General features: G+C 54.8%; 58 protein-coding genes (1 of these 58 cut by a window edge). 29 read left to right on the top strand and 29 right to left on the bottom strand.

Translation table 11 applies throughout. The annotated features are described in order from the left end of the window. The 3 genes in view from AC3Y7R_RS00290 to AC3Y7R_RS00280 are tightly spaced (at most 33 nt apart) and all read right to left on the bottom strand, a layout consistent with a single transcriptional unit that may run on beyond the window. Positions 1–270 carry the 5' end (the start) of a TIGR02302 family protein gene (locus AC3Y7R_RS00290; RefSeq protein WP_490039998.1) on the bottom strand. Its footprint begins 2,343 nt before the window's first position, so only the first 270 of its 2,613 coding nucleotides appear in the window; it begins with the start codon at positions 268–270; its stop codon lies off the left edge, out of view. Positions 271–303: 33 nt separating this feature from the next. Then, entirely contained in the window at positions 304–1,569 is a 1,266-nt protein-coding gene (lysA, locus tag AC3Y7R_RS00285; RefSeq protein ID WP_490039997.1) for a diaminopimelate decarboxylase, read from the bottom strand. After that, entirely contained in the window at positions 1,569–1,886 is a 318-nt protein-coding gene (locus tag AC3Y7R_RS00280) for a DUF2834 domain-containing protein (protein WP_490039996.1), read from the bottom strand. The genes lysA and AC3Y7R_RS00280 overlap by 1 nt, the downstream gene beginning before the upstream one ends. A gap of 158 nt (positions 1,887–2,044) precedes the next feature. On the opposite strand from AC3Y7R_RS00280, the gene AC3Y7R_RS00275 reads away from it, so the two are divergent. From AC3Y7R_RS00275 to AC3Y7R_RS00260, 4 genes are all read left to right on the top strand, one after another. Further along, positions 2,045–3,013: a phosphatase PAP2 family protein gene (locus AC3Y7R_RS00275; RefSeq protein WP_490039995.1), complete on the top strand. Its 969-nt coding sequence runs from the start codon at positions 2,045–2,047 to the stop codon at positions 3,011–3,013. A gap of 66 nt (positions 3,014–3,079) precedes the next feature. After that, positions 3,080–4,714 carry an electron transfer flavoprotein-ubiquinone oxidoreductase gene (locus AC3Y7R_RS00270; protein ID WP_490039994.1) on the top strand — a complete coding sequence of 545 codons (1,635 nt, stop codon included), beginning with the start codon at positions 3,080–3,082 and terminating at the stop codon, positions 4,712–4,714. A 124-nt stretch (positions 4,715–4,838) separates the two neighbouring features. Next, positions 4,839–6,548, top strand: coding sequence for a tetratricopeptide repeat protein (locus AC3Y7R_RS00265; RefSeq protein ID WP_490039993.1), 1,710 nt, complete (start codon positions 4,839–4,841; stop codon positions 6,546–6,548). Beyond that, on the top strand, positions 6,548–7,396 hold the full coding sequence (locus AC3Y7R_RS00260; RefSeq protein WP_490040063.1) for a 4-(cytidine 5'-diphospho)-2-C-methyl-D-erythritol kinase: 849 nt from the start codon (positions 6,548–6,550) through the stop codon (positions 7,394–7,396). Before AC3Y7R_RS00265 ends, AC3Y7R_RS00260 begins: the two co-directional genes overlap by 1 nt. Before the next feature lie 7 nt (positions 7,397–7,403). On the opposite strand, the gene AC3Y7R_RS00255 is transcribed toward AC3Y7R_RS00260, so the two are convergent. Next, entirely contained in the window at positions 7,404–8,405 is a 1,002-nt protein-coding gene (locus tag AC3Y7R_RS00255; protein ID WP_490039992.1) for a polyprenyl synthetase family protein, read from the bottom strand. Positions 8,406–8,462: 57 nt separating this feature from the next. On the opposite strand from AC3Y7R_RS00255, the gene AC3Y7R_RS00250 reads away from it, so the two are divergent. The 3 genes from AC3Y7R_RS00250 (at position 8,463) to AC3Y7R_RS00240 (ending at position 9,690) form a co-directional block, all read left to right on the top strand. After that, positions 8,463–8,678, top strand: a complete 216-nt coding sequence (locus tag AC3Y7R_RS00250; protein ID WP_490039991.1) for a putative signal transducing protein — start codon at positions 8,463–8,465, stop codon at positions 8,676–8,678. 4 nt (positions 8,679–8,682) lie between these two features. Beyond that, positions 8,683–9,432, top strand: coding sequence for a tRNA1(Val) (adenine(37)-N6)-methyltransferase (locus tag AC3Y7R_RS00245; protein WP_490039990.1), 750 nt, complete (start codon positions 8,683–8,685; stop codon positions 9,430–9,432). A 93-nt stretch (positions 9,433–9,525) separates the two neighbouring features. After that, positions 9,526–9,690, top strand: coding sequence for a YdcH family protein (locus AC3Y7R_RS00240; RefSeq protein ID WP_490039989.1), 165 nt, complete (start codon positions 9,526–9,528; stop codon positions 9,688–9,690). Here AC3Y7R_RS00240 and yddG read toward each other — a convergent pair. From yddG to AC3Y7R_RS00220, 4 genes are all read right to left on the bottom strand, one after another. Beyond that, entirely contained in the window at positions 9,687–10,553 is an 867-nt protein-coding gene (yddG, locus tag AC3Y7R_RS00235) for an aromatic amino acid exporter YddG (RefSeq protein WP_490039988.1), read from the bottom strand. The genes AC3Y7R_RS00240 and yddG overlap by 4 nt on opposite strands. Before the next feature lie 128 nt (positions 10,554–10,681). Beyond that, complete coding sequence (gene phbB / locus AC3Y7R_RS00230) at positions 10,682–11,407, bottom strand: acetoacetyl-CoA reductase (protein ID WP_490039987.1); 726 nt, start codon at positions 11,405–11,407, stop codon at positions 10,682–10,684. An 86-nt stretch (positions 11,408–11,493) separates the two neighbouring features. Then, positions 11,494–12,669 (bottom strand): acetyl-CoA C-acetyltransferase, encoded by a 1,176-nt coding sequence (locus AC3Y7R_RS00225; RefSeq protein ID WP_490039986.1) that lies wholly within the window; start codon positions 12,667–12,669, stop codon positions 11,494–11,496. Between the two features lie 176 nt (positions 12,670–12,845). Then, positions 12,846–13,673, bottom strand: coding sequence for an EAL domain-containing protein (locus AC3Y7R_RS00220; RefSeq protein ID WP_490039985.1), 828 nt, complete (start codon positions 13,671–13,673; stop codon positions 12,846–12,848). A gap of 135 nt (positions 13,674–13,808) precedes the next feature. Between AC3Y7R_RS00220 and AC3Y7R_RS00215 the strand changes: the two genes are divergently transcribed. Further along, positions 13,809–14,381, top strand: a complete 573-nt coding sequence (locus tag AC3Y7R_RS00215; protein WP_490039984.1) for a DNA-3-methyladenine glycosylase I — start codon at positions 13,809–13,811, stop codon at positions 14,379–14,381. Here AC3Y7R_RS00215 and gndA read toward each other — a convergent pair. Together gndA and rsgA are read right to left on the bottom strand one after the other, a co-directional pair. After that, entirely contained in the window at positions 14,378–15,784 is a 1,407-nt protein-coding gene (gene gndA / locus AC3Y7R_RS00210; RefSeq protein ID WP_490040062.1) for an NADP-dependent phosphogluconate dehydrogenase, read from the bottom strand. The genes AC3Y7R_RS00215 and gndA overlap by 4 nt on opposite strands. Before the next feature lie 146 nt (positions 15,785–15,930). After that, a complete protein-coding gene (gene rsgA / locus AC3Y7R_RS00205) occupies positions 15,931–17,007 on the bottom strand; it encodes a ribosome small subunit-dependent GTPase A (protein WP_490039983.1) in 1,077 nt (358 codons plus the stop codon). Positions 17,008–17,420: 413 nt separating this feature from the next. Between rsgA and ccoG the strand changes: the two genes are divergently transcribed. From ccoG to ccoS, 4 genes are read left to right on the top strand one after another with little or no spacing between them, the layout of a single operon-like run. Further along, entirely contained in the window at positions 17,421–18,842 is a 1,422-nt protein-coding gene (ccoG, locus tag AC3Y7R_RS00200) for a cytochrome c oxidase accessory protein CcoG (protein ID WP_490039982.1), read from the top strand. Further along, entirely contained in the window at positions 18,839–19,291 is a 453-nt protein-coding gene (locus AC3Y7R_RS00195) for a FixH family protein (RefSeq protein ID WP_490039981.1), read from the top strand. The genes ccoG and AC3Y7R_RS00195 overlap by 4 nt, the downstream gene beginning before the upstream one ends. Continuing rightward, positions 19,288–21,447: a heavy metal translocating P-type ATPase gene (locus AC3Y7R_RS00190; protein WP_490039980.1), complete on the top strand. Its 2,160-nt coding sequence runs from the start codon at positions 19,288–19,290 to the stop codon at positions 21,445–21,447. The genes AC3Y7R_RS00195 and AC3Y7R_RS00190 overlap by 4 nt, the downstream gene beginning before the upstream one ends. Then, positions 21,444–21,599: a cbb3-type cytochrome oxidase assembly protein CcoS gene (gene ccoS / locus AC3Y7R_RS00185; protein ID WP_490039979.1), complete on the top strand. Its 156-nt coding sequence runs from the start codon at positions 21,444–21,446 to the stop codon at positions 21,597–21,599. The genes AC3Y7R_RS00190 and ccoS overlap by 4 nt, the downstream gene beginning before the upstream one ends. A 328-nt stretch (positions 21,600–21,927) precedes the next feature. Here the strand turns inward: ccoS and ccoP are convergent, their stop codons facing one another. The 5 genes from ccoP to fnrL all read right to left on the bottom strand — a co-directional run bounded on the left by ccoP (position 21,928) and on the right by fnrL (position 26,353). Beyond that, positions 21,928–22,791, bottom strand: a complete 864-nt coding sequence (gene ccoP / locus AC3Y7R_RS00180) for a cytochrome-c oxidase, cbb3-type subunit III (RefSeq protein ID WP_490039978.1) — start codon at positions 22,789–22,791, stop codon at positions 21,928–21,930. Continuing rightward, a complete protein-coding gene (locus AC3Y7R_RS00175) occupies positions 22,784–22,993 on the bottom strand; it encodes a cbb3-type cytochrome c oxidase subunit 3 (RefSeq protein WP_490039977.1) in 210 nt (69 codons plus the stop codon). The genes ccoP and AC3Y7R_RS00175 overlap by 8 nt, the downstream gene beginning before the upstream one ends. A 12-nt stretch (positions 22,994–23,005) precedes the next feature. Further along, positions 23,006–23,764, bottom strand: coding sequence for a cytochrome-c oxidase, cbb3-type subunit II (gene ccoO / locus AC3Y7R_RS00170; RefSeq protein ID WP_490039976.1), 759 nt, complete (start codon positions 23,762–23,764; stop codon positions 23,006–23,008). Between the two features lie 12 nt (positions 23,765–23,776). Continuing rightward, the gene (ccoN, locus tag AC3Y7R_RS00165; RefSeq protein WP_490039975.1) at positions 23,777–25,372 is read right to left on the bottom strand and encodes a cytochrome-c oxidase, cbb3-type subunit I; all 1,596 of its coding nucleotides are present in this window, start codon (positions 25,370–25,372) and stop codon (positions 23,777–23,779) included. 252 nt (positions 25,373–25,624) lie between these two features. Beyond that, on the bottom strand, positions 25,625–26,353 hold the full coding sequence (gene fnrL, locus AC3Y7R_RS00160; RefSeq protein ID WP_490039974.1) for a transcriptional regulator FnrL: 729 nt from the start codon (positions 26,351–26,353) through the stop codon (positions 25,625–25,627). Positions 26,354–26,422: 69 nt separating this feature from the next. On the opposite strand from fnrL, the gene hemN reads away from it, so the two are divergent. The 14 genes from hemN (at position 26,423) to AC3Y7R_RS00090 (ending at position 41,535) form a co-directional block, all read left to right on the top strand. Next, positions 26,423–27,772 (top strand): oxygen-independent coproporphyrinogen III oxidase, encoded by a 1,350-nt coding sequence (gene hemN / locus AC3Y7R_RS00155; RefSeq protein WP_490039973.1) that lies wholly within the window; start codon positions 26,423–26,425, stop codon positions 27,770–27,772. Positions 27,773–27,898: 126 nt separating this feature from the next. Continuing rightward, positions 27,899–29,020, top strand: coding sequence for a GDP-mannose 4,6-dehydratase (gene gmd / locus AC3Y7R_RS00150; protein WP_490039972.1), 1,122 nt, complete (start codon positions 27,899–27,901; stop codon positions 29,018–29,020). Between the two features lie 27 nt (positions 29,021–29,047). Next, positions 29,048–30,007 carry a GDP-L-fucose synthase gene (gene fcl / locus AC3Y7R_RS00145; protein ID WP_490039971.1) on the top strand — a complete coding sequence of 320 codons (960 nt, stop codon included), beginning with the start codon at positions 29,048–29,050 and terminating at the stop codon, positions 30,005–30,007. Between the two features lie 25 nt (positions 30,008–30,032). Beyond that, positions 30,033–31,481, top strand: coding sequence for a mannose-1-phosphate guanylyltransferase/mannose-6-phosphate isomerase (locus AC3Y7R_RS00140; RefSeq protein ID WP_490039970.1), 1,449 nt, complete (start codon positions 30,033–30,035; stop codon positions 31,479–31,481). An 18-nt stretch (positions 31,482–31,499) separates the two neighbouring features. Further along, positions 31,500–33,152 (top strand): sulfatase-like hydrolase/transferase, encoded by a 1,653-nt coding sequence (locus AC3Y7R_RS00135; RefSeq protein ID WP_490040061.1) that lies wholly within the window; start codon positions 31,500–31,502, stop codon positions 33,150–33,152. 147 nt (positions 33,153–33,299) lie between these two features. Next, on the top strand, positions 33,300–33,980 hold the full coding sequence (locus AC3Y7R_RS00130; RefSeq protein ID WP_490039969.1) for a Crp/Fnr family transcriptional regulator: 681 nt from the start codon (positions 33,300–33,302) through the stop codon (positions 33,978–33,980). Positions 33,981–34,069: 89 nt separating this feature from the next. After that, a complete protein-coding gene (locus AC3Y7R_RS00125) occupies positions 34,070–34,282 on the top strand; it encodes a YgaP family membrane protein (RefSeq protein WP_490039968.1) in 213 nt (70 codons plus the stop codon). A 2-nt stretch (positions 34,283–34,284) separates the two neighbouring features. Then, entirely contained in the window at positions 34,285–34,716 is a 432-nt protein-coding gene (locus AC3Y7R_RS00120; protein WP_490039967.1) for a YeeE/YedE family protein, read from the top strand. A 3-nt stretch (positions 34,717–34,719) separates the two neighbouring features. Continuing rightward, positions 34,720–35,154, top strand: a complete 435-nt coding sequence (locus AC3Y7R_RS00115) for a DUF6691 family protein (protein ID WP_490039966.1) — start codon at positions 34,720–34,722, stop codon at positions 35,152–35,154. A 22-nt stretch (positions 35,155–35,176) separates the two neighbouring features. Next, entirely contained in the window at positions 35,177–36,058 is an 882-nt protein-coding gene (locus tag AC3Y7R_RS00110; protein ID WP_490039965.1) for an MBL fold metallo-hydrolase, read from the top strand. Positions 36,059–36,146: 88 nt separating this feature from the next. Beyond that, entirely contained in the window at positions 36,147–37,820 is a 1,674-nt protein-coding gene (locus AC3Y7R_RS00105) for a bifunctional protein tyrosine phosphatase family protein/NAD(P)/FAD-dependent oxidoreductase (RefSeq protein ID WP_490039964.1), read from the top strand. Between the two features lie 62 nt (positions 37,821–37,882). Then, on the top strand, positions 37,883–39,598 hold the full coding sequence (locus AC3Y7R_RS00100) for a SulP family inorganic anion transporter (RefSeq protein WP_490039963.1): 1,716 nt from the start codon (positions 37,883–37,885) through the stop codon (positions 39,596–39,598). A 72-nt stretch (positions 39,599–39,670) separates the two neighbouring features. Beyond that, positions 39,671–40,588, top strand: coding sequence for an MBL fold metallo-hydrolase (locus AC3Y7R_RS00095; protein ID WP_490039962.1), 918 nt, complete (start codon positions 39,671–39,673; stop codon positions 40,586–40,588). Then, the gene (locus AC3Y7R_RS00090) at positions 40,588–41,535 is read left to right on the top strand and encodes an MBL fold metallo-hydrolase (protein ID WP_490039961.1); all 948 of its coding nucleotides are present in this window, start codon (positions 40,588–40,590) and stop codon (positions 41,533–41,535) included. The genes AC3Y7R_RS00095 and AC3Y7R_RS00090 overlap by 1 nt, the downstream gene beginning before the upstream one ends. A gap of 3 nt (positions 41,536–41,538) precedes the next feature. Here the strand turns inward: AC3Y7R_RS00090 and AC3Y7R_RS00085 are convergent, their stop codons facing one another. The 14 genes from AC3Y7R_RS00085 to AC3Y7R_RS00020 form a co-directional block, all read right to left on the bottom strand. Then, a complete protein-coding gene (locus tag AC3Y7R_RS00085; RefSeq protein WP_490039960.1) occupies positions 41,539–42,606 on the bottom strand; it encodes a YeeE/YedE family protein in 1,068 nt (355 codons plus the stop codon). 73 nt (positions 42,607–42,679) lie between these two features. Further along, positions 42,680–43,903 carry a 5-aminolevulinate synthase gene (gene hemA, locus AC3Y7R_RS00080; RefSeq protein ID WP_490039959.1) on the bottom strand — a complete coding sequence of 408 codons (1,224 nt, stop codon included), beginning with the start codon at positions 43,901–43,903 and terminating at the stop codon, positions 42,680–42,682. A 2-nt stretch (positions 43,904–43,905) separates the two neighbouring features. Next, entirely contained in the window at positions 43,906–44,337 is a 432-nt protein-coding gene (locus AC3Y7R_RS00075) for a DUF302 domain-containing protein (protein ID WP_490039958.1), read from the bottom strand. An 82-nt stretch (positions 44,338–44,419) separates the two neighbouring features. Next, complete coding sequence (locus tag AC3Y7R_RS00070; RefSeq protein WP_490039957.1) at positions 44,420–45,688, bottom strand: FCSD flavin-binding domain-containing protein; 1,269 nt, start codon at positions 45,686–45,688, stop codon at positions 44,420–44,422. A gap of 29 nt (positions 45,689–45,717) precedes the next feature. Beyond that, positions 45,718–46,422 carry a c-type cytochrome gene (locus AC3Y7R_RS00065; RefSeq protein WP_490039956.1) on the bottom strand — a complete coding sequence of 235 codons (705 nt, stop codon included), beginning with the start codon at positions 46,420–46,422 and terminating at the stop codon, positions 45,718–45,720. 3 nt (positions 46,423–46,425) lie between these two features. Beyond that, complete coding sequence (locus AC3Y7R_RS00060) at positions 46,426–47,454, bottom strand: c-type cytochrome (protein WP_490039955.1); 1,029 nt, start codon at positions 47,452–47,454, stop codon at positions 46,426–46,428. Next, on the bottom strand, positions 47,438–48,700 hold the full coding sequence (soxC, locus tag AC3Y7R_RS00055; RefSeq protein ID WP_490039954.1) for a sulfite dehydrogenase: 1,263 nt from the start codon (positions 48,698–48,700) through the stop codon (positions 47,438–47,440). The genes AC3Y7R_RS00060 and soxC overlap by 17 nt, the downstream gene beginning before the upstream one ends. Positions 48,701–48,727: 27 nt before the next feature. Beyond that, positions 48,728–50,425, bottom strand: coding sequence for a thiosulfohydrolase SoxB (soxB, locus tag AC3Y7R_RS00050; RefSeq protein WP_490039953.1), 1,698 nt, complete (start codon positions 50,423–50,425; stop codon positions 48,728–48,730). Between the two features lie 91 nt (positions 50,426–50,516). Beyond that, a complete protein-coding gene (gene soxA / locus AC3Y7R_RS00045) occupies positions 50,517–51,368 on the bottom strand; it encodes a sulfur oxidation c-type cytochrome SoxA (protein WP_490039952.1) in 852 nt (283 codons plus the stop codon). Positions 51,369–51,396: 28 nt separating this feature from the next. After that, a complete protein-coding gene (gene soxZ / locus AC3Y7R_RS00040; protein ID WP_490039951.1) occupies positions 51,397–51,726 on the bottom strand; it encodes a thiosulfate oxidation carrier complex protein SoxZ in 330 nt (109 codons plus the stop codon). A gap of 23 nt (positions 51,727–51,749) precedes the next feature. Beyond that, complete coding sequence (gene soxY / locus AC3Y7R_RS00035; RefSeq protein WP_490039950.1) at positions 51,750–52,169, bottom strand: thiosulfate oxidation carrier protein SoxY; 420 nt, start codon at positions 52,167–52,169, stop codon at positions 51,750–51,752. A 40-nt stretch (positions 52,170–52,209) separates the two neighbouring features. Further along, positions 52,210–52,683, bottom strand: a complete 474-nt coding sequence (gene soxX, locus AC3Y7R_RS00030) for a sulfur oxidation c-type cytochrome SoxX (protein ID WP_490039949.1) — start codon at positions 52,681–52,683, stop codon at positions 52,210–52,212. Between the two features lie 107 nt (positions 52,684–52,790). Beyond that, positions 52,791–53,369, bottom strand: coding sequence for a thioredoxin family protein (locus AC3Y7R_RS00025; protein ID WP_490039948.1), 579 nt, complete (start codon positions 53,367–53,369; stop codon positions 52,791–52,793). Between the two features lie 14 nt (positions 53,370–53,383). Next, positions 53,384–54,121, bottom strand: coding sequence for a cytochrome c biogenesis CcdA family protein (locus tag AC3Y7R_RS00020; protein ID WP_490039947.1), 738 nt, complete (start codon positions 54,119–54,121; stop codon positions 53,384–53,386). 78 nt (positions 54,122–54,199) lie between these two features. Here AC3Y7R_RS00020 and AC3Y7R_RS00015 point away from each other — a divergent pair, with 78 nt between their 5' ends. From AC3Y7R_RS00015 to AC3Y7R_RS00005, 3 genes are all read left to right on the top strand, one after another. Then, on the top strand, positions 54,200–54,562 hold the full coding sequence (locus tag AC3Y7R_RS00015; protein ID WP_490039946.1) for a hypothetical protein: 363 nt from the start codon (positions 54,200–54,202) through the stop codon (positions 54,560–54,562). A 123-nt stretch (positions 54,563–54,685) separates the two neighbouring features. Next, on the top strand, positions 54,686–55,021 hold the full coding sequence (locus AC3Y7R_RS00010; protein ID WP_490040060.1) for an ArsR/SmtB family transcription factor: 336 nt from the start codon (positions 54,686–54,688) through the stop codon (positions 55,019–55,021). Between the two features lie 49 nt (positions 55,022–55,070). Then, positions 55,071–56,126, top strand: coding sequence for a YeeE/YedE family protein (locus AC3Y7R_RS00005; protein ID WP_490039945.1), 1,056 nt, complete (start codon positions 55,071–55,073; stop codon positions 56,124–56,126). The last annotated feature ends 341 nt before the right edge of the window (positions 56,127–56,467 follow it).

Genomic DNA, 56,467 nt, shown 5'->3' with positions numbered 1-56,467 from the left:
GCTTGGTGCGCGGAATTTGCGCTTGGCGTAGATTAGCGTGCCGAGTAACCCAACCAACGCAATTAGCGCACCGCCCCAAAGCACCTCTTGCGGCACGAAACCGGCCAGCCTTGAGGCCAGCACCGCCCAGATCAGTAAAACCACAGTCCAAAACGGCCAAAACGCATGAGTGATCCGCTCGGCCCAAAGGCCAAGCAAAGTCCAGCGTACTGGCCACTTCAGCGCGGACAGGTCCACGCCTGCATTTTGATCACTGTCTGGCCTGCTCATCAAGTCATCCCGAAAGGTTTGCGCACCATAGCGTCACACCCATTGAGGGATCGTATCTCTATTTATCATATCTTCAAAGGTCGGACGGTCCCGAATGACAGCGAATTGATCCTCATGAACCAAAACTTCCGGAATAAGCGGCCGCGAATTGTACTCGGACGCCATCACCGCCCCGTATGCCCCCGCCGAGCGGAAGGCGATCAAATCACCAGCCGCGACAGGTGGCATCACACGGTGCTTGGCAAAAGTATCGCCACTTTCACATATCGGGCCAACGATATCATATTTGGCTTGCTCGATCCCCGGCTCCGGCTCAATGACCGGAATAATATCGTGGTGTGCCCCGTACATAGCGGGGCGGATCAGGTCATTCATCGCGGCATCAATGATCATGAACTCGCGGTCTTCACCCTCTTTGATGTAGATAACCTCAGACACCAACAAGCCCGCGTTGCCCGCGACTAGGCGACCCGGCTCGATCTCGATCTCGCAGCCCAAATGACCGACTTTTTCACGCACCAAGGCACCAAACTCTACCGGCAACGGCGGCGCATCATTCGAGCGTTCATAGGGGATACCCAAACCACCCCCCAAGTCGAGGCGCTTGATCGTATGCCCCTCGGCACGCAGCATTTGCGTCAGCTCGGCGACCTTCTCGAACGCCTGCCCGAACGGTTCCAACTCGATCAATTGGCTTCCGATATGCACATCAATGCCAATGACCTCTAGGCCCGGAAGCGCCGCAGCCTGCGCATAAACATCCTTGGCCCGCGAGATGGGAATGCCAAACTTGTTCTCGGATTTTCCCGTCGCGATTTTCTCGTGAGTTCTTGCGTCGACATCGGGGTTCACCCGAATGGTGATCGGCGCGCGCGCGCCCATCGAGGTCGCAACCTCAGACAGTGCAAGCATCTCCGGCTCACTCTCGATGTTGAACTGGCGAATGCCGCCTTCCAACGCGAGCCGCATTTCGGCGCGTGTCTTGCCAACGCCGGAGAACACAATCCGCTCTCCCGGAACACCCGCCGCTTTGGCGCGCATGTATTCACCACCGGACACGACATCCATCCCCGCGCCCAAATCACCCAGAAGCTTCAACACTGCTTGGTTCGAATTGGCCTTCATCGCGTAGCAAACAAGATGATCCGTCCAGTCCAGCGCCTCGTCGAACAACTTGAAGTGGCGGGTCAAAGTCGCCGATGAATAGACATAAAATGGCGCACCAACTTTGGCGGCAATGTCAGCAATAGCGACGTCTTCGGCGTGTAGTGCGCCGTTGCGGTAGAGGAAATGGTCCATCAGTCGATTGGCCTTGTGCGAAGGAACAAATAAAGCGGCAAGCCGCAAGAAACACCGATACAGAAGGTGGCCGGGATGGCAAGCAACGCGATCCAGTTGCGGCGCACCGCGACCTCGGCCACGATCCAGACGGTCAGGGCAATCGCGGCGATAACCAAGTCCCAAAACAGACCCGTTGACGCGGCATTAACCTGCCATGCCTCAATCATCCCAGACACTGAAATACCGTGTTCGGCAAACCACTGGTTGAAGTGGTAAAGTGGGTGAATTGCCCCCCAAACGGCGAGGGCCAAATAGATCATACGCAAGACAGACATCGGCAAGACTCCGTGACCAGTTGAGCGGCGATTTATCCCAAAAGCCGCCCGTCCGTAACCCTCCCACGCCCTTTTGGCCCCTCCATGACCCCTCATTTTCCTTATTTTCGCCAAATCCGGCGGGCAAATAGGGGCAACGGGCAGAGGGGCCAACCACAATGATGCGAATCTATCTACTGTTTTCGATGGCATATCTGGCTTTCGCAGTGGCCTTGATCTTTGCCCTACGAGACCACCCAGTCGCGCTGCTGCTAAGCGCAGTGCGGACCTCGCTATACCTGCTTAAATCCTTCGCCGAATGGATGCCGATATTGGGCATTTTTCTGGCCGGATCACTATACCTGACCCGAAAATATGGCTTCAAGGCGCGCATTTTGCCGACGATCTACGCTCTCCTTGGCTGTTTGCTCTTCTCGATGGCCTTCTCGCTGGTCAAGACCACGATCCCCTATGTCCAGCCATTCTATGCCGACAGCCTGTTCGCCGATCTTGATGCTGCCCTACACTTCGGGGTGGACCCTTGGCGCATCACCCATTCGCTTGCAACTTACGTGCCGCCAGCCGCCATCGTCATTCTTTACTTCATGGTCTGGTTCCTTCCCGCCGTGTTCCTGCCCGTGTTCATCGCGCTAACCGACACATGCCCGGACCGCGCGCGGCGTTTCATGGTGCTCTATGTCTTCTCGTGGATCGGTCTGGGAAACATTTTGGCAATTTTTGGCAGCTCCGCTGGCCCCGTCTACTATGACCGCCTTTTGGGGGGAGAGCGCTTTGCAGACCTGACCTCAGCGTTGGAAACGAGCGGCATGGCTGCCTCCGCCTTAGGGAAAGTGCAAGACAACCTTTGGCAATTTTATTCGGAGGGCGGTCAGAGCGTCGGATCGGGCATCTCGGCCTTCCCTTCGGTTCATGTAGGCCTTGCGGTCGTAACCATGCTCTACCTGATGGAGCGATCCCGCGCGCTTGCCCCTATCGGTATAGCCTTCACGGGTTTGATCATGTTCGCCTCAGTCTATCACGGCTGGCATTATGCGGTTGATGGCTATGCATCGCTCATAATTGTGGCAACTGCCTGGGCCATGCTCAGGCGACGCAACGTCGCAATTGCCACTTACATTCCTGCTTGATTGAAGGTTTAAAGCTAACAATGTTGCGGGACCGCCAAATTATGGCGTTGTAAGAGGAAGACTGACATGGCCGAGACCGAACGCGAAAGCATGGAATATGATGTGGTTATCGTGGGGGCTGGTCCTTCCGGTCTGAGCGCGGCCATCCGTCTCAAGCAGCTCAACGCCGATCTCGAAGTCGTGGTTCTGGAAAAAGGCTCCGAAGTTGGCGCGCATATCCTGTCTGGCGCGGTCTTGGACCCCTCTGGCCTAGATGCCCTCTTGCCGGATTGGCGCAACATGGGCGCGCCTATCACAGTGCCCGTCAAATCCGACAATTTCTACATGCTGGGCGAAGCCGGACAAATTCGCATCCCGAATTTCCTGATGCCACCACTGATGAACAACCATGGCACATACATCGTTTCCATGGGCAATGTGTGCCGCTGGATGGCCGAGCAAGCCGAAGGCATGGGCGTGGAAATCTTCCCCGGCATGGCGTGTTCTGACATTGTTTATGGTGAAAATGGTGAGGTCAAAGGCGTTATCGCAGGCGAATTTGGACTGAACCCTGATGGCACCCAAGGCGACAGCTACGAACCGGGCATGGAATTGCACGGCAAATATGTCTTCATGTCTGAGGGCGTGCGTGGATCGCTCTCTCAGCAGATCATTGCGAAGTTCGATTTGGCAAAAGATGTCAGCCCGCAAAAATACGGCCTCGGGATGAAGGAAATCTGGGAAATTGACCCCGCCAAGCACAAAGAAGGCACGGTTACCCACACTATGGGTTGGCCTCTGGGTAGTAATGCAGGCGGCGGGTCATTCATCTACCACCTTGAGAACAATCAGGTTTATGTGGGCTTCGTGGTGCATTTAAACTACGAGAACCCGCATCTGTTCCCCTACATGGAATTCCAGCGCTTTAAACATCACCCCATCGTGGCCGATCTGCTCGAGGGCGGGAAACGCGTGGCCTATGGCGCGCGCGCCATCACCGAGGGCGGCTGGCAATCCCTGCCCAAAACCGTGTTTCCCGGCGGCGCGCTGCTGGGCTGTTCGGCCGGCATGGTCAACTTGCCGCGCATCAAGGGCAATCACAACGCTATGCTCTCGGGCAAAGCTGCCGCCGAAGCCGCGTTTGAGGCCATCACTGCGGGGCGCTCCGGCGACACATTGGACAGCTACGACACTGAGGTTCGCACTGGTCCAATCGCCAAAGACCTGCGCCGCGTACGCAACGTCAAGCCACTGTGGTCAAACTATGGGCTAACTGCATCGCTCACCATCGGCGGGGCGGACATGTGGCTTAACAATATCACCGGCTGGTCACCACTGAACCTCAAGCACAAGAAGAACGATGCCGAGGCTACCGGCGAGGCCGCAAACCACAAAATTATCGACTACCCCAAGCCCGACGGGAAGCTGTCTTTTGACCGGCTCACCAACGTCTCTTTTGCGGCGACCAACCACGAGGAAAGCCAACCTTCACACCTAAAATTGAAGGACGACAGCATTCCAATGTCGGTGAACCTGCCCAAATTTGCGGAACCTGCACAACGCTACTGTCCGGCAGGGGTTTACGAAGTCGTGGACGACAAATTCGTTATCAACTTCCAAAATTGCGTACATTGCAAAACCTGCGACATCAAAGACCCGTCGCAAAACATCGTCTGGACTACGCCTCAAGGCGGCGACGGGCCAAACTACCCCAACATGTAGGTGCTTATTGGCGCGCGGGATTGGTAACAAACCCCGCGCCAATGTGACCAAACACCCGGTAGACATCCCCCCCTTGCCCGCCTACCCTCGCGGCCTGGTAATCAGGAACGATTGGGCCGACCAAATGATCAAATCACTCACCTTTCGCCGCTCCGCTGCGCTTGCACTGGCTATAGCGACGACAGCGACACCTGCCCTCGCAAGCGAAAATGGGCTGGCAGGGCCATATTTGGCCGCACGGCAGGCAATCTCGGTGTCTGACTATGATGAAGCTTCCAGTTATTTCAAACGCGCGATTGCCGCCGCCCCGGAAAATTTTCTGCTCATGGAAAATGCGATCGTCGCGCTCATCGGACAAGGAGATATTGCAGGGGCCGCCGAGGTCGCCGCGAAACACAAAGCCGCTGGTGGCCGCAACCAAATCGTAGACTTGGTGCTGGACACGGTGGCCGTTGCCGAAGGGCAGTTTGACCGGACAGCCCAGAAAAGCGTGGAAACCGAAGGCCTTGCGCCGTTGCTTGACGGGCTCACGCGTGCTTGGGCCCTTCTTGGCCAAGGCCAGATGTCGGATGCCACCGCCGCTTTCGGCAAAGTTGCCGAGACCGAAGATTTCGCCTCCTTTTCACATTACCACCACGCACTGGCCCTTGCCTCTGTCGGGGATTTTGAAGGGGCCGACAAGATTTTATCAGGCGATACCTACGGCCCTCTCATTCTCAGCCCGCGGGGCATCGAAGCGCACGCACAGGTGTTAGCTCAACTCGAAAGAACCGATGACGCAATCGAGTTGCTCACGGCCACAACCGCAACAGGTTTCAGCGCGGAACTGGAAGACCTGAACTCACGCCTCCAGTCCGGGGACAAAACGGGCTATGATTTTGTGACCAACGCGCGCCATGGTATCGCCGAAGTCTACTTCAATCTCGCAGCCGTGCTTGATGGGCGTGCTGCTCCCGAGCATGTATTGCTCTATGTGCGCATGGCCCAACATATTCGCCCCGATCACGCTGCCGCTGTTTTAACCGTTGCAGAAATTCTTGAAGGCATGGGGCAATTCGATCTCGCGACGGAAGCCTACGCATCGCTTCCAGCCGATGATCCAGCCTATGTGCTGGCGGAAATGGGGCGCGCCAACGCATTGTATTCTGATGGCCGCGAGGATGCGTCGGTCGAAGTTTTGACCGCCCTGTCAAAATCTCATGCAGAGGTCGCGATGGTACACTCGACCCTTGGCGACATGCTGAGCCGCACCAAGCAAGATAAAGCCTCCATCGCAGCCTACACCCGCGCGTTGGACCTCAATGGCATCGGCAACCGCGCAAATTGGCGTATCTTCTATGCTCGCGGCATCGTCCATGAGCGCGGCGGAGATTTCATCGGGATGGAGCGCGACTTCCGCACGGCTCTAGAATTATCCCCGAACCAGCCCGACATTCTAAATTACCTTGGTTACTCATTGGTGGAACAACGTATCAAGCTCGATGAAGCGCTGGAAATGATCCAAACAGCCGTAAAAGAGAGCCCCGGAAGCGGTTATATTACCGACAGCCTTGGCTGGATATACTATCGCTTTGGCCGTTTTGAAGAAGCCGTGGACCCCATGGAGAAAGCCGTAGAACTGCTGCCAGTAGACCCGATTGTTAACGATCATTTGGGCGACGTATACTGGCAAGTCGGTCGCGAACGCGAAGCCGAGTTCCAATGGAGGCGCGCCTTGTCCTTCGAACCAAAAGAAGCCGACGCAGAGCGCATTCGCGCAAAACTAGAGCGCGGCCTGACATTGGTCCTAGAAGAGGAAGCCAAGGCAGGGACCACCCACACTGCAAACGAATGATGCAGAGCGTTTTTGCCCCGGCCAAGGTCAACCTGACGTTGCATGTGACAGGACAGCGTGCCGATGGGTATCATCAACTCGATAGCTTGGTGATGTTTGCGTCAGTGGGTGACCAAGTGACGCTATCCCCAGCGCTCGATTTGTCCCTTAGTATTGATGGCCCCGAAGCCCATGCAATTTCCGTCGATGGCAATTCAATCCTTGCGGCGGCAAGGCTGCTCGGCTCACCACGGGGTGCGCGTATAAACCTTACTAAAATCCTGCCGGTGGCCTCTGGCATCGGGGGGGGCACAGCGGATGCAGCAGCAGCTTACCGCGGTCTCTCGAACCTCTGGGGGCTGCCAGATCCGACGACCATCCCAGACATATGCACCCATATAGCACAGCTTGGCGCTGATGTGCCCGTGTGCCTGTTTTCGCGAACCTGTCGCATGTCCGGCGTGGGGGAGTGCTTAGACTTCCTACCGGACCTGCCCGCGCTCAATGCGGTCTTGGTCAACCCGCGCGTTGAGGTTGCAACCCCGTCCGTGTTCAATGCCATCAAGCAAAAAGACAACCCGCCTATGCCCAAGCCACCATCCGGCACTTTGGGCGTGTCTGGTTTCATCAACTGGCTGGCACAGCAACGCAATGACATGCAGGCAGCGGCAATTTCGCTCTCACCCGTGATTTCTGAAGTGCTATCAACCCTTGAGCATTCGAACGAATGTCGGCTCTTCCGAATGTCAGGCTCCGGTGCGACGTGCTTCGGCCTATACCCTGATGCGCAATCCGCGCAGGAAGCGGCCAGTTATATAGCCCAAAACCACCCCGATTGGTGGGTGAAGCCCTGCACCTTAGGCGCGTAAAGAAGCGCTAGTTCAGGCGCGCCACCACATAGTCCGACAACTCGCATAACATCTGCGTCAGATCGCTTTGCGGCACCGCGTCTAGCGCGCGTTTGGCTGTCTCTGACCACGCCAACGCATCATGGCGGGCAGCATCCAACGCCCCGTGCTTGTCAAACAGCTCCAGCACATGCTCAAGATCGCCGTCCTCTTGCTTGCCCTTCTCGATGGTTCGCACCCAGAAATCGCGATCCGCATCACCCCCTGCGGCAATCGCCTTAATCATCGGCAAGGTCAGCTTACGTTCGCGGAAATCATCCCCTATATTTTTACCCGTTTTCGTGGTGTCACCGGCAAAATCCAAAATATCATCGGCTATCTGGAAGCTCACGCCCAAAGCATCACCGTATGAATAAAACGCCTGCACCACCTGCTCGGGTGCATCCGCGATCATCGCCCCAACCTGTGTCGCCGCCGAGAACAGTGCCGCAGTCTTGCCCCGCACCACTTGAAGGTAGGTCTCCTCGGTCGTGGCAAGGTTTTGCGCCGCAGTCAGTTGCAGTACCTCCCCCTCTGCAATCACCGCGGAAGCATTGGACAACACCTTCAGCACATCAATGCGATTGGCGTCCGTCATCAACTGGAATGAACGCGCGAATAAATAATCGCCGACCAATACCGACGACTTATTATCCCAAAGCAAGTTTGCAGCAGGGCGTCCGCGACGCTGTTCGCTGCCGTCAACGACATCATCATGGAGCAACGTCGCGGTATGTATAAACTCTACCGTCGCCGCCAAATGAACATGGTATGGCCCGTCATAGCCACAGATGCGCGCAGCCGCCAAAGTCAACATCGGACGGACCCGCTTGCCGCCAGCACCCACCAGGTGAGCGGTCACTTCAGGAATACGTGGCGCATGCTTGGAGGCCATCCGATCCGTGATCAGCGCGCCAACAGCCTCTAAATCTTCACTTAGTGCCGCCTTTAAGCGGTCATGTGGTTTCACAGAAAGGGTATCTGAACTCATCGTAGTGATCTGCCTCATCTCTCGACAAACGTGCTGGCCTGTCGTTATCACTGTCTTATGAAAGAACTCTTGCGCAGCAACAATCTTACCATCATCGCCTTCACAAAAGCACTGCTTTCAGGAGAAGATATAGGCGTGTTCGAAATGGACGTCCATATGAGTGTGCTAGAAGGTTCCGTTGGCATATTGCCGCGCCGCCTTATGGTGCACGAAAAAGACATGTTCATGGCCCGCGCCATTCTGCGCGACAACGACATCCCCCTCAACAGTTAGCGTCATGGGCTTCCTACCAGATGAGTTGACCCACGACGCCTTTCTCGGAGGAAAGCTACGGCTTTGGCAACCCAAACACGGCTATCGAGCTGCCACTGATCCCGTCTTGCTCGCGGCAGCCTGCCCGGCCAAGGCAGGCCAGTCTGTGCTAGAGCTCGGATGCGGCGTCGGCACAGCGTCACTGTGCCTGCGAACACGGGTTCATGCGCAACTTACTGGCGTTGAGTTACAGCCAAATTACGCCAAGCTTGCCCGACAAAATGCCCATGAAGCTGGCTTCGATATGCACGTTATTGATGCCGATTTGGCCAGTTTGCCTGCTGATTTGCGCGCAAAAAGTTTTGATCACGTAATTCTGAACCCGCCATACTACGGGCCCGGTACAGCCTCTCCAGACATTGGCCGAGACACGGCAATACGCGAGCAAACCCCGCTTGCCACATGGATCGACACAGCCCTGCGCCGCGCAGGGCCAAAGGGCTGCATCACTATTATCCACCTGATCGAGCGGCTAGGTGACGTCATTACATTGCTTAATGCACGGGCAGGGCTGCTAGAAATCAAACCAATCGCACCCCGAGAAGGAAAACCTGCGAGGCGCTTTGTGCTGCGCGCGCATAAGGGGCGCGCGTCCCGAACAGTGCTTCATAACCCATTGGTCCTACACAAAGGTGCCCAACACACGCACGACGGGGATGACCACTCGCCAGACGCACGGGATCTTTTACGGCACGGGATGCCGCTCAATTTGTAAAGATTTTCGCTGCACTGCCGCGACGCATTTTCGTGACTTTGCGTTCAAGATGTGCTGCAATAGAGGCCTACACTACATATAGGAGGTATGCCCATGACGATCAGTTCTCACCTAACGGAGCTGCAGCGCAAACACGAGGTATTGTCCCAGCGCGTGGAAGAAGCACAGCGCAGCCCAAGTACAGATGACCTGTCCATTGTGGAGCTAAAAAAACAAAAACTGCGGCTAAAGGAAGAAATTTCCAAATACGCGAACTAGACCTTTCGCGACCCAAGCGCCGCCAACCCAGCGCCAACAGTGATTAAACCTGCTGCCAACAGCAAGGTCAGCGATGCTTGGGCGTATCCAGCTAGAATTAAAACTACGGTAGATAACAACGGGGCTGCATAGGACGCGGTGCCTAAGAGTTGGATATCGCCATGTTTCACACCCACATCCCAAAGATAAAACGCAAGCCCAACCGGCCCAAGACCAAGCCCCACGACCGCCACCCACGAAACCGTATCTGACGGAATTACTGTTTGCTCAAACAAAACATGCGCCACGACTGAAAGCGCAGCAGTGGCGAGGCAGAAGAAGGTCACAATTTCTGTCGGGACGGCACTATTTCGCCGCGAGAGAACGGAATACCCCGCCCATATCACAGCGCATAACAGCGCTAAGCCATAGCCTATAGCATGCGCCCATTGAAACCCATCACCGCCACGAACGACGATCAACGCGGCCCCAGCGAATGAAACAAACCCGCCTAGGACATGCAGTGGTTTGAGGGCTTCTCCGGGCAACAAGCCGGAAAACAGCACAATCAGCAACGGCCATAAGTACGCAATAAGCCCGGCCTCAGCCGCCGGAGCCATCCGCAGTGCCGAAAAATATAGCGCATGGTAGCCAAACAGCCCCGCAACCCCCAATATCCAGATCTGAGGTGTGGTTTGTTTCAAAATTTGGGAAACACGACCTTTACGGATGGCAACGATCAGACCAATCCCCCCTCCGATAGCAAAGGTCATCGCATTGAGTTGAAATGGGGGAATCGGCGACGAGCCTATCGTAAACAACGCAAGTAGCGCCCAAAGTAAGACAGCGCCAAACCCGATAGACGTCGCAACTAAAGGGTTCATATTGGGGCACCAAAATAGATCATACTCAAAGGACGGTGCCCGTTTTTTCACCCCGGACAAGGCTGGGGGTATAGAAAAAGGCCGACACATTTCTGCATCGGCCCAAGTATACTTAAAAAGCCATTGGCTTAGGCCAGATACTGGCCGCCATTCGCAGACACGGTCGATCCGGTGATAAATCCGGCATCATCAGACGCCAAGAACACAACAGCGCGTGCGATCTCTTCCGGCTCGCCCAAACGCCCCACCGGGATTTGCGGCAAGATGACATCGTTCATCACTTTTTCCGGGATCGTGCTCATCATTTCGGTGTTAATGTAGCCGGGGCAAATGACATTTACCGTAATGCCAGCGCGCGCACCTTCTTGTGCCAGCGCCTTGGTAAAGCCAATATCACCAGCTTTGGCGGCTGCGTAGTTAACTTGGGCGAACTGCCCTTTTTGACCATTAATCGAGCTGATAGTGATAACCCGCCCAAATTTGCGCTCACGCATACCGGGCCAAATAGGATGGGTCATATTGAACACGCCAGACAGGTTGGTGTTCATCACCTCGGACCATTGTTGTGGTGACATTTTATGGAACGGGGCATCGCGGGTGATGCCTGCATTGTTCACCAAAATCTCAACTGGGCCGAGGTCTGCTTCGACTTGTGCAATACCTGCAACGCAAGCCTCATAGTCAGCAACGTCCCATTTATATGTCTTGATGCCGGTTTCGGCGGTGAAGGCGGCGGCTTTCTCGTCATTGCCAGCATAGGTGGCTGCGACATCGCAGCCTTCGGCTTTCAGAGCCTTAGCAATAGCAGCGCCGATACCGCGCGAGCCGCCAGTTACAAGTGCAACACGGGACATGATGATTCCTCCTGAATTAGTAAAGTAATTTTCTGTCTAAAATGGTATAGGTTGCGCAACTTTCATGCGCAACCCTATTTGCAAGATCAGTCGCGCTCAACGCAGACCGCAACACCCATACCGCCGCCGATGCACAGCGTCGCCAAACCTTTTTTCGCGTCGCGGCGTTGCATCTCAAACAACAAAGTATTCAAAACACGACACCCGGAGGCACCAATCGGGTGACCGATCGCAATCGCCCCACCATTGACGTTCACAATGGCTGGGTCCCAACCCATTTCTTTGTTCACGGCACAGGCTTGGGCAGCGAAAGCTTCGTTCGCCTCAATCAAATCCAAATCAGATGCGCTCCACCCGGCTTTATCCAATGCCTTGCGGGACGCATAAATTGGCCCGACGCCCATAATCGACGGGTCTAAACCGGCAGTCGCATAGCTCGCGATACGGGCCAATGGTTGAAGGCCCCGCTTTTCTGCATCGTCAGCGCTCATCAGCAAGGTCGCAGCCGCCCCGTCGTTCAACCCAGATGCGTTTGCTGCTGTCACCGATCCGTCCTTCGCAAACGCCGGGCGCAACTTGGCCATGGCTGCCATCGTCGCTCCGTGGCGGATATACTCATCTTGATCTACGATGATATCGCCTTTGCGGGTCTTAATCGTGAAGGCCGCAATCTCATCTGCGAATTTACCCGCCTTCTGCGCAGCTTCAGCTTTGTTTTGCGAAGCGACAGCAAACTCATCTTGCATTTCGCGGCTAATTTCCCATTGGCTGGCTACATTCTCAGCCGTTTGGCCCATGTGGTATCCGTTGAATGCATCCCAAAGCCCATCGCGGATCATGCAGTCAATATACTTCATGTCGCCCATTTTTTGCCCTTGGCGCATGTTCGCGACATGGGGGCTCATGGACATATTCTCCTGCCCGCCAGCAACAACGATGGAAGCATCCCCAAGCATAATATGCTGTGCGCCCAAAGCGACCGCGCGCAGGCCAGAGCCGCACACTTGGTTAATGCCCCACGCAGAACTTTCCTGAGGCAAGCCTGCATTGATATGCGCCTGACGCGCCGGATTTTGACCTTGGCCAGCGGTGAGCACCTGGCCCAAAATGGTCTCGGAAACTTCACCTTTTTCAATCCCAGCACGTTCAACAACGGCTTCGATTACGGAAGCGCCCAACTCATGGGCGGGTGTGTTGGCAAAAGAGCCGAGGAAGCTGCCGACAGCGGTACGGGCAGCAGAAGCGATTACGACGTTGGTCATGGTGTGTCCTTTCGTGGGGCCGGCGCGTGTCATATCCTTACGACACAGGGCATCACCGACCGAATTATAGCAAAGCCTCTAACTGGCTTACGTAGGGTATACAAAGGGACACGGTGTCTCACATTGCACCAAGACACAAGCCATTGGCGCATGAAGGTTCGACCTAAGTCGAAAAATCAGCCTGCCTTGATGGTTCCAAATTGTTCTGGATGCGCCAACCACGGCTTCGAGACCGAAGGCACCCCGAAGTAATACCCCTGCATGCAATCAATGCCCATTTGCGCAAGGTATTGAGCCTCTTCCGGACGCTCAACCCCTTCGGCTACCGTGAACATATCGAACTGCTGGGCGATAGAGACCAACGCCTGCATCAACACTTGGTTATCGGTGTCAGTATCTATGTGACGCGTAAAGCTGGTGTCGATTTTCACCAGATCAAAATAAAAATCTTTGAAGTGTCTGAATGCTGTATATCCGGCCCCGAAGTCATCCAAAGCGAACGAAATGCCGCGCCGCTGCATTCGCGCCATGAAATCTGTAACCATATCCGGCATAAGCAACGCTGAAGATTCGGTGATTTCAATAATCAGCCGCTCGCCAATAGTTGGGTCTTGGAGCAAGCCCCTTTCCAGCGCGGTTTCCCATGCAGGGTGCCCAATGGAGCGGGGAGACATATTGATAGACAGACGCAGCCGCGGCTCTTGGGCAAGGCTTTGCAGCCCCAATTCAACGGCCAAGCAATCAATCATGCGCCCTTCATCCCGCGCCTCAATCGTTTCGATAAATTCCTTAGCTGGAATGATCCGACCTGTTTCATCCAGAACACGAATAAGCCCCTCGTAGAACGCAACACGCCCTGTATCAGCGCCGTTCACCACCGGTTGATATGCCAGCAGAACGTCCTTTTTTCGAAGTGCACTGCGCACCATTTCCAAGACGCTAGCATCGCGTTGTGCAATCGCCGCAGACAGCGGACTTCCCTCATTTAGTGGGTCAAATGACATCGTTGAAATGGCTCCAGCTTCTCACCCCACACTCCTAAGGCTTTCCTCCTTAAATACGAGTTAATGTTCCAATTTTGTTCCAAATGTTTTAGAATGTAATTCAAATGCTCAACCAGCTGAAAACAAGGAATAAATATGGAAAACCGTTGCGGATGGTGTGGAAGCGAAGCAATCTATGTAGACTATCACGATACCGAGTGGGGCGTCCCCGAGTACGATAGCCGTACGCTCTGGGAGAAGCTGATTCTCGATGGCTTTCAAGCGGGGCTGAGCTGGATTACGATCCTAAAAAAGCGCGAATCCTTCCGCGAAGCCTTTGAGGGGTTTGACCCCAACATCATTGCGGGCTGGGGAGATGCAGACGTAGAGCGGCTGTTGCTAAACGCAGGCATCGTGCGCCATCGCGGCAAAATCAATGCAACCATTGGCAATGCCCGCGCATGGCAAAAGATAGAACAACGCGAAGGGTTTGACACCTTTCTATGGAAGTATTTTGACGGGAAGCCCTTGCAAAACGAGTTCAAAACACTGGCAGAAGTGCCCGGTTTTACCCCCCTCAGCACCCAAATTTCAAAAGACCTGAAAAAAGAAGGCTTCCGGTTTTGCGGGCCAACGATTGTATATGCTTTTGCCCAAGCCTGCGGGTTGGTCAACGATCATCTCGTGACCTGCCCCCGCCATGGCGAGGTGAAAAAGCTGGCCCGTTAGGCCCCCCATGGCCCGTGATGCGCACCATCTTGATCCACACGCTCAAAGCTATGCGCCCCAAAGAAATCACGCTGCGCTTGAATCATATTGGCGGTCGAGCGCCCCGTGCGCATCGCATCAAAGTAGTTCAACCCTGCCGCCAATGCCGGGACTTGCAGCCCATGGCTGATGGCTGTTGCAACAACCTTGCGCAATGCGGGTGTGCTATCTTCAATCATCTTGGCGAAGAACGGCGCGAACATCAGGTTGTCTTGTGGGGCCGTCGTCAACGCGTCCGCCATGTCATTCAGCATCGTCGAGCGGATGATGCAGCCTTCACGCCAAACGCGCGCAATCTCGGGCATCGGCAAGTCCCATTTAAACTCTGCACTTGCCGCATTGAGCAGATGGAAGCCTTGCGCGTAGCACATGATTTTACCCGCAATAAGCGCATTCTCTAGGTCTGCCAAAGTCAGCGCCCCCTCCGGCAAAACCACCGGAGCTGCGCCAAAAGTGGCCTCGCCGCGCACACGCTCGGGTTTGATTGCGGATAAGTTGCGAGCCGCCACAGCGGCCTCGATCACAGGAATCGGCGCGCCCAAGTGCTGAGCTTCAATCACGGTCCAGCGGCCCGTGCCTTTTTGCCCTGCCTTATCAAGAATAATATCAAGAACCGCATTGCCGGTTGCATCATCGGTGGCCGCAGAGACCTTGCCGGAAATCTCGATCAGGTAGGACTGAAGCGGGCCCTTGTTCCACGCCTCGAACGCCGCCGCGCACTCTGTGGCCGAGGCCCCTTGTCCGTCACGCATGATCCCGTACACTTCGGCAATCATCTGCATGTCGGCATATTCAATGCCATTGTGCACGGCCTTTACAAAGTGGCCAGCACCGCCCTGCCCCATCCAAGTTGCGCAATCTGTGCCCTCGTAATCTGCCGATATCGCAGTCAGGATATGGGCCACCTGATCCCAAGCTTTCTTGCGACCGCCACCCATAATAGAGGGGCCGAAACGCGCGCCTTCTTCCCCGCCAGAGACGCCAATACCAAGGAATGGCACCCCGTCAGCCTCAGACTGCGCCGCACGCGTCTCAGTATCGCGAAAGTTAGCATTACCCGCGTCGATAATGAGGTCATCCTTCGCGAGCAACGGGCGAAGAGCCGCTATTTGCTCATCCACAGCTGCCCCCGCCGGCACCATCAAGATAATAGCACGCGGCTCTGCAATCGACGCGACAAGCTCTTGCAACGTCGCGCAAGGAGTTATCTTTTCAGCCAGCTCCCCAGCTTCATCATGAAATTCGCCTGTGCGTGCGGTGGTCCGATTGAAGACCGATATCGCAAACCCTTTTTCGGCAATATTCAGGGACAACATTGCCCCCATGGTGCCAAGCCCAATCAGACCAATTTCAGATTTCGACATTGCTTTATTCTCCCCAGCCTTTTCCATGTTGTTATCGCTAACGATGACAGCCGTCAAACAACGCCGCCCAAAGGGGCGTCTCATTTCAGGAACAACAACAGGTTGCTCATGTAGTGCTAACGAAAGATACTATTTGCGCGCGTAAGCTACTTTTTATTGAACTTCTTGACGTTGCGGATCAATTTTCCCAGCTTTTTATCTTTCAACTTTCGGTCCGCTAAAGTCGCTGAATTATGTAAATCCTCGGCTACTAGTTTTTGCCAACGGGCAAGCCGGTCGGCGCCAATCACCCCTGCTTCTAAGGCAACCAATACTGCACAACCCGGCTCAACAGTATGCATGCAATCATTGAACTTGCAGCGATGAGACAACTCTTCAAGATCAGCGAAAGTCTCTGCCACCCCGGCGGCCGAGTCCGTCAGCTGCAATTCCCTCATCCCCGGAGTGTCGAGCACAGCACAACCGGATTTTAGAAAATACAGTTGCCGCCGTGTTGTCGTATGCCGCCCTCTGGCATCATCTTCACGAATGGCCCGCGTCTCAATATCCGTATTTTCTGCTAGCGCATTGGTCAGCGTCGACTTCCCCACGCCTGATGTGCCTAAAAAAGCCACCGTCTGACCGGCCTTACACCACGGCGCCAGCTTTTGCGCGGGCTCCTCTGCGCGGGCGTCCAGAGTGATAACGGGCACGGAGGACGAGATTGCCTCGGCATCCGACACATAGGGTTCCGGAGCATCACATAAATCAAGTTTGGTTAATAGGATGACAGGTGAGACATCGGCCTCGAATGCCAGTGCAATGTAGCGTTCCAGCCGCGCCACGTTGAAGTCATTATTGCAAGATGACACAATAAAGGCCGTATCCAGATTAGCCGCGATCAACTGCACTCCAAGTGTTTTCCCCGGCGCGCGGCGCTTGATCAGGCTTTTCCGCTCCAACACCACACTCGAAGACGGCAACTCGGTGTTAAGCAACAGCCAGTCCCCGACCGTGGCGTCAGGCCCGTGTGGGATATGCATGTCGATCCCATCACCACGAGCTTGTAGGCCGTTTCGGTGGATTTCAGTGACACGTAATGGTGGCGTCTCGTGCATTTGCTCAATGCTAATTTGCTGCGCAAAATAGGGCTGCCACCCAAGCGCCAATAAGGGGGACATGTCGGATTTCTCCGTGTCGCCTGTGCCGGATGCTGGCATGAATTGAGAGTAATCCCGTGTCATAGGTGCATAAGTGCTTTCGTGTTCCGGCTGCGAGCAGCGCTTGGGCGGGTATTGAGAGCCAAGCCTTGTTTCTTGAGGGACCGTGTATCTCCCTCATCTGGTTGAAATTTATACCACGGGTGCGGCAGGCAAGCCAGCACAGGTGTTTATCTGTCTTTGGCACTCACTTTGAATGGGTGTGTCAATCTGCCATATGCATAGTGGATAAAAAGAGAGCATTTATTCAGGGGCATTGAAATCTACGGTTTCCCTTTGTTAACATAAGGTTGTTACGTTCGACCTGCCCAATAGATTGGCTCTCTACTTTGGGTTTTTGGAACTGCGACACTGCTTGATCTGGGTCAAGGATATTTCCGTGGTAGGTTGTCACAAACACACTTCGAGCAGATGCAATAAATTCGGACGAATCTATTATGAGTACACCAGAAAATCCACAGAACCTTTATGCCGCGCAAGAACCAATCTTTCCGCGCAAAGTATCCGGGTTTTTCCGTACCTTTAAGTGGTGGATCATGGCGGCAACGCTGGGAATTTATTACTTAACACCTTGGATTCGTTGGGACCGGGGGCCAAACCTACCCGATCAAGCCGTACTGATTGATCTCTCTGGGCGACGGTTCTATTTCTTCTGGATCGAGATTTGGCCTCACGAATTTTATTTCGTCGCGGGCCTTTTGATCATGGCGGGGCTTGGGTTGTTCCTCTTCACCTCCGCGCTTGGGCGGGTTTGGTGCGGATACACCTGCCCGCAAACAGTTTGGACGGACCTTTTCATTCTGGTGGAGCGATGGATTGAGGGCGATAGAAACGCCCGCGTCCGCCTGTGGAAATCCAAGTGGGATATGCACAAGTGGCGGCTGAGGCTCACAAAATGGCTGGTTTGGTTGTTGATTTCAATCGCCACCGGCGGGGCGTGGGTGTTCTACTTTACCGACGCGCCTGAGTTGGCTGTGGAGCTTGCGACGCTGAACGGTCACGCGGTTGCTTACGGCACGATCGCGGTACTGGCCGCGACCACATTTATATTCGGCGGCTTCATGCGCGAACAGGTTTGCATCTATATGTGTCCTTGGCCTCGGATCCAAGGCGCGATGATGGATGAAGACACAATTACAGTGGGTTACCGGGAGTGGCGTGGGGAACCGCGAGGCAAGAAACATGACGGAACCACTGGTGATTGTATTGATTGCATGGCCTGCGTGAACGTCTGCCCGATGGGTATCGACATCCGTGACGGGCAACAAATGGAGTGTATTACCTGCGCTCTATGTATTGATGCCTGCGACGATATCATGACCAAAATCGGCAAAGAACGTGGACTGATTGACTACCTTGCCTTGTCCGATGAGCCTATCGAGCGTGCAGGTGGCAAAGCCAAGCCCGTTTGGAAGCACATCATGCATCCTCGGACTATGATTTATACATTCTTGTGGTCGACCATTGGCTTCGGCCTTGTTTTCGCGCTGTTTATTCGGCCAGATATCGACATGACTGTATCGCCAATCCGCAACCCAACCTTTGTCACCATGTCAGACGGCTCCATTCGGAATGCCTATGATGTGCGCTTGCGCAATAAGCACGGCGATGATCGGGAATTTCACATGTCGCTGACCTCTGACGAGGTTTTGCGTATTGGTTTGGAAGGGACAGAGTTGGTTAACGTTATCGTTCCAGCCAACGAAACCAAGCTGCAACGTGTTTATGTGACAGCGCGTGCGGGCGACCCCGGATCTGTCGCAAGCCGAACTGAATTGCGCTTTTGGGTGGAAGACTTGATTTCCGGCGAGCGGGCTCATACGAATTCCGTATTCAACGGGAAGGACGCAGGCCGATGACACGCGAAATTAAAGGGGGCCACGTCCTTGCAATATTTGTCATCGGGTTTGGCATTGTGATTGCAGTGAACCTGACCATGGCCTTTCAAGCTATTCGCACGTTTCCCGGGCTTGAGGTGAAGAACTCCTATGTGGCCAGTCAAAGCTTTGACAAAAGACGCAAAGCTCAACTGGCTCTGGGGTGGGACGTGAGGGCTGGATATGAGAACAGCACTCTGCGGCTTGAAATTTCTGATGCGAATGGACCTGTGGACCCCGCCTTGATCGACGCCACACTTGGCCGCGCAACCCATATCGAGGACGATCAAACGCCTCCATTTCGGTTCGATGGCACAGCCCATGTTGCTGCGATGGAGCTAGACAAGGGCAACTGGAACTTGCGCCTGAAAGCGATTGCCAAAGATGGTACGAAATTCGAACAACGCGTACCTTTCGTGGTTAGAAAATGAGCATGATGAGCTGCCCCGGATGCGCGGGCGCTCCGCTCGCGGTGGATCAGGCTGGCAGCACCCCCTCGGCCTCTGCGGGAGGCACGACATCCTTATCCTTACCGGGAATACACTGCGCCTCATGTGTCGCGGGCGTTGAGCGTGGCTTGTCAAAGTTACCCGAAGTTCTAGACGCGCGGGTAAATCTCAGCCTCAAGCGAGTGACTGTGCAAACACGCGGTGACGTGGATGAAGTTTCCCTAATCAACGCGCTGTTAGACTTGGGGTTCGAAGCTTTGCCGTTGGACGCTGACACCCTGAGGGGTGATGAAGGCGATGCCGCTGGACGTGCCTTGCTGTTGCGATTGGCAGTGGCCGGGTTTGCCATGATGAACGTCATGATCTTGTCCGTGGCTGTTTGGGCTGGCGCAACCGATGCGACCCGCCAACTGTTCCACTGGATATCTGCCTTCATTGCCCTGCCCGCCGTTGCTTTTGCAGCACGCCCATTCTTTGTGTCTGCACTTTCTGTGTTGCGGGTCGGGCGTGTTAACATGGAAGTTCCCATCTCACTGGCGGTTCTGCTGGCCAGTGGGTTGTCACTTTACGAGACCATGGTGGGGGGCCAGCATGCATATTTTGACGCGGCCTTATCGCTGACATTTTTCCTTTTGATTGGCCGCTATTTAGATCATCGCACGCGGGCCGCAGCACGCTCGGCAGCGCAGGAATTAGCCGCGCTTGAGGTTCCATCAGTTACATGTATTCGCGATGGCCAACCCGTCCGGGTGAAAGCCGCCGAAATTGTCGTTGGTGACTTGGTTCAGGTTCCAGCTGGTGGCCGTATCCCCGTGGACGGGGTGATCGAGACGGGCCGCAGTCAACTTGACCGCTCGTTGCTTACCGGAGAAAGCCTGCCCGTGGCCGCCGATATTGGCAGCCCCGTGGTGTCCGGAGAGGTCAACTTGACCAACCCGCTTGTGGTACGCGCCACCGCTGTGGGCCAAGACACGACCCTGCGGCGCATGGCTGAAATGGTAGCCGTGGCTGAAAGTGGTCGTTCTCATTACACCCCTTTGGCAGACCGTGCCGCACGGCTTTATGCGCCATTAGTGCACGGGCTGGCCGCCCTTGCTTTTGCAGGGTGGCTCATTGCCACTGGCGACGCACGCTATGCCCTCAACATTGCTATTTCTGTGTTGATTATCACCTGCCCCTGCGCCCTTGGCCTAGCAGTCCCCGCAGTCACCACTGCCGCCTCTGGCAGCTTGTTTCGCAAAGGTTTGCTCATTAAGTCCGCCACCGCATTAGAGCGCTTGGCCGAGGTCGATGCGGTTGTGTTCGACAAGACAGGAACGCTCACCAACGGCACACCAATTTTAGACGACTTGCATAGCCTGCCGCCTAAGGATCGCAGCGCCGTATTGGCGCTTAGTCGCGCCTCGGATCATCCGGTGTCACGTTTGCTGACAAAGGCTTTGGCGGGCATGGAGACCAATGCGCTAGAGTTGACTGACATCCACGAGGTGGCTGGCACCGGGGTTCATGCGATAGATGGCACAGGCACTGTCCGGCTGGGGAAATCTCGCACGCCCAATGGCGGCACGGTGTTCCAACGGGGCGATGGGCCGGAGCATATTTTGCGTATCGAGGAGAGCTTGCGACCCGGCGCTGCCGAGCTTGTCGAGAGCTTGCAAGCGCAAGGCTTGAGCGTGGAATTACTGTCTGGCGATACGACTTACGCCGCTGAGGCCCTTGGCCGGCGGTTGAAGTTGGAGGCATCCCATGGGGACATGCTACCCGCTGACAAAATTGACCGGCTTGCCGCGATGCAAAGCGATGGGAAACATGTCTTGATGGTGGGGGATGGCCTGAATGATATGGGGGCCATGGCACAGGCATTTGTGTCGATCTCACCAGCTTCTGGCATCGATGCGACCCGCGCAACATCAGACATTGTCTTATTGGGGCAGTCATTGGCGCCAGTGCAGGATGCTTTAAAAGTATCACGCCGTGCACGCGCACGTATACGTGAGAATTTTGGCATCGCTATTTGTTACAATTTGGTGGCTATTCCGTTGGCTCTTGCCGGGCTTGCCAGCCCTCTCATGGCAGCGCTGGCAATGTCCAGTTCATCTATCTTAGTGATTTTAAATGCCCTAAGGGTGCGGGTATGAATGTACTTCTGTTTTTGATTCCCGTGTCTTTGATCCTTGGTGGGATGGGCATCGCGGGCTTTCTTTGGACCGTTCGCCACAACCAATATGACGACATTGAAGGCGATGCGACACGTATCCTGTTCGATGATGATGACGAGCCGAAGGCTTAGGGTCTAGACCTGCCGATTGGCCGCCATATTCTTCCAACAGCACACCAGTAATGGTAGCTTAGTTGACCCGCTTTTTGGGCCGACGTTGAGAAGCTTGAGCAAAAATCTTACACCCTTGTAAGAACGTCAACACCGGCCTGAAACACGGCGCTAATCCTAGCAACCTAATCAAATGCCGACAAACAAACGCCCACACGGATCTCTCCGTGCGGGCGTTCCTAATCTCAAAGCCCGCCCCAACGAATGCGCGAACAGGAGCTGGGGCGGGGATCACGCGTGGCTTCTGGGCTCCTCCCCAAGCCGCGTGTGAATACTAAAGAAACGAAAGCTATTCGCCGCCGCCCCGTTGGTGCACATAGGCTGCAACCGCATTGATCTGCGCGTCAGACAGACGCGGTGTCCAAGGTGGCATAACGCCGAAACGCGCGTTGGTGATGGTCTCCGTCAGCACCCCGGTCGAGCTGCCATAAAGCCAAACCGCATCGGTCAAATTCGGCGCGCCTTGCTCGCGGTCACCAGTAGCGTCTTCTGCATGGCAAGAGGAGCAATTGTCCGCGAACAGCTCTGTTCCCTGCTCGATCAAACCTGCGTCGTGATCAAGACCCGACAGCGACTGCACATAAGACACCAGTGCAGGGATTTCACCGTCTTCCAATAGCTCGCCAAAAGCGGGCATCTCAGAATAGCGGGCGTCTTCGTCCTGCTCGTTGCGAATGCCGTGCCGGACGGTCAAAGCGATTGCTTCGATATCGCCGCCCCAAAGCCAGTCATCGTCCAGCAAGTTGGGGTAGCCAACCGCACCAGCCGCACCAGAGCCGTGGCATTGTGAACAATTGTTCGCAAAGACAGACGCCCCAGACGCCGCTGCAAATTGCTGCAACGGTGGGTTATCCTTGAGGGTAGTCAAGTCCACCGCTGCCAGCTCTGCGTTCAAATCGGCATTGGCCGCTTCCACACGCGCAATTTCTTCTGCAACTTCACCACGTGTAGAGTAGCCTAAGAAGCCAGGCGTTGCTGAGGACAACATTGGCCAAGCCGGATAAGCGATCGAATAGACCACAGCCCAAACTATGCACAGGTAAAGTGTCCACAGCCACCAGCGTGGCAACGGAGTGTTCAACTCCTCGATGCCGTCATAGGAATGGCCGGTGGTATAGGTTTTTGTAACCTCGTCAAATCTTGGCTCATCCATTGTCTTGGCCTTTCGAAAAATCTGCATTGTGATCGTCGGTCGCAGGGCGATCTTCGTTGCGAAATGGAGTTTGGCTAATCTCGTCGTGCATCGCGCGCGACCCCGGGCGGAAGGCCCAGAAAATAGTACCAAAGAAGAACGCAGTCATGGCGAGCAGCACCCAGCTGTCGGCCAAGAGGCGCATCCAAGAATAGGTATCCATTACATCCCTCCCCTAGCGCGATGCGTCTGGCGTAAAGGTGGAGAAGTCCACCAAAGTGCCAAGCATCTGCAAGTATGCCACCAGAGCGTCCATCTCAGACACTCCGGGTTTGCCGTCAAAGTTACGAGTTTGTGCCTTGGGGTAGCGTAGAAGAAGATCATCCCAGTCACCTTCAGGATCAGACTGCGCCATGAAATCTGATTGCGCAGTTTCGATCATCTCGTCGGTGTATGGAACACCCACGAAACGATTGACCTTCATGTTGGCTTGGATCTGTTCACCTTCCAACATGACGTTCGACAAGAACGAATACTTAGGCATGATCGATTCAGGCACAACGGATTGAGGATCATTAAGGTGGTCCACATGCCACTCATCCGAGTAGCGCGCACCAACACGGGCCAAATCCGGCCCGGTCCGCTTGGAGCCCCATTGGAATGGGTGGTCATACATGCTTTCCGCAGCCAGCGAGTAGTGGCCATAACGCTCCACCTCGTCACGCATCGGGCGGATCATCTGTGAGTGACAGGTGTAGCACCCCTCACGCACATAGATGTCACGGCCTGTCAGCTCCAGCGGGGAATAGGGGCGCATACCCTCTACATCCTCGATGGTGTTTTCCAGATAGAAAAGCGGCGCAATTTCGACGATACCGCCGATCGAGACCACGAGCAAAGAGCCGACCAGCAACAAAGTACCGTTGCGCTCGATCACACCGTGGCGCTCAACAAAGCTGCGGCGTTTCTTTGGTTCTTTTTTCTCAGATGTCATTCATCCGACTCCTTATTCCGCAGGCTGCATGTTGGTGGCCTCTTTCGGGCCACGGATTGTCATCCACATGTTCCAAACCATGATCAGGCCGCCAGAGAGGTACAATACCCCGCCCAGACCACGAACCACATACATTGGGAACTTGGCAGACACGGTATCAGCGAAGCTGTTCACCAAGAAGCCTTGGCTATCCACCTCACGCCACATCAGGCCTTCCATGATACCCGTCACCCACATCGAGGATGCGTAGAGAACGATACCGATTGTTGCCAACCAAAAGTGCGTATTGATCGCCGACATGGAATACATTTTCTCACGGCCCCAGAGTTTTGGTGTCAGGAAGTAAATCGCCGCAAAGGTGATCATACCGTTCCAACCAAGCGCACCTGAGTGTACGTGACCAATGGTCCAGTCAGTGTAGTGCGACAGCGAGTTCACCGCCCGGATCGACATCATCGGACCCTCAAAGGTGGACATGCCGTAGAAGGCGAGCGAGGCCACCATCAAGCGGATGATCGGATCGGTACGCAACTTGTCCCACGCGCCTTGCAGCGTCATCAGACCGTTGATCATACCGCCCCAGCTGGGCATCCAAAGCACGATCGAGAATACCATACCCAACGTCGTCGCCCAGTCAGGCAGCGCGGTATAGTGCAGGTGGTGCGGACCGGCCCAGATATAAAGGAAGATCAGCGCCCAAAAGTGGATGATCGACAGTTTGTAGGAGTAAACCGGACGGCCCGCTTGTTTCGGCACGAAGTAGTACATCATGCCAAGGAAGCCCGCGGTCAGGAAGAAGCCCACAGCGTTGTGGCCGTACCACCACTGCGTCATGGCGTCTTGCACGCCCGCGAAGACCTGCACCGACTTAGAGCCCCAGATAGAAACTGGAATGGACAGATTGTTAACCAAATGCAGCATCGCGACGGTCACGATAAACGACAAGAAGAACCAGTTGGCCACGTAGATATGGCGCTCTTTACGGGTCAGGATAGTCCCCATGAAGACCACTAAATAAGCGACCCACACAATCGTTAACCAAATGTCGATGTACCATTCGGGTTCGGCGTACTCTTTAGATTGAGTGGCCCCCATCAGATACCCGGTCGCGGCCAGAACGATGAACAGATTATAGCCCCAGAACACAAACCAAGCGAGGTTGCCGCCCCAAAGACGTTGTGCACTCGTGCGTTGTACGATGTAGAACGAGGTTGCGATCAACCCGTTGCCACCAAACGCGAAAATCACGGCAGAGGTGTGAAGCGGACGAAGGCGACCAAAGTTGCCGAAAGGTTGTGCCCACTCAAAGTTTAGGACCGGAAATGCCAGTTGAAACGCAATAAATGTACCAACCAGAAAGCCGGTAACGCCCCAAAAGGCCGTCGCGACGATGCCGTAGCGCACCGGTCCGTCCATGTAGCCAGCCGAAGCCGCGACAGCGGAAACCGGCTCATCTGTGCGTCTGAGGACCCAGACAAACATCCCGAATCCGATCACCATGATCAAAATCGCGTGCACTTGGTAAGCCAAGTCCTGCGCCCAGTTGGCCGCAAGAGCAGCAAAAAGAGTGACGCCCCCCAGCAGTATTAGTTTGATATAATTGAGCATTTCTCACCCGTTCCGTTCTATCTTGGCCGCCTAAAAAGGGAATTCCCCATGCCGATGAAGCAGGGAATGCCTAAAAGGTCCCGTTTGGACCTTGATTTAAGTCAAAAGATCTTCTGCGAAAGCAAATCATTTGAAAAAAACACGCCCGCTGCTTGCCGACACTTACCCCATAGCCCTACTACCGCTAAATTCAAAGATGTCGGAGCGTCGCAGTTGCGGCCTAAGATGCTATTAACAATGTTTGAATTGGCTCTATGCCAAAGTCAGCCCATCGCTGTCGTCACCAGCCTCGTCAAGAAGGCGGCTTAGGTCTGGAATTGTAACTTTACGTGTCCCCTCAAGTGACAGCACCCCATCCCGCTTCAGCGCAGCCATTTGCCGACTCACGGTCTCGATGGTCAGCCCAAGGTAATCCGACATTGCATCTCGGGTCAGCGGCAAGTCCATTTGTAATATATCGTCATTTTTGCGACCTAAACGGCGGGCACAAATAACCAAGAAGCTCGCAATCTTTTCACGGGCTGTCTTACGGCCCAAAAGCAACATCCATTCCCGAGCCGCATCCAGTTCATCCAAAGCGATCTCGACCAAGCGTTCCTGCACATGAGGTGTCGCATGTGTAATGACTTCAAACGGCTTCTTGTGAAAATGGCACAGCGTTAAGTCCGACACGGCAGTTACGTCAAAGGAGACGGTATCGCGCCCCGGTCGCCCAATAAAGTCGGACGGCAACAACAACCCGACCATTTGCATACGCCCATCCATCATCGAGCGCGACAAGGATGCTACGCCAACAACGACTGACGCCACAAAAGTCATCGGGTCCCCCATAAGTAACACCGAACTACCTGCGGGGTATGTCTTGTAGTATTTTATTTTCTCAAGTTCTACCAACTCGTTATCGGTGCATCGCGAACAGATAGCGCGGGCACGAATAGGGCAGCTGGAACAGCTTTTTGGGGCTAGGTCGATCTGGCTCATGCCCCCTAATGATCCAGAAATTGATCCGGATCAAGGTTTTACCCCCGGTGATGACGCAATGAAAGTTGCATGACACAACATGAAACACTTCGCCGCTATGGCTTGTTTACCTCTCGTGCCCCCCGCTACACGAGCTATCCCACCGCACCACACTTCAATAAAACCGTAGGGCCACAAGCTATGGCCGGGTGGTTGGAGCAAGTGCCAGATGGCGCAAAAGTGTCTCTATACATACACATTCCTTTCTGCCGCCGGTTGTGTTGGTTTTGCGCTTGCCGAACTCAAGGCACGCAAACCGACGCGCCTTTGCGCGGCTATTTGGACATGTTGAAGTCTGAGCTGGCGATGATTGCCAGTGGCCTTCCCGCAGGTGTCAAACTGAGCCGCCTACATTGGGGTGGTGGCACGCCGACAATTTTACCCCCAGCAATGATCACGGAATTAGCCGAAGAAATTGATCGCTACTTCCCGCTGTCAGAGGGGTCCGAATTCTCTGTAGAAGTGGATCCGACGCTAGTAGACGCCAACAAAATTGCCGCTTTAAGTGAGGCAGGGTTAACGCGCGCCAGCCTCGGCATTCAGGACTTTGACCCACATGTGCAATCCGCAATTGGCCGCATTCAAAGTTTTGAGGAAACAAAATGGGCCGCCGACGCTTTGCGCGACGCCGGTGCGAAAAACTTAAACCTCGATATCTTGTACGGCTTACCCTTTCAAACGGCAGACAGCCTGAGCGATACCGTCGCCAAAACGCTTGACCTCGGGCCGGACCGTTTAGCGTTATATGGCTACGCCCATGTCCCATGGGCTGCCAAGCGCCAAGTCCTGATCCCCGAAGACCACTTGCCGGACGGACCAACACGCTACGGATTATTCCATATGGCATCCCAATTGTTCGGAGCCGCAGGTTATGATGCAGTGGGTATCGACCACTTTGCGCGGGCCGGGGATGGCTTGCTTAACGCGTCTCTCAACGGAACACTGAGGCGCAACTTCCAAGGCTACACTGATGACCAAGCGGAAGTTCTGATCGGTGTAGGCGCGTCCTCCATCTCGCGGTTTCCGGGCGGGTACGCTCAAAACGCCCCCGGCACTGGGGAATATGCCACCGCCATTTCAAACGGGACATTAGCAACCACACGAGGGCACGCCCTCAGTGACGACGACAAACTGCGCTCGCACCTGATCGAAGACCTTATGTGCCGCTTCGCAGTTAATTTTGCGCAGGTTGCAAAAAATACAAATGCTCAAGAAAGTCACATTCAAGCCATCTGTCACGACCTGCACCTGCGTTACTCAGACGTCACGACGATGGGGCCAAATGGGCTGATCTTGTCAGAGCCCGCCTTGTCGCGGTTGTTGGCAATGGATTTGGACATGTATCAGACGGCTTCAAATCGGCATTCTTTGGCGATCTAAGGCAAAGCACGCAAACCTAAGTAGCTATCCCATAGAGCTTCCACTCAAAAACTCTCTCAAGCCGCTAGATTCTGGCTGCCCCGCATGCCAAAATCCAATGCAACAATATGCATCGAGGCTAACATCATGAAAAAAGCGCTTATTACCGGCGTCACCGGACAAGACGGCTCCTATCTGGCCGAATTTTTGCTCGATAAGGGCTATGAGGTGCATGGCATCAAGCGTCGGGCGTCGTCGTTCAATACCCAGCGCGTTGATCACATTTACCAAGATCCGCACATTGATAATGCGCGCTTTAGGTTGCACTATGGCGATCTAACGGACAGCTCGAACCTGACGCGTATCATCTCTGAGGTGCAGCCAGATGAGGTATACAATCTAGGCGCGCAATCCCATGTGGCCGTGAGCTTTGAATCCCCCGAATACACCGCCGACGTTGACGCAATGGGCACTCTGCGGTTGCTCGAAGCAATCCGGTTTCTTGGGCTGGAGAAAAAGACACGGTTCTATCAGGCATCCACGTCCGAGCTTTATGGCCTAGTGCAAGAAACTCCTCAGAAAGAAACAACCCCATTCCACCCGCGCAGCCCCTATGCCGTGGCCAAAATGTACGCCTATTGGATCACAGTAAACTACCGCGAGGCCTACGGCATGTATGCCTGCAACGGCATTTTGTTTAACCACGAGAGCCCGCGCCGTGGCGAGACTTTCGTGACCCGTAAAATCACCCGTGGTTTGGCCAATATTTCCCAAGGGCTGGAAAGTTGTTTGTATATGGGCAACATCGACGCCCTGCGCGACTGGGGCCACGCCAAAGACTACGTGCGGATGCAGTGGATGATGCTGCAACAAGACGCGCCCGATGATTTTGTTATTGCGACTGGCAAGCAATATTCCGTGCGCCAGTTTATCATCTGGTCGGCTGAACAATTGGGCCTAACCCTACGGTTTGAAGGCACAGGCGTGGACGAGGTTGCAGTGGTTGCATCTATCACAGGCGATGACGCGCCGGGCCTAACCGTCGGGGATGTTATCCTTCGCATTGATCCCGCTTATTTTCGCCCCGCAGAGGTCGAAACCTTGTTGGGCGACCCTACAAAGGCCAAAGAAAAATTGGGCTGGGTGCCGGAAGTCACAACCCAAGAGATGTGCCATGAAATGGTTGCGGTGGATTTGCACGCTGCAAAACGGTTTGCGCTGTTAAAAAGCCACGGGCACGACATGGGCCTAGCGGTCGAAAACACCTAATAGCCCCCTCGAAAGGACGCGCCAGAAATGACATCCATCTATATTGCAGGCCATCGCGGGATGGTGGGCGGGGCGATCATGCGCCAATTGCAGGCGCAGGGTGCATCCGACCTGATCACCCGCACCAGCGCTCAGTTGGACTTAACCAACCAAGCAGCCGTGCGCGACTTTATGCAAACAAAGCGCCCTGATGTCGTCATTTTGGCCGCCGCCAAAGTCGGGGGTATTCATGCCAACAACACCTACCCCGCCCAGTTCATCTACGAGAACCTGATGATCGAATGTAACGTCATTCATCAAGCGTTTGAGGCGGGTGTGACAAGGCTTTTACAGCTGGGATCAAGCTGCATTTATCCGCGTGAAGCCCCCCAACCCATGGCGGAAAACGCATTGTTAACAGGTGTTCTGGAGCCCACGAACGAGCCATATGCCATTGCCAAAATAGCGGGCATAAAACTTTGCGAAAGCTACAACCGCCAGCACGGCACCGACTATCGCTCAGTCATGCCGACAAACCTTTATGGTCCCGGTGACAATTTTCACCCCGAAAACAGCCACGTCCTACCCGCACTAATCCGGCGCTTTCATGAGGCGGCCCAATCGAAGGCCGAGGCCGTTATGATTTGGGGCAGCGGCACGCCACGCCGCGAATTTCTGCATGTAGATGATATGGCCGAGGCCTCCTTGTTTGCGCTGAATCTGCCGCGCGCGGACTACGCCGCCAACACCGATCCGATGCTAAGCCATATCAATGTCGGCAGCGGCATCGACATCTCTATCCTTGAGCTGGCGCAAATCGTGGCGGATGTGACGGGGTTCACCGGTGCCATCACGACCGATCCAAGCAAGCCAGACGGCGCTCCGCGCAAGTTGATGGATGTCTCCCGGTTGGACAAAATGGGCTGGCGGGCACGGGTGTCACTGGCTCAAGGCGTGAAAGAGACCTATCAATGGTTTCTAGACAATCAAGATGCCATGCGGGGTTAACCTCTGCGGCAATGGAGCACTCAAGATGAGCGACTTAATCCACCCTTTACTGCTATGCGGTGGCTCCGGCACGCGGCTTTGGCCACTGTCACGCAAAAGCTACCCCAAACAGTTCGCACAACTGACCGGAGACGAAAGCCTATTCCAAGCCTCTGCTCGGCGCATGACTGGCGATGGGTTTGCAGCCCCGATGATCGTCACCGGCTCTGACTTTAGGTTCATCGTCAAAGAGCAGCTGGTAGCGATTGACCTTACATCTGATGCAATCCTTATCGAGCCGGAAGGGCGCAACACTGCGCCTGCGATTCTGGCCGGTGCCCTGTGCCTTGCGGCGCATCATCCCGGCGCTTTAATGCTGGTTGCCCCCTCGGATCACGTCATACCCGACATGGAGCACTTTCGCGCCACCGTCAAAGCCGCCATCCCGACGGCCCTGTCAGGTCAGTTGGTCACCTTTGGCATTCGCCCCGACCGCGCCGAGACTGGATACGGCTGGCTAGAGCTATCGACCCCGCCAACAGGTGACTTCGAGCCCATTGCGCAGCCCCTGAAAGCCTTCGTTGAAAAACCCGACGCGGTCGTTGCAAAGGCCATGCTTGATGGTGGCAGACATCTTTGGAACGCTGGTATTTTTCTATTCTCAACTGACACGATCATCGCGGCTTTTGAGAAACACGCCCCAGACATTTTGGCAGGCGTCCGCGGGTCGGTCAACGACGCCCAAAGCGACATTGGCTTTACCCGCCTCGCCCCCGCCCCATGGGTCGAATTGGAAGACGTCTCGATCGACTACGCCGTGATGGAAAAAGCACCCAACTTAAGTGTGGTGCCATTTGGCGGCGCGTGGTCTGACCTTGGCGGTTGGGATGCCGTTTGGCGGGAATCAGGGCCGGACGCGCAGGGCATTGTCACAAACGGCCCGGCAACCGCCATCGATTGTCGTGATACATTATTGCGCGCCGAGGACACCAAACAAGAATTGGTGGGCATCGGATTGGAAAACATCATCGCCGTGGCCATGCCCGATGCGGTGCTGATCGCCCACAAAGATCGCGCGCAAGACGTCAAAAAGGCGGTGGCCGCATTGAAGGCCCGCCAAGCTCCACAAGCAGAAACCCTGCCCCGAGATTACCGCCCTTGGGGCTGGTTCGAGAGCTTGGGAACAGGCACGCGGTTTCAAGTCAAACGCATCGTCGTCAACCCCGGCGCGGTGCTCTCATTGCAAAGCCACAAGCACCGCGCCGAGCACTGGATCGTTGTAGAGGGCACCGCGCGGGTGACGATCGACGATATGGTAAGTCTCGTTGAGGAAAATCAGTCGGTCTATATCCCCTTGGGGGCCGTTCACCGCATGGAAAACCCCGGTGACACCCCGATGATCTTGATCGAGGTACAGACTGGCAGCTATCTGGGTGAGGACGACATTACCCGCTACGAGGACATCTATTCCCGCGGGCAAGGGGCTAAGGGTTAAACAACCGGAGGGCCGATTATCAACATCTTGTTCATCATGTATGACCAGTTGCGCTTTGACTACCTCAGTTGCGCTGGCCACCCGCATTTGCACACCCCGAACTTTGACCGCGTTGCAGCACAGGGCATGCGGTTCACTAACGCCTATGTTCAATCGCCCATATGCGGCGCCAGCCGGATGAGCACTTATACGGGCCGATATACCTCGTCCCACGGGGCGCAGTGGAACGGTTTTCCGCTACGTGTTGGCGAGCAAACCATGGGTGATCACTTGCGCAAGCTTGGCATGGGGTGCTGGCTGATCGGCAAAACGCATATGAAAGCCGATGCCGAGGGCATGACCCGACTGGGCCTATCGCCTGATAGCATCATTGGCGCGCGGCAAGCCGAGTGTGGGTTCGATGTCTGGGTGCGTGATGATGGTTTGTGGGGGCAGGGGCCGGACGGGTTTTACGACGAAAAACGCTCGCCCTATAACGAATACCTCAAGTCCAAAGGCTACGAGACCGAGAACCCGTGGGCGGACTTTGCCAACGCAGGCATTGACGACGGCCAGATCGCCAGCGGCTGGATGTTCGACAACGCCGACAAGCCCGCCAACATCTGTGAAGAAGACAGCGAGACCCCGTGGCTGACGTCGCAAGCCATCCATTTCATCGACCAAGCCGAGGGCCCATGGTGCGCCCATGTTAGCTACATCAAGCCACATTGGCCCTATATTGTGCCTGCGCCATATCACGACATGTTCGGCCCCGAGCATGTCCCAGACGCTCTACGGCACCACGTGGAGCGCGACGCACCACATCCCGTTTATGGTGCATATATGGAAAGCAAAATCGCCACCGCCTTCCAGCAAGACGAGGTTCGTGCCAAGGTTATTCCCGCTTATATGGGACTGATTAAGCAATGCGACGATCAACTGGGCCGCCTGTTGGACCATCTGGAGCAGACCAATCGGATGGGTGGCACGATGATTGTTCTGACCTCCGACCATGGCGATTATCTTGGTGACCATTGGCTTGGTGAAAAGGACCTGTTCCACGAGCAATCAGTAAAAATTCCAATGATTATTTACGACCCCCGCGCAGAAGCAGACACGACACGCGGCACAACCTGCGATGCGCTTGTGGAGAGCATTGATTTGACCGCGACCTTCATCGAAGCAGCAGGTGGCAAGGTTCCCCGGCATATCGTAGAAGGCCGATCTCTTGTCCCATGGCTACACGGCAAAACGCCCGATTGGCGAAGCTATGTCATCAGTGAATATGACTATTCCTCCACCCCGCAATGCGTGAAGCTGGGGTTGGAGCCACGCGATGCGCGGCTCTTTATGGTGTTTGACGGGCGCTACAAGCTCATCCACGCCGAAGGTGAATTTCGGCCGATGCTGTTTGACCTGAAAACCGATTCTGAAGAGTTCCACGACCTTGGAAAAAACAGTGCCCACCAAGCTGAGATTGACCGCCTTTACGAGATGCTGGCCCAATGGGGACGCCGCGCAGCACAGCGCGTTACCAAATCTGACGCGGATATTATCTCCGGGCGAGGGGCCTCTGCGCGCAAGGGTATTTTACCTTTCCTGAAAACCGGACATGAAGTCCCAACCGAATTAACCAAAGCGTATACAGGCCCAGCGCCCCAGAAGCGCCCGCCAAGCGGCTCTGGTGATTGACGCCTTCAAACACATAGAAAATCGCGGCCTTCATTCCTGCCAGTTTTGTTGTACCCTGCCCCAACGGCCAAACACTTCTCAGAGGTTCCATGACAAACACATCTGCCGCCCCCGCAATTCTACACGGCTACTATACGTGGCTTGCCCATGAGTGATCTATCGAACTCGGCAGAATGGGTGGACCGGTTTCCGGGCATTTCACGACTTGAGGCCACCACCAAGCAACTTTTACTTCAGCGCAGCACCGTCATCGACCTACCTGCGGACACAATCATTTTCGGACCGGGGAAATCCCCCGAGAACATGCTCTTTTTGCTAAACGGTACTGTGCGCGTTCAACAGGTCTCTGATACGGGCCACGAAATTGTCCTCTACCGCATCCATGCTGGCGAAAGCTGCGTATTAACCACCGCTTGTCTTTTAGCCTATGAAGACTATTCCGCCGACGGCATTGCCGAAACCGCGGTTCAGGCCGCCGCTGTTCCAAAACAGGTTTTTGATGATTTGGTCGCCAAGTCGCCCTCCTTTCGGACCTTTGTTTTTGCCGCCTTCTCAAAACGTATCACGGACCTGTTCTTGATGATCGACGAGGTTGCATTTCAGCGTGTCGATGTGCGCCTTGCCCATACGTTGGTCAAACTCTCCAAAGGTCAGGACAAAATCTCCACCACCCACCAGAAGCTTTCGGTCGAGTTGGGAACCGCGCGCGAAGTCATCTCACGCCAACTACAGGAGTTTCAACGGCGCGGCTGGATCAGCCAAGCGCGCGGAACAGTGATGATAGCGAACCGGGAACGGCTGGAAAACCTAGCCGATAAAAATACCTAATGCCGGAACTGCGCTTTGGTGACATTGTCACCGTTGGCCCAAGGAAGCCGCTGTATTTGATAGGAGTGTATTAAAAAAGGAATCGCACCATGACCGTTAATGTTGGCAAACTTGACCGTATTCTCCGCCTGATCCTGGGCGTTGTCCTGATCGCCCTTCCCTTTGTGAGCGGAATGGCATTGTTCAACTCAACTGCCGCCACCGTGGTCTCCCTGATCGCGGGCGCTGTGATGTTGTTTACCTCATCCACTAAGTTTTGCCCGCTCTATACTTTGTTCGGCATCAAGACCTGTAAAGTCTGATAGTGGAGACTGTATTTACCCCTTGGCAGTCGCTTGGCGGCGGGGCGCTTATCGGTGTCTCGTCCGTCCTACTGATGGCAACCCTTGGCCGCATCATGGGCGCTACCGGTATTTTGGCAGGGCTGTTTTCGCCCTCAAGTCAATCTGATTGGGCATGGCGCGCCATGGTGCTCGCGGGGATGGCAAGTGGCCCCCTGCTGATCCGGTTTCTAACCGGGGAGATGCCAGCCATCCAAGTGCCCATCTCGACGACCATGCTTGTCATTGGCGGCGTAATTGTCGGTATCGGCGTCACCTTCGGCTCCGGCTGTACCTCTGGACACGGGGTATGTGGCATGGCGCGCCTGTCACCACGTTCCATCGCAGCCACGGCTACATTTATGATCACCACCGCCATCACGGTCTACGTGGTGCGCCATGTGTTGGGAGCCTGATCCATGCGCCTATTCGCAAGCTATATAATCGGATTGATTTTCGGCGTCGGCATCTCGATATCCGGCATGGCAAATCCGGCCAAAGTTCTGAATTTCTTTGACATCGCAGGCACTTGGGATCCCAGCCTAGCGTTTGTAATGGGAGGGGCGCTCATTGTCACTTTCATTGGGTATCGCCTAATATTACGCCGCCCTGCCCCCGCACTGGAAGGCGCATTCAAACTGCCCACGCGCCGCGATTTGGACATGCCATTAATTGGCGGCTCCGCAATCTTTGGCATCGGCTGGGGCATCGCAGGCTTTTGTCCGGGCGGCGCATTGCCCGCAATTGGCACTGGCCGCTGGGAAGTTCTGATTTTCGTTGCAGCCCTTTTGGTCGGCATTTTTGCAGCGAAAGCAGTACAGAGCATGATCATCACTAAAGCAGCATCAACCTAATCTCTATTGAAGGATTATCCTTATGACTTATCCAATTCAAATGGACATCAAACCCGAAGTTTCGGCACATTTTGATGAGGCCACAAACACCATCACCTACATCGTTCGCGACCCGTCGAGCAAACATTGCGCCATCATCGACAGCGTTATGGACATCGACTACGCTGCCGGGCGTATCACCTCTGATCACGCCGATATGCTGATTTCCGAGATCACCAAGCAAGGACTGACGCTTGACTGGATTATTGAAACCCACGTCCATGCCGACCACCTTAGCGCCGCTCCCTATATTCAAGAAAAACTTGGCGGCAAAATTGGCGTTGGCGAGAAAATTATGGTGGTTCAGGAAACCTTTGGCAAAGTGTTCAATGAAGGCACCGAGTTCCAACGTGACGGCTCTCAATTTGATGCGTTGTTTAAAGACGGCGACACCTACATGATCGGCAATATGCAGGCTTTTGCCATGTACACCCCCGGCCACACCCCCGCTTGCATGGTGCATGTGATGGGTGATGCGGCTTTTGCCGGCGACACATTGTTCATGCCCGACGGCGGATCGGCGCGGGCGGACTTCCCCGGCGGCGACGCGGGCGAGCTATATGACAGCATTCAAAAAGTTCTATCACTGCCAGATGAGACGCGCCTGTATATGTGCCACGATTATGGCCCGAACAATCGCGCAATCGAATGGGAGACCACCGTAGCGGAGCAAAAGGTCAACAATATCCATGTCGGCGGAGGCAAAACCCGCGAGGAGTTTATCGAATTCCGCACCCAACGCGACGCACAGTTAGACATGCCAAAGCTGATCATCCCATCCCTACAAATAAACATGCGTGCAGGTGAAATTCCGACCGACCAAGACGGCAACCCAATGCTAAAGGTTCCGGTCAACACCCTGTAACCCAGCCCGAAAACTCAGCGAATAACCTGCCGACGCATCAAATGCGTCGGCAAATTCATACCAATACCGATCAGGGAGTGACACACAAATGGACTTAAAGACTTTAACGGCGAGCATTTCTGTCAGCCCGCAAATCACACCTGACGACTTACAAGAAATCAAAGATCAAGGGTTTCGATCCATTATCTGCAATCGCCCCGATGGCGAAGGGGTAGACCAGCCATCCTTTGATGAGATCGCTGCCGCGGCAAAGGCGCTCGGGATGGATGTGCGGTATCTTCCTATCGTTGCGGGCAAGGTCAGCGACGAGGACGCAGGGTTGTTCGACCAAGCCCTGACAGAGCTTCCCGGCCCAACACTGGCCTATTGCCGCTCTGGCACGCGCTCGGCTACTTTGTGGTCCTTGGCCCAAGCCGATACTCTAAGCGTGGCCGATATTTTAGCCTCCACCAAGGCGGCTGGCTACGATATGGGCGGCGTTGTGCGGCGCATTGTGAACGGCGGGAAAACTCCGACCGACCGTGCGGATGCAAGTTATGAAGTTGTTATCATCGGGGCGGGTGCCGCCGGTATCGCTGCGGCCGCCAGCCTGCATGCCCGCAAGCCAGATCTGGAAATTGCTATCATCGACCCCGCCGACATCCACTACTACCAACCCGGCTGGACCATGGTGGGCGGCGGTATTTTTGACGCGCCCGACACGGCAAAAACCATGGGATCTTTGATCCCGCGTGGCGTGCATTGGATCAAGGCTGCCGTTGCGGCTTTTGAGCCGAAAGACGACGCGATCATCCTCGATGGCTGCCGCGTTGTGAAATATAAACGGCTAATTGTGTGCCCTGGCCTGAAGCTGGATTGGCACCGCGTAGAGGGTCTGGTCGAGACGCTGGGAAAGAACGGCGTGACCTCCAACTATCGCTATGATTTGGCCCCATACACTTGGCGGTTGGTCAGCGAAATGAACGAAGGCCGCGCAATTTTCACGCAACCTCCGATGCCAATCAAATGTGCCGGAGCTCCGCAAAAAGCCATGTACTTGTCCGGCGACGCATGGTTCCGCCGCGGCGTTTTGAAAGACATCGACATTCAATTCAATAATGCCGGCGGCGTGCTGTTCGGGGTTAAAGACTACGTTCCAGCACTGGAACAATATGTCAAAAAATACGATGCCTCGTTGAACTTCTTTCATAATCTGATCGCAGTCGATGGTGCTGCAAAGAAGGCATGGTTCGACGTCTCAAAACCTGACACTCCGGTTGAACGCATAGAGATGGATTTCGACATGATGCATGTCTGCCCACCTCAAACCGCCCCAGACTTCGTGCGCGTCTCGCCATTGGCCGATGCAGCGGGCTGGATCGACGTGGATCAAGCCACCTTGCGCCACAAAACCTATGACAACATCTGGTCGCTGGGCGACGTCATGAACGCGCCAAACGCAAAGACCGCTGCCGCCGCCCGTATTCAGGCTCCGATTGTCGCAGAAAATCTGGTAGCAGACATCGAAGGCCGCGCGCCTGTGGCGCAGTACAATGGCTACGGCTCCTGCCCATTAACGGTAGAGCGCGGCAAAATTATTTTAGCGGAATTCGGCTATGGTGGCACCATGTTGCCAAGCTTTCCAAAGTTCTTGATTGATGGCACCAAACCTTCACGCGCCGCTTGGTTCTTAAAAGAAAAGATGCTGCCGCCGATCTATTGGAAGGCCATGCTGCGTGGTCGAGAATGGATGGCCAAGCCAGAGAAACTTATCGCTAAGTAAGCCGCAACAATTTGCCCTACGCCCTGTTTCAGACATAGAACATCACACCAAACGAGCCCTACATGCCAGAGTATTTAACCCGGTTACTGCCCATCGCAACCTGGGGCCGCACCTACGACCGCGCGGCCCTAAGCAGCGATTTAATCGCCGCCGTGATCGTCACAATCATGTTGATCCCACAATCTCTGGCCTACGCCTTACTTGCTGGTTTGCCGCCCGAGGCAGGGCTTTATGCCTCCATCGCGCCGATTATTCTTTACGCGATATTTGGCACCAGCCGCGCCTTGGCCGTGGGACCCGTGGCAATCGTATCCTTGATGACAGCAGCCGCCCTTAGCAATATCGTCGAGCAAGGCACCATGGGCTATGCCGCCGCCGCGCTGGTGCTTGCCGGATTATCGGGGCTGATCTTACTGGCAATGGGGCTATTCCGGCTGGGGTTTATTGCCAACTTCTTGTCTCACCCGGTGATTGCCGGATTTATAACCGCATCCGGCCTGATCATCGCAACCAGCCAGATCAAGCACATTTTGGGCATTGATGCCCATGGTCACAATCTGTTGGACCTTGTGCTGTCTTTAATCGAACACCTTCCCGAGACCAACTTAATCACCGCCACGATTGGCGTAATCGCCACCGGTTTTCTGTTCTGGGTACGCAAAGGGTTAAAGCCATTCCTGAAGCGGCACGGCATAAGTGACGCCATGGCTGATGTGGCCACCAAAGCCGGACCAGTCGCAGTTGTCGTGCTGACCACCCTTGTTGTGTGGGCCTTCGGGCTAGCGGGGCGCGGCGTGCGTATCGTCGGCGACGTGCCGCAAAGTTTACCGCCCCTGACACTGCCACCTTTCTCTCCCGACCTTGTGGGGCAACTTCTACTGCCTGCCTTCCTGATATCCATTATTGGCTTCGTCGAGTCGATTTCCGTGGCGCAAACGCTGGCTGCCAAAAAGCGCCAGCGCATCGACCCGGATCAAGAACTAATCGGCCTTGGTGCGGCCAATGTTGCGGCTTCCTTAACCGGTGGATTTCCGGTGACCGGTGGCTTCTCTCGCTCCGTGGTTAATTTTGACGCTGGGGCCGAGACCCCTGCCGCAGGTGCCTTTACCGCAATCGGATTGGCCATTGCCGCCTTGGCCCTAACCCCGCTAATCTTTTTTCTGCCTAAAGCAACCCTCGCGGCCACGATCATCGTCGCCGTTCTCAGTTTGGTTGATTTCAGTATCTTGGAACGCAGTTGGAGCTATTCCAAGGCAGATTTCATAGCCGTCTTAGCAACGATTTTGCTGACCCTTGGCCTTGGTGTCGAGGTGGGCGTATCAGCAGGTGTTGGCCTGTCGATATTGCTGCACCTGTTTAAAACCTCCCGACCGCACATTGCCGAGGTGGGGCTTGTCCCCGGTACAGAGCATTTCCGGAACGTATTGCGTCACAAAGTGAAGACAAACCCCAAAGTGCTGACCCTACGTGTTGATGAAAGCCTGTATTTTGCCAATGCCCGTTTCTTGGAAGACAGCATTCAGGACCGGATCGCAACTGACCCCGATATTCGCCACGTAATTTTACAATGCACTGCAATCAACGAGATTGATCTCAGCGCATTGGAATCCTTGGAAGCCATCAACACCCGCTTGAATGAAATGGATGTGAAGCTACACCTGTCCGAGGTGAAAGGCCCTGTTATGGACCGCCTCAAGTGCAGTCACTTCTTGGACGAGCTAACTGGTGACGTTTTCTTGACCCAGTTCGAAGCCGCAAAAGCTGCGGCAGAAAGCTAAACCACATTCTGCTTGCTTATTGCGGCTCAAAACCTTCATATTCAATAAATGGAATGAACTATGGAGGGCACAATGAGTATTGACCGCAGACTGCTGCTTGCAGGCTTTGGAGGGGTGGCTCTAACCGGCTTTCCACGCCCTACACTTGCAGCCACTTCCGCGACTGTAGGCGACTTTGAAGTCCTCAGTGTCAGCGACGGGAACCTTGAGTTGCCCGGCGCATTCTTCTTCGAGCATCTTCCTCAAGACGAGGTTTCCGACATCCTGACCCCTCTCAATCTGGGAATGGACAAACTAGAGCCGCCTTGCAACGTAACCCTGCTGCGCCACGCGGACCGCACGGTGCTTTTCGATGCCGGCTCTGGTGACAGCTTTATGTCCACCGCGGGCGATCTGCTTACCAGTCTTGAGGCGCTGAACGTCGCCCCCGAAGACATCACCCATGTGGTTTTCACCCATGCGCATCCCGACCACTTATGGGGGGTTCTTGATGACTTCGACGACCCGCTTTTCTCGGAAGCAGAGCATATGATCGGGCAGGTAGAATGGGATTACTGGCGGGACCCGAATACCGTCAACACCATCGGGGATGCGCGTGCCTCCTTTGCCGTTGGCGCCGCACGCAGGCTTGAAGTCATTGAAGATAGGGTAAGTTTCTTCAACGATGGCCAAGAAATTCTACCCGGCATCATGGCTCATGCCAGCTTCGGCCACACCCCCGGTCACATGTCCTTCGAGATCCGTTCCGGCAGCGAGGCCTTGCTTGTTGGTGGTGATGCAATTGGCAACCATCACATCGCTTTTGCGCGGCCCGATTGGGCCAGTGGCTCAGACCAAGACCCGGAGTTGGCCGCAAAAACACGGGCACGGCTGCTGGATAAACTGGCCCATGAAAAAACCACCCTGCTTGGCTTTCACCTGCCAGATGGCGGCGTTGGCCATGTGGAGCGTAAAGACAGCGGCTATCGCTTTGTATCGGAGGAAATGTAATGAAACTGACTGTATTCATGGCGGCTATCTTGGCCGCAGGCACCGTGCAAGCCAGCGAAGATATTGCCGATAAATACCCTGCTTCAATGTTGTACGACAAGCCGGTCGAAGTCATTCCCGGTGTATTCTCAGCCATTGGCGCGACTGCCCCGCCGACCTATGAGAACTCGGGTCACAACAACAACCTTAGTTTTATCGTCACCGGCGATGGCGTCGTGGTCATCAATGGCGGCGCGGCGTATGGGTTGGCCAAGGCGCTACATGACGAAATTCGCGCGGTAACTGACCAGCCAGTGAAACTGGTGTTCAACGAGAACGGCCAAGGCCACGCGGTTTTGGGCAATAACTACTGGGCAGAGCAAGGCGTGCCAATTGTGGCGCATGAAGACACCGCTCATGAGGTCGAGGAGCACGGCAAGGCCGCGCTTGAGGGTATGAAGCGCTACAATCGCGACAAAGCGGAAGGCACTGAATCCCAAGGCCCGACAGAGACCTTCGCAGACGAATACATCGTCGAGATGGGTGATTTTCGCATCGAAGCCCGCCACCTCGGGCCTGCCCACAGCCCCGGTGACATTGTTATCTGGCTGCCCAAACAAAGCCTCGTGATCTCGGGTGACATGGCCTTTCACGAGCGTATGTTGCCTATTTTCGAGCACACACTAACGGCTGATTGGCTAGAAACTTGGGACGCCGAATTTGAGCCCTTAGGCGCAACTTATGTGATCCCCGGACACGGTCACCCGACCAATATGGATCAGGTGCGCCGCTACACCAAAGGCTATCTGGAGTACCTACGCGGTAAAGTGGGCGCGCATTTGGACACCGGCGGCGGGTTGGCCGAGGCCTATTATGTGGACCAGTCCCCCTATGCGCATCTCGACACATTTGAAGAGTTGGCGACTAAAAATGCGGGCCGCGTCTATGAGCAGATGGAGTTCGAATAGCCCTTAGGCCGCGACTGACTTACCGCGTGACATGCGACCCATCATCAGGTGGGTCGTCATCGCCCCAACCCACATAAAGAACACGGCTACCCAAGCAGTGATTGCAAAAATCGCGCCCCCGGACATGCCCGCACCAACTGCACAGCCACCCGCCAACATACTGCCAAACCCCATCAACGCGGCGCCCAACAAGTAGCGCTCCATCGGAGTGTCTGGCCCAAAGCGTTCAATATGCGCCTCGCGCGTCATCAGGGCCATGGCACCCGCCCCGACGAACACTCCCGGCACCAAACCGACACCGAAGCCCAAGGGCAAGTCAGTGCTGTTCACCAGCCCCATGAGCGTGTCCGTTGACGGTCCTGTGAACGTAACGGAAGACACTGCCACCACCTCGAACGAGGTTTGCGCAATCAAATAGGTCAGCACCCAGCCCAAGCCGACAGCGCCGCCAACGACCGCAGCGGCGACTGCATGGCTTGTCTGTACTTTGGAGCGATATGCAAGGAAAAATGCCAAGACCAACGAAAGGCCCGCCACACCGGCTGCTACGCCGGAGGACACCCCCGTCTGGCTAAGCAAGTTACGCGCCTCGCCTCCCGGCACCAGCCATAGCCCTGCTAAAATCTCTCGTGATGGAGACAAAACTCCGCGCAGCGAAGCCTGCGCAACCAGCGTCAGAACCAAACCTGTAATGATTGCCCGCAAGTTTCCCGTCGCGGACAAAACCAATAGCCGACTGGCGCACCCCCGCGCCAAAATCATACCGCCGCCGAACATCAACCCACCGATGATCGCACCAGACATAGACCCCGTAGACGCCAGTTGCCGCGCCTCGGAAACATCCAGCCAGCCAGCCACAATTGCGGATTGCACCCCGAACACACCAGCGCTGAAAGCTATAAGCCAAATGGAAAGACGCGGGCCAAAACCGCCCTCTGACAGCTCAACGCTTGCCGCCCGAAGACAAAACCGAGAGTGCTGCGCCGAAGCCCCGAAGATCAGGCCAACCAAGGCCCCCGCCATCATAAGAACGCCGCCATCCCCGAAACGGTCAATCAAATTTTCCAGCATGGGCCGACCTTCCTTAGTTCACCCCAATTGCTACAGGAGAGCATCGCAGGCGCCCTTGATTTTCATCAAGAAACTACTGCGCCGCCATCGGCATTCGAGCCAGCTCACATTGCGACCATAGCGAGCCCAAAGCCTCTATCAGCCGGTCAACATCTTGCTCGCTATGCACAGGTGACGGCGTGATCCGCAAACGCTCGGTGCCTTTGGGAACCGTCGGGTAGTTGATCGGTTGTATATAGATGCCATGGTCACGCAAAAGCAGGTCCGAGATATATTTACACTTCACCGGATCGCCCACCATAACCGGGATGATGTGGCTGGGGTTGTCAGTATGCGGAATGCCGACCTCATCTAGGCGCGCGCGCACCTGTGCAACACGCAACTGATGGGTTTCGCGCTCGGCTGTGGATGCCTTCAAATGCCTGATCGATGCCGCTGCGCCTGCGGCAACCGCAGGAGGCAATGCCGTGGTGAAAATGAAACCGCTGGCGAAGCTACGCACAAAATCACACAGGTCAGCAGAGGCCGCGATGTAGCCGCCAACCACACCGAAAGCCTTGCCAAGGGTGCCTTCAATTACGGTCAGCCTGTGCATTACCCCTTCGCGCTCGGCAATACCGCCACCGCGCGGACCATAAAGGCCAACGCCGTGCACCTCGTCCAGATAGGTCATCGCATTGTACTTATCCGCAAGGTCGCAAATTTCCTTAATCGGCGCAATGTCACCATCCATCGAATACACACTCTCAAACGCGATCAACTTAGGTTGGTTCAACGGCAGGGAGGCCAGCTTAGCCTCCAAGTCCGTAAGATCGTTATGCGCCCAGATCATCCGTTGGGCTTTCGAGTGGCGAATACCCTCGATCATCGAGGCGTGGTTCAATGCGTCCGACAACACAACACAGCCGGGGATGCGCCCCGCCAAAGTACCAAGGGCCGCCCAATTAGAGACGTAACCAGAGGTAAATAACAAAGCACTTTCCTTGCCATGAAGGTCGGCCAATTCGGCCTCAAGCCTGACGTGATCATGCGTCGTGCCAGAGATATTGCGCGTACCACCCGCACCTGCGCCACAACGATCTAACGCTTCATGCATAGCCGCCAAAACAGAAGGGTGCTGCCCCATCCCCAGATAATCATTCGAGCACCAAATCGTCACTGGCGCGGTTTTGCCCGCATCATGTGCCTGCGCATGGGGGAAATCACCACATTGGCGTTCTAGTTCCGCAAAGACACGGTAGTTTCCGTCGTCGCGCAACTGATCAAGGCTAGCAGCAAAGAAGTCGTTGTAGTTCATGATTATTCCAGCGCCTCTTGCACGATGCCATCCAGCAATGCTTGCACTTCTTGCATCGGGCCTTCTGGGTATGTTCGATATCCGACCATGACTGCACCATCTTGATCAGTTACAAAAATCCCATAAGGGCAAAACGCAATATTCAGAGGGTCGGCTTCCATAACCTTGCGCGACAACTGTGCCGAACAAAACTGAAAAATATCAGCCCCATCAAACAGCTTCACATCGCTGCCAACAGCCTCACCGGTGCGCTCCAACATATCACCCGTATGGCTGACCCAATCAATCACAAGACCGCGGCCAACGATTGCGCTTTCAACCGCAAAAGTCGCATCATCAAAGCTGCCATCAAACGGATAAGTTACCGCTTGTCCATCGGCCATTACCGGAGTGGAAAGCAAAGCAAAGACCCCAGCCATCAACATCTTTTTCATGAAAGTTTCTCCTGCGTTTATATCAGTAAATCACACCATAGCAGCGCGGGCATTGACCCAGATCATGCCCGCGCTTTTGCGTTTAGCCAAACATGTCGGCGGTAATGCCAGCGTACCAGCCCTCGGACTCCTCGAACGTCGCCTTACGGGTTGCGCTATTTTCGCCGGTGGCCGAAATGAAGCCGTCAACTTTGGCGATTTTATCGTCCGTTGCTTCGTAGGTCGCGCCCACTTTGACGCCATCATCGGTGTCGATAAGTGACCAGCACGTGTTAGAGAACTTGGCCGGGAACACCTTCGATCCAGTCAACGCACCACGCACCGCATTGGCACATACCTTGGCCTGTGAATTGGCCGAGAAGCCAGATTTAGGCATGTCGCCTTGGTGGCTAGCATCGCCCAAAACATAAACATCCGCATCAGCCTTGGAACTCATGTCAGCGGCATTAACCGGGGCCCAGTTGCCATCAGTTACGCCCGCGATTTCCGCGATGTGACCCGCCTTCATGGCAGGGATCACGTTACAAACGTCCACTTTGGTTTCTTCGCCATCAATGGTCAGGATCATCGCATTCGGGTCCACCGACACCTCGCCGCCACCAAAGTCAGAGCCGATCCAATCGATCATACCCTCATAATGCTCGGCCCACCCCTCTTGGAAAAGCGCCATCTTGGAGAACTTCTCCTTCGGGTCAGCCACAATAATTTTTGCCGTTGGATTGGTCGCCTTTAAGACATGCGCCACCATGGATACCCGCTCATACGGACCAGGAGGGCAGCGGAACGGATTTGGGGGGGCCACCATCGCGAAGGTGCCACCCTCGGGCATTGCCGCAACCTGCGCCTTCAACAGCTCCGTTTGCGAGCCGCCTTTATAGGCATGGGGCATGGCGTTCTGCGCCGTGACGCTCCACCCTTCAACAGCACCATCAATAAAGTCGATACCCGGGCTAAGCACCAGCTTATCATAAGGCAGCGTCGCCCCCCCTGCGAGGGTCACGGTCTTGGCGTCACGGTCCACATCAATGGCCCAATCATGCACCACGTTCACCCCGTATTTGGCCGCCAGCGTGCCATAGGTGTGGCCAATATCGTCCAGCTCCTTAAAGCCACCCAAATAGAGGTTAGAGAAGAAGCAGGTGAAATACGTGCGCGATGGCTCGATCAAGGTGACGTCGATCTGCCCTTTGCTGTCTTTGGCAATGTAGCGCGCAGCGGTTGCCCCACCAGCGCCACCGCCAATGACAATAACCCGCGGCTTGCCATGGCCATCGGCCAAAACGGAAGGGGCGCTTAGTGATGCCATTGCGGCGGCACCAGTTCCTAAGAATAGTCGTCTGTTCAGTGTCATCGTTTTTCCTCCCAGAAAAGTTAGCTTAGTTACTCAAGGTCTTTAAAAAACGCAGCGAGCGCTGCGATCTCTTCATCTGACAAACGACCCGCCATCATTTGCATGACCGGATGTACACGCAACTTGCGTTTATAGGCGTGCATCGCGACGACAAAATCTTCCTCAGCCCACTGTGTAATTGATGGTATGCCCGCAGCGCTGCCGTCTACCTGATGGCAGGTCAGGCATTCATTCGACAGATATTCGCCATACTCGGGATCACCCTGTAGGGCCAAAATTGCAGGGTCCAGATCGTGATCGGTTCCCCGGGCAGTTGGCTCCGCTTCGGGAAGATTGGACGGGTTGTCAGAGTAGTCGCGCAAAAAGGCGATCAAATTTGCCCGATCCTGCGGGTCTTTTAGGCCCCTAAAACTCATCCGCGTTTTGGAGACAAGGACGCGCGGATTTTCGATGTATGCGTCCAAAGTATCAGCAGTCCAAACCAGCCCGTCAGCCCCTGCGCGTTGCATAGATTTAGAGTAGTTAAAGCCGTCGTGAGCCGCGGCTCTGCGACCGAAGATGCCATTCAAATGCGGCCCGATACGATCCTTGGCACCGGCACCTAACTGGTGGCACCCTTTGCATTTAGTAAAAACACGCTGCCCTGCTTCAACATCACCAAGTTGCTCTGCCAACGCCCCCCCAGCCATCTGCATTGCAGCTAGGGTCGTTGATATGAGCAATGCCAAGCGCATGATTTAATTGCCTTGGCTGGCCAGATATGCCGCAATCGCCGCGAGGTCTTTTTCCTTTTTCAAACCAGAAAAGCTCATCTTTGTGCCTTTGATGAACGCCTTTGGTTTAGCAAGAAATTCAGCCAACGCCTCATCCGTCCAAACCAAGCCTTCGTCAGCTTTGGCTTTCATCGCTTTGGAATACTTGAAACCCTCGACCGTGCCTGCGGCGCGTCCAATAATGCCATTCAGCACAGGCCCCGTTTTGTTCTTTGCTTTGTCACCGACTTGGTGGCAGGCCTTACACTTCTTGAAGACCTTTTTCCCTGCCGCGACCAATTCCGGGTCCAACGCTACGGCCTCAACAACTGGCGCTTCCTCAGCTTTCGCCTCCTCCACCACGGGTTCGGGTTTGGCTTCCTCAGCGTTTTCCTCATCAGGCGTCACGTCCAACACCATGGCCCGCATGGTGACTTTTACGTCGTCTTTGCAGTTTTCCATGCAAGGCTCGCCCACCCATTTGGAGTGCTCGGTCTCAAGCCGGTCATCCAGAATGAAGCCCGCCGCATTGGGCATTTCAACATCCAGAAATGTCTCGTTTGACAAAACGAAGTCATCATCCACCAAATCGTTGGAATAGAGGATATAGGCGACGATCGCGTAGACCTCATTTGCCTCAAGGGTTTGGGCATCTCCGAACGGCATAGAGCGGTTCACATAGTCCCATGTGGTCGATAGATATGGCCAATAGCTGCCCACCGTTTTCAGCGGATCTTCATCCGCCAACGTGTCCGCGCCACCAGCCAGCTTGGGCCAGTTGCCCACGCCTTCGGCAAAGTCACCGTGGCAAACCGCACATTTTTCAGCGAAAATTTCTTCGCCGTCCAGAACGTCACCGGACCCAACCGGCAGGCCCGTCCCATCCGGCCGGACGTCTTTGTCCCACGCGGCAATTTCCTCTGGCAAAGCAGCCCGACCTAGGCCGAATGTTTCCGCCGCAACAGGTGCCGCCATAACGGCAAGTGCGGTTGCAACCTTAAGATACTTCAACATTTTCCGCCTCCCCATTCGAGCGCACCAGCCATGTCTGAATGCAGTTATTGTGATAGATCGAGTTCAACCCACGGACCTCGCGCAGTTGCGTCTTCGTCGGCTGCACATAGCCCGTGTCATCCATCGCGCGCGACTGGAGCATCATCTCTTCGCCGTCCCAATTCGTGTCCAGATAAAAGCGCGTCAGCGCCATTTTCTCACCCGGTTTAGCAAGGCGCGCAGTCTCCCATGTTTTGCCACCATCCTTGGAGACATCGACGCGTTTGATCGCACCACGACCGGACCATGCCAGCCCAGTAATCACCAATGGGCCGTTGCCGTGGGTGATCGGCGATTGCGGGCTGGGTGAGGTCACAACAGACTTCGCATCCATCTCCCACGTCCATTTGCGCGCGATACCATTTTCAAGAACGTCAGTATATTTCGAAGTCTCTTCGCGGCTTTCAACAGGGGCATCCGTGACTTCAATCCGGCGAATCCATTTGATCCACATGTTGCCTTCCCAACCGGGCACGACAAGGCGCACCGGGTAGCCGTGTTCTTTACGAAGCGCTTCGCCGTTGGCCTTGAATGCGACCAATACGTCGTCCAACGCTTTCTCCATCGGGATAGAGCGCCCGTTGGAAGACGCATCCGCACCCTCGACGTAGACCCACTTGCCAGCCGTGTCGTAGCCTGCTTCTTCCAGCAATGTGCGCAGCGGCACGCCAGTATATTCCATGTTGTGGATCATGCCGTGCGTGAACTGCGCGCCGTTCAACTGCGCGCCAGCCCATTCCATCCCGGTGTTGGCCGCGCACTCGCAAAAGTAGACGTGGTTTTCGCGCGGGAACCGTTCCAAATCCGCATAGGAGAACACCAAAGGCTTATCGACCATCCCGTTAATCATCAGGCGGTAATCGTCTTTCTTCAGCTCAATTGCACCCGAATGGTGACGCTCAAACGCGCAACCCTGCGGGGTGATTGTGCCATCCAGCGCGTGGATCGGCGTAAAGTTGATTGAGCTGATCGTGTCGGCGGTCAGCCATTCCACGTTGCGACGGATAACATCACCCTCGAATTCAATCGGTGCGCCGTAAGGTGCCGCATCAACGCCATCCCCAAAGCCCGAAGCCCATGGTTGCACCTCAGTTATCAGCGGATCAGGGGTTGCCGCACTGGCCTTGCCTGCCGCCAAACTTACGCCTGTTAGCGCGGCACCTTTTAGGAAGGCGCGGCGCGATTTGCCTGTCGTTTTTTCTGTCATGTCTTTGCCTTTCTGCTGTGTCGCCAATTAAGCGCCCACAACTTTCACGCTGTTATTTGGATCTACGGTAACGGTGCCTTGTTTGCGGATGTGATCTTCCACCACATCCCAAATCTGCGGCCCTTCGGTGTCTTCATTAACCGACGCCCAACCTGCAACCTGATAAGTTGCTGAAGCGTCAATCAGCTCCCCGGTTTTGAGCAAGGTCATCTCGGTGATCCGCTCGCCCTGCGGCTTGGTGATGTCGATGCGATACCCAAGACCGCCCGTGCGCACCATATCGCCACCTTGTTGGTAATAAGGATCGGGGTTGAACAAGTTGTCGGCTACATCTTCCAGCACCACGTGCAAGAATTCACCAGTCATTTCAGTGCGATACGCGGCCCCGTAGGTCATCGAGGTAACATTCCAGATATCTTCGCGGGTGATATCTTGGCCCGGAAGTAATGACGGCCCCCAACGCACACCGGGGCTGAGAGCAATGTCCGCCTCGCGCTCCGAAATCAACGCGTCGCAGATCAAATCATCCCATGACCCGTTGAAATTACCGCGTCGGTATAGCAGCGATCCGGTCTGACCAATCACCTCGGCAAGCTGGTCTTTATAGGGCGCGCGCTCCGCCTCAATAACCGCAGCCACCTCGGCGTCTGGCGTAATCACGTCCGAGAAAATCGGGATCAGCTTGTGGCGAAAACCCATCATTCGGCCATCGCGCACATCCAGATCAACCCTAGAGACAAACTTTCCGTTAGAGCCAGAGGCCACGATGATCGTCTCACCCACCAGCACCGGCTCGGGCAGCGCATCATGGGTGTGGCCCGACAAAATAACGTCGATACCTTTGACAATACCGGCCATTTTCTTGTCCACATCAAAGCCGTTATGGCTGAGCAGAACAACCAACTCCGCCCCGTTGGCGCGAACCTCATTAACCATCGCTTGCATGTTCTCGTCACGAATACCAAAGGCGTATTCGGGGAACATCCAGCCAGGGTTAGCGATCGGCATATAGGGGAAGGCCTGCCCGATAACGGCGATTTTCACTCCACCACGCTCGAAGAACTTATAGGGAGGAAACAAATCCGCAGGTTCGTCCCATTCCGCGTCAAAAATGTTCTGGCCTAATGCCGCAAATGGCAAGTTCTCTACTAACTCGTTAATCCGCTCAGACCCCAGCGTGAATTCCCAGTGGAATGTCATCGCGTCAGGCTTCATCACGTTCATGACGTTTACCATGTCCTGACCTTCAGACTGGTAGCACGTATAGCTGCCATGCCATGTATCGCCGCCATCCAGCAGCAATGCGTCGGGGCGCTCGGAACGGATTTGGTTCACAACGGTTGCCACGCGATCCAGCCCACCAACGCGGCCATAGCCTTGCGCCAGAGACGTGAAATCATCAGAACTCAGTGCATAGTGGGAGGAGCTGCCATCATCGACGCCGTAAAGCTTGCGGAAATCAGCCCCCGTGACGTGAGGCACCTGCCCTTTGTTCTCGCCGACCCCAATATTAATGGATGGCTCGCGGAAATAGATCGGCTTCAACTGCGCGTGAATGTCCGTCACATGGATCAAGGAGACATTGCCAAAGGTGTCAAACTGTAAAAGCTGGTCCTGCGTCAGCGACTGCTGCGCGGCTAACCGCCCCCAATTGCCATAGCTAGAACCGCCAAGAATGGCGCTTGCGGCCATGCTGGTTTGAAGAAAGTCACGCCGAGAGATCATGTGGAGGTCTTCCTTGATATATGCATCTTATTGAATGTTATAGAAACGAGAAAGCCCCGCACTGTTTTACCAATGCGGGGCCACTCAAAGTTTAGTTTCGAACTGACGGGCCTTCGACATGCAACCCGTTGCCGCGCGATGCAACATATAGCTCAAGCGCCACAAACTCGGCACTGCCAGGCTTGTAAGTCTCGGCGCGCGTATCACGCACACACCCTTTGAAGCGGGCATGAACCGCATTCAACTTGGTGTTTTTCAAGCGGTACGTCGGGAAGGCATTGATCTGACCTTGGCTCAGATGGTCCGCACGGATCATCTTACCATAGCTCTCTTCATGGCAATTTGCGCACGACAATTCCAATTGGCCAGTACGGGTATAGTAAAGCTCTTTACCCTGCTCCCAAGTTGCCTCGGCGGGACCATCAATGGCCACATTAACAGGCAACCCACGAGACACAGACGCCAGCAAAGCGGTCATGTTAACCATGTCGCCACCAGTGTACTTCCACTTTTCAGCGCCCATCCGGTTTTCCCGACAGTCGTTGATCTGCATCTCCAATGTGCGGACTTCCTCTGCCCCATCATTCCACTTGGGATATGTCGGACGCACGGCCGACATATCAGAGGATGCACCATGGCAATCTGCGCACGATTTACCCTCAGAACCATCCGCCGCATTCCAAGTATCCTCGGCCTTCTCGACAAAGATCATACCGGGATTATCAAAGTCATCCGCCTGCATCGCACGGGTCTCTGTTCCGCGAAAATGCCAACCAGATATCACCTCATCCAACACATCTGCCACGTGGGCAGGTGCTGCGGTGCGCGTCAGAATTGTCATTTCCTCGTTCACAACCAACGTATCGTCCACGGCATCCGCCATGGCACCAGACGCAATTCCGGCTATGAAAAGCGCACTAAGCGCTCCTTTTAGGTTTGTCATATTCATCCCTCCCTGATGTTGCGACGCTCTAGTTGATGGCAATTTTCTTGCTCGTCTCATAGATAGAGCCGTCGTCGTCGTACCATGTGAACTTAAACTCACCTGCTTCGGGCACGATGGCCTCAAACTCCAGATACGGGTTGGTCGAAATTGCGGCCTCAAGCGTGATATCAACGACATTTTCGCCGTTAAAATCGCAGGTGAAGCGGTTAATGATGGAGCGCGGAATGACGTTACCGTCATCATCTTTGCGCTGACCAGATTCCATCTTGTGGCTGATCAAAGTCTTGATGGTGATCGTATCACCAGCATCTGCCTTTTTAGGCACCTTAACGCGGGGTTTTACACCTTTTGCCATAATAAAATTCTCCTTGAGATAGCTTAGCCGCCGCAGCCGCCGATTGTGACTTTGACAGTGGTAGCTGCCTTAACGAACGAGCCGTCTGCCATCTTGGCAATTGCAACCACCTCTTGCGTACCGGCAAGCCGAATACGTGTTGATGCAGTCTGCGAAGCTGCCAGTGCACCGAATTTGAAAGTCGCAACCGCTGGCGTAGGGTTGCCAGTTGCCAACACCAAAATTTCAGTCGCACCCGGAGCAGAAACCTCAACCGGTACGGTATTACCGTTCTCAGCAATCTCGGGCGCAGCAAGCGTGATGCCAGCGCTGCCCATTTCTGCGCCGCCCGTAAAGGCCGCGATAGCATCGTCAGAAAGGGATGCGGATGCACGCATCGGCAGGCCAAGCGCCACAAAGGCACCTGCACCCATGATCATGGCATTGCGTCGTGTCAGATTCATTTTTTAAGCTCCCAAGCTTGGGCCCAATGAAAGGGGGTGATCATTCTTTGAGTGTGGAAAGGTAGGCCACCACATCTTCAATTTGCTGGGCCGACAAAAGCGGGCCAAAAGTGTCGTCGGGTGCTTTGCCCGTGTAGGCATTGCCCGGACGAATGAAACCTTCAGTCTTGAAGAAGGCGGGCATCATCGTACCCTCAAACGTCATTTTTGCGTTGCTGACGATGCCTCGAAGCTCTGCCTCGGACCAACGGTCAGCAGCACCATCAAGCGCTGGACCTATCTCGCCTTGGAATGGCACATCGGCCAAATCCGCGACTTGATGACAAGCAACGCAATTGCCGAGCTTTTTGCTCCCGACTATTTCGCTGCCGCTGGCTGCATCACCCGCAACGCCCGTGAGCGATTGCGAGACAGTGCCGTCTTCGAAGCTAACTTCAGATGGTGCAATCTCAGCCGCGCCCAAGGCGGTGACCGAAACAGCAACGGCAATCGTTGAAAGAATGGAAATTCTCATGCGTCCTCCCGTAACACATTCAATTTTTTATATACCATAGGCCACGGCTTCGTGAACGAGCAAGGATAAATTCTACTTTCTGAATTCGTCATGCGCATTTTCACAACTTACTCCGTCGAGGCCGCCTTCCTTTCTTGAATTTTTTCAGCATGGTATTTTTGAAAAGTCTCATCAAAATCAATACGATACCTCTTCTCATTGACCCAAGTGAACATATCTAGCGTTGTCCCTGCCCCAAATGCTCCCGGCATCATTGCAACAGCAGCTACTTGTGCTGTTTGCCCCTCGCCCACCTCTTCTGGCAGGAACAGAATCGACGGGGTGAACAATAGGCCCCATTTGCGCGCCGCCGACTTCTCGGTCAGCACCTCCCCGTCAAAGTCCGTGATTTCGGTGTCCCCGTACAAGTTTAGCTGCACCATAAAGAAGTGCTCCCGAATGTAGCTCGACACATCTTCGCGCGGGAAAACCTCATTGTGCATTTTGGTGCAGTAGATGCATCCGCGTTGTTCCACGATCAAAGCCAGCCGCTTACCTTCCGCATTCGCCTCGGCAAGGTCTTCGCGCAAATCCTTGAAGGTGTCGCGCATCCAATCGGTCTTGTGCAGCCCGTCATCGCCAATCTCGGCGGCGCTCAAAGGCACGGCAACCAGCATGGCCACTACGGTCATCAAAAATCGTTTCATGTGTCAGCTCCTAATTAAATTCCTTGGAAAACCGGAAAAGTGTTGAGCAACCACCCTGCGATATAATTAACGCTGTCCGTGGCAATCAAACCTGCGAATAAAATCATCAAGAGGCCCATCGCCTTCTCAACCTTCGGAAGGTGGCGGCGAAACCGAGAGGCAAATCGCAAGAAGGGGCCGATAAACAAGGATGCGATCATGAAAGGCGCCGTCATAGCCACCCCAAAGACCAGCAAAAGGATAAGGCCGCGCAAGGCAGTCGCCTCGGTGCTGGCTGTAAACACAACAGCCGTCAAAACGCCGCCCACGCAAGGCGTCCACCCCGCGGCAAAGGCAAAGCCTACGACATAAGCGCCCAGAACCGACATGCTGCCGGTATCGCCTGCATCCATCTGGAAAACCCGATTCAGGAAGCCAATGCGAAACACCCCAAGGAAGTGAAGCCCCATAAGAAGAACCACCGCCGCCGCGAATAATCTGAACTCGGTCTGCATTCCGCGAAATGTCTGGCTCAAGCCATACGCAGCCGCCCCCAAAAGAATGAAGACGGTAATGATGCCAAGGGAAAACATAACCGAGGCTAAGAACGCACGACGCCTAACCCCCGGTGCCAGCGCTCCGTCTGCGCTAATTTCCGACATTGAAGCCCCTGCCATGTAGCTAAGATAAAACGGAACGATTGGCAGGACGCAGGGTGAAAAGAACACAATAAGCCCGCCTGCAAAGGCCCCTAGCAGAGTGATGTCGAGCATGTTGGCTTACCCCAAGGTTGCATGAATTACACATTCAAGTTATTGTATGTTTTATCATGTCGTCAACTGGAACTCCTCATGACCCTTGCTAGAATTTGTTTTATAAGCGCGATGGTGCTTGGCGGGATGGCCCCGAAAACATATGCAGCCGATCTTGTTATGGTTGAGCAAGATGGCTGCCACTGGTGCGCCCGCTGGAACGAGGAAGTGTCGCATATCTACCCTAAAACACCTGAAGGAGCACGCGCACCCTTGCGCCGCGTCGACTTACGGGACCTGCCTGATGATGTTACATTTCAATCCAAGCCTGTTTTCACTCCGACCTTTGTATTGGTCGAGGACGGACAGGAACTTGGCAGAATAGAGGGCTACGGGGGCGACGAATTTTTCTGGGTCATGTTGGCCAAACTACTCGACATGCACCCGACCGCGGCCAAGTGAAGGGCTATATTCGCATTAGGTGACCGAATTGCCGCATTGCAACATAACGAGTTCGTTGTAAGTGTTAATCCATGATATACTGAGTTAAAGCGGGGCTATGTTTTGCTGGATACTGACACCGTCATGAATCTGCCTGTGATCACTAAGGACATGTCCGAAGACGACATGGAGAGAATGATGGAGAGCGCCTGCAACGCCTCCAACTTCCTAAAGGCTATCAGCCATGAGGGTCGTTTGATGATTTTGTGCCACCTTGCTACTGGTGAAAAATCCGTCACAGAATTGGAAGAATTGTTGTCCGCTCGCCAAGCCGCAGTATCGCAACAACTGTCTCGGCTCCGTGCCGAAGGGCTTGTCAGTCCACGTCGTGATGGCAAGGCAATCTATTACCGTTTGACAGATCGCAGGGCGATTCAGATACTAGACGTCGTCTACGATCTTTTCTGTCAGGATAAATAGAGCCACCCGGTCGTGCCACGCACCCCGGGCATACCGGGGAGAATTAACAATGTTGGATAACATTTCGGATGCGGGCCTTGTGGCTCTCTTTGGTTTTGCGGGCGGAGTTGTCCTAGGGCTTGCCGCACGTCTCGGCCGGTTTTGCACTTTAGGCGCCATCGAAGACTTCCTCTACCAAGGAAGCGATACAAGGCTACGCATGTGGGCTTTAGCGATTGGCGTTGCTTGTACTGCATCCTTCGGGTTGGTTGCTATGGGTTTGCTAGACTTATCCCAAACAATCTACGCCATCACGCCGTGGTCACCTGCTGCAAGCATCCTTGGTGGGTTACTATTCGGCTATGGTATGTCCCTAGCAGGGAACTGCGGCTTTGGGGCCTTAGCCCGTTTTGGGGGCGGTGACCTAAGATCTTTTGTCATTGTCTTGGTTATGGGTATCTCTGCGTACATCATGTTATCCGGCCCGTTGGCAGCACTCCGCGTGCAGTTCATCAACAGCACAACACTTCCAACGGAAACCCGCAGCTATGCAGAACTTCTGGCAAAGCTTACCGGAACGTCAATTTCTATTGCCGGTTTAACCATTAGCTTAACCATCATCGCTCTTGCTCTTAAATCACGGAGCTTCCTAAAAGCACGGAGCGCAATCATTTGGGCCAGCCTCGTAGGTTTGGCCATCGCCAGCGGCTGGGTTGGAACACAATGGGTCGCCAACACTGGCTTCAACCATCAAACAGTCGTCAGCCATACTTACACAGCCCCTCTGGGGGAGACCTTGATTTTTCTTATGACCTCTAGCGGCGGCGGGTTGAGCTTCGGTGTGGGATCGGTGTTTGGGGTACTTGCAGGCGCTTTCTGTGGCAGCTTGATTAAAGGCCACTTCCGCTGGGAGGCCTGCGACGATCCACGCGAGCTAAAGCGGCAATTCCTTGGGGCAATGTGTATGGGGTTTGGCGCAGTTTTGGCGACAGGATGTACAATCGGCCAAGGAATTTCCGCATTCTCAGTCCTGAGCCTAAGCGCACCAGTTACATTCACAGCAATTTTCGCAGGCTCATCGCTTGGATTGCACCAGTTGATTACAGGCTTCTCTTCAACACGGTGATACACACGTTCTCGGGTCCACAAAACCACCGTGAGAACGACTGCGGTAGGCAGTCAGCAACTGACCTGCGCCCCAAGTTCCCCCCAGCTTATGCGGATTCCTTAAGGTTTAATCTGTGGTCCTATACGAAAAGTTTTGACGCCATACGACGGTACAAGAGTATTTGTTTCAATGCTTCTGGCAATTGTGGACAACAGACGTAATTAAAACGATGGTTTCTATGCGATTGTACGTAGCCGGGGCCTATGGCCCGACCCAAGAACGAACCGCAGCACACGCATAAGATCACGTGATAGCAGCTGTAAAGATGGGGGAGTGGTTTTTAAGGTCATCCTATTGAG

Source organism: Litoreibacter sp., from assembly GCF_058136045.1.
The sequence above is the reverse complement of the archived record's forward strand: the minus strand, read 5'-3'. Positions and strand labels throughout refer to the sequence as shown.

What these genes read in the sequence shown, in the direction of transcription:
- lysA (WP_490039997.1), bottom strand. Translation starts at nt 1,569, where the DNA reads ATGGACCATTTCCTCTACCGCAACGGCGCACTACACGCCGAAGACGTC.
- AC3Y7R_RS00280 (WP_490039996.1), bottom strand. Translation starts at nt 1,886, where the DNA reads ATGTCTGTCTTGCGTATGATCTATTTGGCCCTCGCCGTTTGGGGGGCA.
- AC3Y7R_RS00275 (WP_490039995.1), top strand. Translation starts at nt 2,045, where the DNA reads ATGATGCGAATCTATCTACTGTTTTCGATGGCATATCTGGCTTTCGCA.
- AC3Y7R_RS00270 (WP_490039994.1), top strand. Translation starts at nt 3,080, where the DNA reads ATGGCCGAGACCGAACGCGAAAGCATGGAATATGATGTGGTTATCGTG.
- AC3Y7R_RS00265 (WP_490039993.1), top strand. Translation starts at nt 4,839, where the DNA reads ATGATCAAATCACTCACCTTTCGCCGCTCCGCTGCGCTTGCACTGGCT.
- AC3Y7R_RS00260 (WP_490040063.1), top strand. Translation starts at nt 6,548, where the DNA reads ATGCAGAGCGTTTTTGCCCCGGCCAAGGTCAACCTGACGTTGCATGTG.
- AC3Y7R_RS00255 (WP_490039992.1), bottom strand. Translation starts at nt 8,405, where the DNA reads ATGAGTTCAGATACCCTTTCTGTGAAACCACATGACCGCTTAAAGGCG.
- AC3Y7R_RS00250 (WP_490039991.1), top strand. Translation starts at nt 8,463, where the DNA reads ATGAAAGAACTCTTGCGCAGCAACAATCTTACCATCATCGCCTTCACA.
- AC3Y7R_RS00245 (WP_490039990.1), top strand. Translation starts at nt 8,683, where the DNA reads ATGGGCTTCCTACCAGATGAGTTGACCCACGACGCCTTTCTCGGAGGA.
- AC3Y7R_RS00240 (WP_490039989.1), top strand. Translation starts at nt 9,526, where the DNA reads ATGACGATCAGTTCTCACCTAACGGAGCTGCAGCGCAAACACGAGGTA.
- yddG (WP_490039988.1), bottom strand. Translation starts at nt 10,553, where the DNA reads ATGAACCCTTTAGTTGCGACGTCTATCGGGTTTGGCGCTGTCTTACTT.
- phbB (WP_490039987.1), bottom strand. Translation starts at nt 11,407, where the DNA reads ATGTCCCGTGTTGCACTTGTAACTGGCGGCTCGCGCGGTATCGGCGCT.
- AC3Y7R_RS00225 (WP_490039986.1), bottom strand. Translation starts at nt 12,669, where the DNA reads ATGACCAACGTCGTAATCGCTTCTGCTGCCCGTACCGCTGTCGGCAGC.
- AC3Y7R_RS00220 (WP_490039985.1), bottom strand. Translation starts at nt 13,673, where the DNA reads ATGTCATTTGACCCACTAAATGAGGGAAGTCCGCTGTCTGCGGCGATT.
- AC3Y7R_RS00215 (WP_490039984.1), top strand. Translation starts at nt 13,809, where the DNA reads ATGGAAAACCGTTGCGGATGGTGTGGAAGCGAAGCAATCTATGTAGAC.
- gndA (WP_490040062.1), bottom strand. Translation starts at nt 15,784, where the DNA reads ATGTCGAAATCTGAAATTGGTCTGATTGGGCTTGGCACCATGGGGGCA.
- rsgA (WP_490039983.1), bottom strand. Translation starts at nt 17,007, where the DNA reads ATGACACGGGATTACTCTCAATTCATGCCAGCATCCGGCACAGGCGAC.
- ccoG (WP_490039982.1), top strand. Translation starts at nt 17,421, where the DNA reads ATGAGTACACCAGAAAATCCACAGAACCTTTATGCCGCGCAAGAACCA.
- AC3Y7R_RS00195 (WP_490039981.1), top strand. Translation starts at nt 18,839, where the DNA reads ATGACACGCGAAATTAAAGGGGGCCACGTCCTTGCAATATTTGTCATC.
- AC3Y7R_RS00190 (WP_490039980.1), top strand. Translation starts at nt 19,288, where the DNA reads ATGAGCATGATGAGCTGCCCCGGATGCGCGGGCGCTCCGCTCGCGGTG.
- ccoS (WP_490039979.1), top strand. Translation starts at nt 21,444, where the DNA reads ATGAATGTACTTCTGTTTTTGATTCCCGTGTCTTTGATCCTTGGTGGG.
- ccoP (WP_490039978.1), bottom strand. Translation starts at nt 22,791, where the DNA reads ATGGATGAGCCAAGATTTGACGAGGTTACAAAAACCTATACCACCGGC.
- AC3Y7R_RS00175 (WP_490039977.1), bottom strand. Translation starts at nt 22,993, where the DNA reads ATGGATACCTATTCTTGGATGCGCCTCTTGGCCGACAGCTGGGTGCTG.
- ccoO (WP_490039976.1), bottom strand. Translation starts at nt 23,764, where the DNA reads ATGACATCTGAGAAAAAAGAACCAAAGAAACGCCGCAGCTTTGTTGAG.
- ccoN (WP_490039975.1), bottom strand. Translation starts at nt 25,372, where the DNA reads ATGCTCAATTATATCAAACTAATACTGCTGGGGGGCGTCACTCTTTTT.
- fnrL (WP_490039974.1), bottom strand. Translation starts at nt 26,353, where the DNA reads ATGAGCCAGATCGACCTAGCCCCAAAAAGCTGTTCCAGCTGCCCTATT.
- hemN (WP_490039973.1), top strand. Translation starts at nt 26,423, where the DNA reads ATGACACAACATGAAACACTTCGCCGCTATGGCTTGTTTACCTCTCGT.
- gmd (WP_490039972.1), top strand. Translation starts at nt 27,899, where the DNA reads ATGAAAAAAGCGCTTATTACCGGCGTCACCGGACAAGACGGCTCCTAT.
- fcl (WP_490039971.1), top strand. Translation starts at nt 29,048, where the DNA reads ATGACATCCATCTATATTGCAGGCCATCGCGGGATGGTGGGCGGGGCG.
- AC3Y7R_RS00140 (WP_490039970.1), top strand. Translation starts at nt 30,033, where the DNA reads ATGAGCGACTTAATCCACCCTTTACTGCTATGCGGTGGCTCCGGCACG.
- AC3Y7R_RS00130 (WP_490039969.1), top strand. Translation starts at nt 33,300, where the DNA reads ATGAGTGATCTATCGAACTCGGCAGAATGGGTGGACCGGTTTCCGGGC.
- AC3Y7R_RS00125 (WP_490039968.1), top strand. Translation starts at nt 34,070, where the DNA reads ATGACCGTTAATGTTGGCAAACTTGACCGTATTCTCCGCCTGATCCTG.
- AC3Y7R_RS00115 (WP_490039966.1), top strand. Translation starts at nt 34,720, where the DNA reads ATGCGCCTATTCGCAAGCTATATAATCGGATTGATTTTCGGCGTCGGC.
- AC3Y7R_RS00110 (WP_490039965.1), top strand. Translation starts at nt 35,177, where the DNA reads ATGACTTATCCAATTCAAATGGACATCAAACCCGAAGTTTCGGCACAT.
- AC3Y7R_RS00105 (WP_490039964.1), top strand. Translation starts at nt 36,147, where the DNA reads ATGGACTTAAAGACTTTAACGGCGAGCATTTCTGTCAGCCCGCAAATC.
- AC3Y7R_RS00100 (WP_490039963.1), top strand. Translation starts at nt 37,883, where the DNA reads ATGCCAGAGTATTTAACCCGGTTACTGCCCATCGCAACCTGGGGCCGC.
- AC3Y7R_RS00095 (WP_490039962.1), top strand. Translation starts at nt 39,671, where the DNA reads ATGAGTATTGACCGCAGACTGCTGCTTGCAGGCTTTGGAGGGGTGGCT.
- AC3Y7R_RS00090 (WP_490039961.1), top strand. Translation starts at nt 40,588, where the DNA reads ATGAAACTGACTGTATTCATGGCGGCTATCTTGGCCGCAGGCACCGTG.
- AC3Y7R_RS00085 (WP_490039960.1), bottom strand. Translation starts at nt 42,606, where the DNA reads ATGCTGGAAAATTTGATTGACCGTTTCGGGGATGGCGGCGTTCTTATG.
- hemA (WP_490039959.1), bottom strand. Translation starts at nt 43,903, where the DNA reads ATGAACTACAACGACTTCTTTGCTGCTAGCCTTGATCAGTTGCGCGAC.
- AC3Y7R_RS00075 (WP_490039958.1), bottom strand. Translation starts at nt 44,337, where the DNA reads ATGAAAAAGATGTTGATGGCTGGGGTCTTTGCTTTGCTTTCCACTCCG.
- AC3Y7R_RS00070 (WP_490039957.1), bottom strand. Translation starts at nt 45,688, where the DNA reads ATGACACTGAACAGACGACTATTCTTAGGAACTGGTGCCGCCGCAATG.
- AC3Y7R_RS00065 (WP_490039956.1), bottom strand. Translation starts at nt 46,422, where the DNA reads ATGCGCTTGGCATTGCTCATATCAACGACCCTAGCTGCAATGCAGATG.
- AC3Y7R_RS00060 (WP_490039955.1), bottom strand. Translation starts at nt 47,454, where the DNA reads ATGTTGAAGTATCTTAAGGTTGCAACCGCACTTGCCGTTATGGCGGCA.
- soxC (WP_490039954.1), bottom strand. Translation starts at nt 48,700, where the DNA reads ATGACAGAAAAAACGACAGGCAAATCGCGCCGCGCCTTCCTAAAAGGT.
- soxB (WP_490039953.1), bottom strand. Translation starts at nt 50,425, where the DNA reads ATGATCTCTCGGCGTGACTTTCTTCAAACCAGCATGGCCGCAAGCGCC.
- soxA (WP_490039952.1), bottom strand. Translation starts at nt 51,368, where the DNA reads ATGACAAACCTAAAAGGAGCGCTTAGTGCGCTTTTCATAGCCGGAATT.
- soxZ (WP_490039951.1), bottom strand. Translation starts at nt 51,726, where the DNA reads ATGGCAAAAGGTGTAAAACCCCGCGTTAAGGTGCCTAAAAAGGCAGAT.
- soxY (WP_490039950.1), bottom strand. Translation starts at nt 52,169, where the DNA reads ATGAATCTGACACGACGCAATGCCATGATCATGGGTGCAGGTGCCTTT.
- soxX (WP_490039949.1), bottom strand. Translation starts at nt 52,683, where the DNA reads ATGAGAATTTCCATTCTTTCAACGATTGCCGTTGCTGTTTCGGTCACC.
- AC3Y7R_RS00025 (WP_490039948.1), bottom strand. Translation starts at nt 53,369, where the DNA reads ATGAAACGATTTTTGATGACCGTAGTGGCCATGCTGGTTGCCGTGCCT.
- AC3Y7R_RS00020 (WP_490039947.1), bottom strand. Translation starts at nt 54,121, where the DNA reads ATGCTCGACATCACTCTGCTAGGGGCCTTTGCAGGCGGGCTTATTGTG.
- AC3Y7R_RS00015 (WP_490039946.1), top strand. Translation starts at nt 54,200, where the DNA reads ATGACCCTTGCTAGAATTTGTTTTATAAGCGCGATGGTGCTTGGCGGG.
- AC3Y7R_RS00010 (WP_490040060.1), top strand. Translation starts at nt 54,686, where the DNA reads ATGAATCTGCCTGTGATCACTAAGGACATGTCCGAAGACGACATGGAG.
- AC3Y7R_RS00005 (WP_490039945.1), top strand. Translation starts at nt 55,071, where the DNA reads ATGTTGGATAACATTTCGGATGCGGGCCTTGTGGCTCTCTTTGGTTTT.